Here is a 55,453-nt window from a genome sequence, read left to right as displayed (position 1 = left end):
GAAGATGGGGGCGGTGCGTCGCCTGCTGCTACCAGGAAATGGTCAATTCAACCGGGTCGCGGGAATTCATGGGTTTGCCCGCCACCACGGCCAGGCGGCTACCTGGAGCGGAATCAGACATGGTGTTCATGCGTTGCGTCTGACCGCTTCTATTGGTCGATGCGGCAGCAATGGCCTGAATATCCACGGTCGCCGGGCAACTGATGCGCAAGGTACCGGCCTGGCCGTCTGGCTGGCCGCGATGGGTGCAGCGATGATCTGCCGTGACAGCCTCACTGAAACTGCGCAACATGATGGTGACACCAAAGGAGCCGGATGTTTGCGCCTGGGCTGCACCATGAATTCCCAGCAGGGACTGCGTGGCCAGGGCGGCGACAAAAGCAAATTTGATGATCTTCATGATGCAACTCCTTAAAACTATCAGTTGTTGCAGTCATGCTATCGAATTTGATAATTTGAATCAATTGGTAAAAGTCACCTCATAACTGTTAATTAGTGACATTTCACACGAATTGAATTTTAAATTTGATTTATCAATTTAATTGATGAAATTGATGTTTTATTGGGATTTTCTTCAATATGGAAGTGCCGGCCCTAATTGGGCCGCAACAAGGCTGTGGAATGCTGCCCTTATTGGGCATAAAAACAGCAAAGCGCTCGCTGCCGGCTGGCGGCAGGAGCTTGCTGACGGGCGCGCGCCAGGGATGCGCGTTAGTAGGTGACTGTGACCGTGACCCCGGTCTGGGTGGCAGTACAGGTCGCTGTAGAGCACGTGCCCGCCTGGCCGGCTGCAATGGTGCCTGTCACCGTATAGGGCTGAGCCCGGCCATCGCCCGTTGCGCTTGCACCGCTGAGTGCCAGTGTGTAGTTGAGGCCCAGCAATGTCCCCGCTGCCGGTGATAGCGCCAGGGCATAACTGGTGCCGCGGGTGCAATCGACCGTGAAGTTCATTGTGCTGGTCTGGGGGGTGGGCGCAAAAGAGATGTAGTTCAGTGTCAGTGTGGAGGGTGCAATGGCGCCCGGGGCCGTATTGCCTGAAGCCACCTGCCCCACAAAGCATTGGGCAATGATGCTCACGGTGGGGGTGAAGGTCGTCGTGGCGACGACGGGGCCGGCAGTGGCTAGCTGAAGGGTGGTGATAAAGGTTTCGTCATAGATACCTGCCGTGTTTCCGGTTTGTCCGGCCACCACGCGGAAGTTGTAGGTCAGCGTGGTACTGGCGCTAAGCGCAGCGCCAAAATTCAACGTTCCATTCACCCGCCCGGTGCCGGTGTTGATCCAGTCGGTCGTGGTGGCATTCTTGTAGATATTGACATCGAGCCGATCGGCATTGATGGTGCCGCCGCCATGTCGGAACACCCGGCGGGTAAGACCTGTACGGCTGCCGTAATCAATGCTGACCCAGTAAGTCGTGCTGTTGGCGTCCGTCGACAGCCGGGTGCAGTTCACGGTGATGGTGCCGCTGGCATTGGCAGCGGCTGCCCCGTTGGTGTAGTTGAGGTCTACAGACGTGGCTGCGAGTGTGCAGGTAATGGCTGCTTTGGCTTGCAGCGCGCAGGTGCACAGCAGGGCTGCCAGGGCAATGCGCAATGCGTAAGAGACACTCATCGATGGACTCCGTTAGCCGCCCGGGGCTTTGCTGTGGGGGCAACTCTTGACTGCTGATGGTAACGTTTTGTAGCAGTAGTGTGCATGGTGCCGTATTGCGCCGTTTCCCGTAGGGACAGGTGCCGTAAATTCGTGACAAAAATCACGCTGACGAAAAACAAAAAGAGTGGGCGTCAGTAGGTGATGGTCAGGGTCCGCGTCTGCGTACTGGTGCACGTGCCTGTTGCGCAGGTGCCGGATTGGCCGCCCGGGATGGTGCCGTTGATCGTGAAATTCTGCGGGAAGCCGGTACCGGTCTGACCTGCGGGATTGCTCAAGGCCAGGCTGTAATTGAGGGTGAGCAGGTTTCCTGCCGTCGCGTCCAGCGCCATGGTGTAGGTTTCGCCGATGGTGCAGCGCACGGCATACGCGGTGCTGGCCGTGGCCGGGGCCAGCTGGAATGAGGTGTAGTTGAACTGGATGTTGCCCGGGGGCGTGCTGAGCAGGCAGACAGACTGGTTATTGATGCTCACGGGGAAGGTGGGAAAGACGTCCGTATTGCCCGGGCCATTGTCGTAACGAAGGCGCATGGTCACGGTGTCGGTGAATATCCTGGCACTCTTATTGAGCCCGGCTGTGATGCGGCTGTAGAAGACGTGGGTGGCGCTAGCCGTCAGGGCGCCGCCGAAGTTGATCGTTCCTGCGAAATCACTGGCATTGGTATAGCCCCATGCTCCATTGCCTGGCGCCGTCCTGAAGAGGTCGTAGGCTATCTGGTTGGCCGTGCCGGTGCCGTTTACCGCCTGGTTGGTGCTACCGGCGCCGGGGTTGAAGCCATCGTCCGCCCGCAGGGTATAGGCCGAAGTGGCCGGGTCTGCCGGGCCACGCGTGCAGTTGATCGTTACGGTCCATGCGCCATCGGTCGGGTTCGGGTCATTTTCAAAGTACACCATCTGGACGGGCGTCGCCGTGGCGTTGCAGATCAGCGCGGCCCAGGTTGGCGCCGAGCCCAGAAGGGGCAGGCAGGCCGCAGCGGCGAGGCGCCAGGGTTTGGTGTAAATCATCATCGTTTGACCCCACTGCAGCGTACCGGGCCTACCCGGGCGATATCCTCAAGGTTGCCGGGCGGCAACTCCACAGCAAATGTGCAGGCAGCCCCGTTCCATTTCAGGCGCAGGCGATTTTGCGGCTGCAGGCCGGTGACAAAAGCCTCACCGCGGCGAGCGGTAAAAAACTCTTTCTTGTCGCCGATCAGCTCAACCTCTGCACCCGAGGGCGCCGGCTCGCCATCGTCCAGCTCAATACGAATCAAGGCGCCCCTTCCTGAGCGGACGGGAAACGCGATCTTGACCGCCCCCCGAAGCGCCGGCACGGCTTCGAGTTCGATGGAGTCGAGTTCGGCGCTGATCGGCAGCTCGCTCGGGTCCAGGCGTACGCTGTTGCGCTGGAACGGCAGCAGGCGCGGCAGCAGCGCGACGCCGTCTGAATTGGTTCGGGTCAGGGTACTGCCCTGGAAGCCCACGCCCACGTTGGCATAACCTGGCACCTCGACAATGGCAAAGCTTTCCTGTACGCGGCGCGTGGCAAAGACTTGGCCTTCGGCCGCCACCATCCCCCCGATCAGGCCCAGGCGCAGGTTTTGCTGGCTCTCCCCATTGCTGACGTCAGCCGAAAACAGGCCTTTGGTGCCCTGGTAATAAGCGCCGCCTTCCGCATAGCGGCCGTCCGCGCGGGAGCCCAGCGCCGTTCGCCAGCCCCAGCCGGTTTCGGCACTCACTGCTCGGCTGGCGTTTACATATCCTTCGGTGCTTCCACTGCGGGTAGTGACACCTGCGGCGATGGTGACCCGATTTTCAAGCGGCACGATCAGGGTGGCGCCCACTGAAGTCCCCGAGCTGATGCCGCTGAGGCGGGTGGCGCTCAGGGTCAGGGCTGCGCGTTGACCGAGGCGCAGGGTGTAATTCACGCTGAGGGTGTTGAGCTTTCCGAGGTCGTAGTTGTCAAAGCCGGCATAACTCACGTTGAAGGCACCGAAGTTGTCGCTGCTGTAGCTGTAACTGGCGGTGGTTTGCAGGCGGGGCGATGGCGTATCGATACCGATTTGCCGGTAACCGCGCGATGCGCCTTCCGCGCTGAGCGACACGCCGTGCCGCAGGCCGCTGCGCTCCACCCCGACCATCCAGTTGGTGCCCTGACCCGCAGCGTCGCTGCGGCTGGCCGAAAACGCCGTCTGCCCCAGCATCTGAAAGGGCAGTTCATAGCTGGCGCCGGCGCCGGCACGCATCAGGGACTTCGACCATTCGCCGTTTGCCTCGACTGTAAGGCTCTTGCTCAGGCCCTGGCGCCATAGGCCGGAAACGAAGCGATCGCCATAGTCGGCGTTCTCGAGCCCGAGGTCGCGGCGTACGGCCCCCAGCTCAAAGCTCCAGTCGCTGAGGTTTTCTTCCAGCAGGTTGGCATTGCTGAAAAAGGATTGGGTGATGACGGTCTCCCGGCCCAGGATGTCGCGCACCACCACACGGGCTTCCCCGGCGCCGGTCAGCGCGGGAAAGTTGTCGATGCTGAAGGGGCCGGATGGGACCTTGGAGGTTTGCCGCAGTGCGTCATTGACATAGAGCTCAACGGTGCTGGGCGCCGCCGACAGGCCGGTCACGGTGGGGATAGGCTGGGTGACAAAGCCCGGCTGCAGCGAGAAGTTCTTGCTGAACTGTATGCCGCCGAAATACACCTGGCGTCCCGAAATGCCGGTGCGCGTGCTGCTGTCACCGAGCCGCAGAGAGGTGTTGCTGTCCAGGAAGTTGCGGGTGTAGGTGGTTTCCAGCCGGCGCCATGAAGCCTTGAGTGTCGGATCCTGGCTGATGAGGTTGCGGCCCACATAACTGCTGGTCAACAGCCCCATCTCGCCCGACATGCCGAATTCGGTCAGGGCGCCCAGGTCCTTCGCGTCCGTGGTGCTGCCGGCGAAGCGGTTGCGGGTGGTGATGTAGTTCAGGTCGTAATTCGCAAATGCAGCGGGGATCGACGGCGACAGCGGGGGGCGCATGGCGGATTCCTGCGTCAGGCGCACGGCGTTGAAGGCTGCCGGCGAAAACACCAGATCCACTGACTGGTCGGCGAAATTCAGCCGCGCTTCGAATCCCGGAATGGCCGAGAGAGGAAACCACTTTTGGCCCTGAAAATCAACGTCCTGCGCGCTGGGTCGATGGTTCAGCCGCCACTCTTCAAAGGCATCTTCCGGCGCATACAGGATGCCGTTGCGCTCAAGCAGGGTCCAGACGCCGCCCTTGGTGCTGTTGATGAAGACCTCCAGCGGAAGGAGCCGGTCGTTGGCAGACCGGGCCGCTGGCGGTGCATTAGAGGAGGCGGGTGTCTGGGCGTGTGCCAGCATGCCGTAACAAAGGGCTGCAATGCCAATCGCTACAGGGTGTTTTCGTAAAGTCCACCAGCGCCTCATTGAAATCGGGTGCCAAATCAAGGCAGCGTGATGCTGGTCGTCAGGCTTTGTCCGTCGTCAAAGGTCACCACCAGTTGGGCGTCCCCTTTTGTAAGAGCCTGCTCTGCCTTAAGCCCGACCGTTTTACGGGCGCCGGGCAGTATGTAGCTGCCGCCTTCAAACCTGGCCAGGGCTTGCGTGCCCCGCGTGACGGTCGCTTCCCGTATCTGCGCATAGGCCGTACCGGTATTGCTGCACTGCAGGTTGAGGGTTTTGGTATCAGCCACCTGATGGGTGCAACTGACCTGGCGTTTGGCCACAGGGGGTGTGATGAACACCGGCATGCTCAAGGCCAGCGCGATGGGAACCTGAATGCCAGTTGCGGGTACAGCTTCAGGAACTTCGCGAATGATCATGCGATAGGTCAGCTGCCGGCTTGCATCTGCGGGCTTCAGCAGGGCAAGGCGTACCACTTGCCGGGCCTTGGGTGCCAGCTTGATGATGGGAGGGGCCAGGATCAGGTCTTCGGTCAGGACGAGCTCGTCGGTGCCGTCCGGCTTCTGGGTCCAGGTGTTGATGTCAGCCTGCAGCACGACTTCGGTATCGGCTTCGTTAGACAGTGTGACGGCGATGGCGCGATCGCGTGGTGTCATGTAAAGACGCACCGGTGTCACGGAAAAAACGCCTGCCGTGGCAGCCGCCCAAGGTCCCAGCAGGCTTATCAGGAAGGCGTAGGTAACAAGCTTGCTTCGGCGCTGTAGGACGTTCATCCTCAGAAGGATACCAGCATCTCTACCGATTTAGAGAGGTTGCCGGCATGGGCAACGTGCAATGCCGTCACGGTACCGCGGTCATCCTGAAGCCGCAAACGGGCCTGTTTTTCAATCGCCGCGGCATCTGTGTCAAGCGCGTAGCGCCGGCTTTCGATCTCCCAGCCGTCATCCGACTCTTCATCGGCCGTGGCCACCTGGCGCTGGTCCTGGATCCGGCAGGTATAGCGGGCGCCCGGGTCGTTGCGGGACAACTCATTGCGGCAGTAGTCGGGCAGCAGGGAGTCCCGCGTGGGCCGGTAACCAGGCATGAAGCGGGCATCCCCAAGGTTGCGCACTTGCGAGATATTGACAAAGACGTTCGAATTGCAGGTCACCTGTACCGAGGCGCCACTGCCACCGGAGCCGGTGGCGCTGGTGCATGCGTTGCCGTTGCCGGTGGTGTTTCCGGGGACGTTCAGCGTGATCTGGACCGACAACTGCCCCGCCGCCGCCGCCGCGAAGCAGGCAGCAGCGGCCAGCATCAGGAGAACACCAAGGGCGGCCTTGCGGATCATGGTTGTCGACGTGGCGAAGAACAAGCCCGGGAGGGCGATCAGTAGGTGATCGTCAGGGTCTTGACTTTGTTGGTCGCGGCGGTATTGGTGCAAGTCGCCGTGGCGCAGGTACCGGCCTGGCCAGCGGCCATGGTGCCGTTGACCGTGAAGGCCTGGTCGGTCCCGTTGCCGGTGCCAGCTGCGGCGCTCAATGCCAGGGTATAAGCCAGGTTGACGGCATCATCGGTCACGCCGGAGTTGCTCAGTGCCAGGGTGTAAGGCAGGGAGTTGGTGCAACGAACGTTGAAACCGCCGCCGGTAGAGGTGGCGGCCGTGGTCTGGAACGAGGTGTAGTTGAACACCACATTGTTGATGACAGCGCCGGTGGCGGCGTTGGTGGAGTTGATCTCGCACTTCGAGGTCAGGTTGATTACCACGTTGAAGGTGCCGGCTGCGGTGGCAGCATAGGCGGGCAGGGTGGCGATAGCGGCAAGGCCGAGGGCGATTACTAAAATGAGCTTTTTCATGACTGTTCTCCAGTTAAAAAAACGAATAACAAACAAGGGAAATGTGAAGGTGAATGGACTGTAACCAGATATTTCTGAAATCGGTTGATTTGTATCTGTAACAGCGCACTCTAGTGGGGAATTTGTCACGCCAAACCGTTGAAATTATTGGATTTATTCATAAATAGAGCCAAAAGACTTACAAGTAACAAGCGTAAATACTGCCGTTCAAAACGGCTTTTTCTTCTCAATTCAGTGAATCAGTAACAAACTTGAAACAACCATGCCCCTAACCATGCAGAAACAAACACTGTCTTTCCAGGCCGAAGTAGCGCAACTGCTCAAGCTGGTCACGCACTCCCTGTACTCGAACCCGGACATCTTTTTGCGCGAGCTGGTTTCCAACGCATCGGACGCCTGCGACAAGCTGCGCTTCGAAGCGTTGAACGATGCATCCCTGTATGAAAGCGATCCCGAGCTCAAGGTGAAAGTGAGCTTTGACAAGGCCGCCGGGACGCTGACCATCACCGACAACGGCATCGGCCTGTCGCAGCAGGAGGCCATCGACAACCTGGGCACGATTGCCAAAAGCGGCACGCGCGACTTCATGGCCAAGCTCTCGGGCGACCAGAAGAATGACGCGCAGCTGATCGGCCAGTTCGGCGTGGGTTTTTATTCAGGCTTTATCGTCGCGGACAAGATCACGGTGGAAAGCCGCCGTGCCGGCCTTCCGGCGAACCAGGCTGTTCGCTGGAGCAGCGACGGCACCGGCGAGTTTGAAGTCAGCGAGATCGAACGCACACAACGCGGCAGCAGCATCATCCTGCACCTGAAAGAAGAGTCGCTCGACTACCTGAACGCCTGGAAGCTCAAGGGCATCATCAACAAGTACTCCGACCACATCTCGCTGCCCATCCTGATGCAGAAAGAAGCGTGGAAAGAAGGCGAAAACGACCAGCCCGGCGAGATGGTGGTCACTGGCGAATGGGAAACCGTCAACCAGGCCGCCGCCCTTTGGACACGCGCCAAGAAGGACATCACGCAAGACCAGTACGACGAGTTCTACAAGCAGATCAGTTACGACAGCGAAGCGCCGCTGGCCACCACGCACAACCGCGTGGAAGGCGCCACCGAATACACGCAGCTGCTGTTTATCCCGGCCAAGGCGCCGATGGACATGTTCAACCGCGACAAGGCCGCGGGCGTCAAGCTCTACGTCAAGCGCGTCTTCATCATGGACGACGCCCAGGCGCTGATGCCGACCTATTTGCGCTTCGTCAAGGGCGTGGTGGACTCGTCGGACCTGCCGCTCAATGTCTCCCGCGAATTGCTGCAGGAAAGCCGCGCCGTCAAGGCGATCCGCGAAGGCTGCACCAAGCGCGTGCTGTCGATGATTGAAGACCTGGCCGCCAATGACGCCGACAAGTTCAAGGCCTTTTATGGCGAGTTCGGCGCCGTGCTCAAGGAAGGCCTGGGCGAAGACTTTGCCAACCGCGAGCGCCTGGCCAAGTTGCTGCGCTTTGCCAGCTCAACAACAGACACCGTCAGCGTGGGCTTTGCCGACTACAAGGCCCGCATGAAGGAAGGCCAGGACGCGATTTACTACATCACTGCCGACACACTGGCCGCCGCAAAGAACAGCCCCCAGCTCGAAATCTTCCGCAAGAAAGGCATCGAAGTGCTGCTGATGGCCGACCGCGTGGACGAGTGGGCGCTCAATTACCTGCACGACTTCGACGGCACGCCGCTGCAGTCGGTGGCCAAGGGGGCGGTAGACCTGGGCAAGCTGCAGGACGAGGACGAGAAAAAAGCCGCCGAAGAGGCGCAGACCCAGTTCAAGCCCATCCTCGACAAGCTGAAAGAGGCGCTGAAAGACAAGGCCAAGGACGTGCGCGCCACATCGCGTCTTGTCGACTCACCCGCCTGCCTGGTGGTGCAGGACGGCGACATGTCGACCCAGCTGGCCCGCATGCTCAAGCAGGCTGGCCAGGCTGTGCCCGAGTCCAAGCCCATCCTGGAAGTCAACGCCCAGCACCCGCTGGTCAAAAAGCTCGAGGCCGGTGTGGAAGGCGCGCATTTTGACGACCTGGCCCACATCCTGTTTGACCAGGCCTTGCTGGCCGAGGGCGGCATGCCTGAAGACCCGGCGGCGTACGTGCGGCGCGTCAACGCGTTGCTGGTGTAGGCGCCGCACGCCGATTTGGTAATTTAGGGCTCAGAAAGGCGGGGAGCGGCTTTTTCTCGAGCCAATTCGGCCTCTGGCCCTTTAGGAATGTGCGCGACCAGCTATTAAATTCATAGCGCCAGCATGGCCGTGGCCGACTGTCTGGCACGGGCTAGCAGCCGCTCAGCACACCAGCGGCGGGTCCTGCATGGCCTCGGTCTGCTCTTCCAGCATGTCGACCTGGCTTTTCCAGTAGTCGCTGGAGCCGAACCACGGGAAGTTGATCGGGAAGATCGGGTCATGCCAGCGCTGCGCCAGCCAGGCGCTGTAGTGCACCAGGCGCAGCGTGCGCAGCGGCTCGATCAGCGCAAGCTCGCGCCGGTCGAACTCGCGGAACTCTTCGTAGCCGTCTACGAGCGCACCCAGTTGCCGGGTGCACTGCGCGCGGTCGCCCGACACCAGCATCCACAAATCCTGCACCGCCGGACCGGTGCGCGCATCGTCCAGGTCGACAAAATGCGGGCCGGCCAGCGGCAGGCCTTCGGGCGTCCACAAGATGTTGCCGGGGTGGCAGTCACCGTGCAGGCGCAGGTTTTTCACGTCGCTCACGCTTTCAAACACGGTTTGCGCCACCAGCATGGCTTCATCAAAGGCCTTGCGCCAGCGCGACTCCATGTCCAGCGGGATGTAGCCGTGAGAACCTTTGGCGCCATGGTCGCCGCCCGCCAGCAGGATGTCGCGCGAGGCATAACCAAAGGTCTGCAGGTTCAGGGCCGGCCGGTGTGCAAAAGGCTTGGCGCTGCCGACGGTGTGGATGCGCGCCAGGAAACGGCCTATCCATTCCAGCACTTCCAGGTTGTCCAGCTCGGGCCGCCGCCCGCCGCGGCTGGGCGACACGCTGAAGCTGAAACCCTTGAAGTGGTGCACCGTGCGGCCTTCCAGTACCAGCGCGCCCACCACCGGTATCTCGGCGGCCATCAGCTCGGCGGCAAACGCGTGCTCCTCGGCAATCTGTTCATCGGTCCAGCGGTCCGGCCGGTAAAACTTGGCTACCACGACATCGCCTGCGAGGTCGGCGTCCCCCACCGGGCTCTCCAGGTGAATCTGGTAGACCCGGTTCTCATAGCTCGAAAGTGCCATCAGGCGGCCGTCGCCCAGTAAACCGACGCTGGCCAGCGCATCGAGCACCACGTCGGGTGTCAATGTCTCGTACGCGTGCAGCGTTGCGTGCGCCTCAGCCTTGTGTTTTTCTGTCATGCCTGATTGTCGGCGCAGATGACGGTGCGCTGCCAGCAGGGGCTTGTAAACGCCTGTTTCCCCGGATGAAAAGAGCCCGTAGCCCAATAAGAATTTGCGCGAACAGCTATAAAAATCATAGCAATCGCCAGTGAGGCAGGAGGATTCAGGGCTGCAGGATATGGCCGGTGCGCGGGTCTCCCTTGCCGGCCAGCACTTCCTGGTAGGCCGCTTGCACCGCAACCTGCCCGGCGTGCCGCTGGGCGATGAGCCAGGGCGTTTTGGCGCCCGTTACCTGCTGCGTGAAATCCCGCCAGGCGTGCACCAGCTGCTTTCCAAAGCCTTCTTCACCCCAGTCGGTGATGCGCTTTTTGATCTGCGAGGGTGCAAAGAACAGCGTGGGCCTGGGGCCGGGCAAGTCTTTTGCGCTGCCTTTGGCGGCCAGGTCGTCCACGTGCGTGCCGCCTATCGAGCAGTTGTAGCGAAGCTGGCCAAAGCGCGTATGAATACGCTGGCGCAGGCCGGCGCTGCCCGCGAAGTCGACGTACACGCAAGCCGTGTCGGCGGCCATCGCATCGAGCTGGTCATAGGTCACCACGCGGCTGTAGCACCCCAGGCTTTCACAAAAAGCGACGTTGCCCGGCGACGTGAGGGCGATCACCTCAATACCCGGCCGCTTTGCCAGCTGAAAGGCTGTGCCATACGCCGTTTTGCTGGAGGCGCTGGACAGCAGCATGGCATTGGCGCCGAAGAAGTCGTTGTCCGCCAGAAAGTCGTCAATCAGGAAAGAGGTGATGAACAGCGGGCGCAGCAGCGACTGCACATCTTCGGTGGCCGCGTCGTAAAACGGGTCCGCGCTGCAGCGCATGTACTGGTTGTAGGCCACCGGCAGGGCCCGCCGGTGTGCGGCGCCGTCGAAAAAACCAGCGGGCGTCACACGCGCCGGCTGCAGCACCAGTTCGCTGGCCATGGGGTAGTAGCCGTAAAACTTCTCCCCCTCAGCCACGCCCTCGCATTGCGACTCCGCCACCTTGGCAAAACCCCAGACCGGAATGCTGCCCCAGCCGTCCTCCCCGGTCGGGAAAAACTGCCAGTAGCTCATCGCCTCGCCAAAGGCCGCGTAGGTGATGTTGTTGGACGTCAGCGCAAATGATTCGATGCGCAGCCGCACCTGGCCGGGCGTGAGCGGCAAATGCGCGTCGGTATGCCAGCGGGTTTCGGAAAGGGCGTCTTTACGGACCTGGAAGGTAGCGGTGGAGGCTGCAGAGTTCATGCACAACACCGTAAATGAAACAGCCCGCCGGTTCAACACCGGCGGGCCGCCTGCGCGACACACTCCCCCGTCCAAGCTCACTGCGTGTAGCTTGTTCCCCCCTCGAGGGGGCGGCGCCTGCGGCCCGGCGAAGCCGGTTCCGCGGCCCCTGCTGGTGAAATACCCCGCGCTGTTTATGCGCTGAACTCTTCATGCCAGCACGAGCCGCGGGACTGGCTTTGCCAGACCGCAGGCGGGCGGCCCCCTCGGGGGGCAGGGAGCTACACGCAGTGAGCGACCGTGGGGGCTCTATTACTTCAGGGTAATGGTCACATCAATGTTGCCGCGGGTCGCGTTCGAGTAAGGGCAGACCTGGTGCGCTGCATCTACCAGCGCTTGTGCTGCGGCGCGGTCCATGCCGGGCAGGGTGATGTCCAGGCGCACGGCGATGCCGTAGCCGTTCGGAATCTTGCCCAGGTCAACACTGGAGTCGATGGAAACATCCGCAGGCACGTCGATCTTCTTCATGCCACCGACAGCCTTCATCGCGCCGATGAAGCAGGCTGCGTAGCCGGCAGCAAACAGCTGCTCGGGGTTGGTGCCGGTGCCGGCGGTGCCGGGCGAGCTCAGCGTGACGTCCAGACGGCCGTCGTCGGTCTTGGACTTGCCGTCACGGCCGCCGGTGGTGTGGGCGTGGGCGGTGTAGAGAACTTTTTCGAGTGTGGTCATGGTGGCTTCCTTTGGAAAATACCCCGGATCGGGGCGGGTTAAAAATTCAGTGAAATGGTGAAAGAAATCAGGCCGTGAGGCGGTTGCGGAAAGACTGCACCTGCTGCGTCAGTGACACCAGCTCGGGAATCGAGCACTGGGTGGCGCTCAAGATGCAGCCCGGAATCTTTGCGGCCTTGGCCTTGAGCTTGCGGCCGGCTGCCGTCAGCGTGATGTGAACGCGGCGCTCGTCTTCCACCGCGCGGATGCGTGAAACCAGGCCGGCGGATTCCATGCGCTTGAGCAACGGGGTCAATGTGCCCGAGTCCAGGTACAGCCGTTCACCAAGTTCGGAAACCGTCAGGCCGTCTTGTTCCCACAGCACCAGCATCGCGAGGTATTGCGGGTAGGTGAGGCCCATCTCTTCGAGCAGGGGCTTGTACAGCTTGGTCATGGCCAAAGAGGTGGAATACAGCGCAAAACACAGCTGGTTGTCCAGCTGCAGCATGGCGTCAGTGGCATTGGCGGTATCGGTTTTGTTGGGCATGGCACGAATTATAGCGAACAATTGAATTGCGTACAAGTTAATTGTTTCCGGATGTTCTGGGCCGCTTTCCAGGGGCTTTGAAACGGCGCAACCTTTAGCCAGAGCGCGCCACTAAACTTGAGGCCATGCAAACACCCAGCACCGCGCGCGCGGCAAAGCCTTCGAAGGGCTCAGGAAAGCCCGCATCCGCAGCACAAATCATCGAAGAACTTCGCCCCGGCCAGTCGATCGAGCTGCTCAAGGAACTGCACATCCTCACGCGCGAAGGCAAGCTCAACCAGGACACGCGGCGCAAGCTCAAGCAGGTTTACCACCTGTACCAGTTCATTGAGCCCCTGCTTAATGAGGTGGCCGCAGAAAAGGCGGACTTCACCCTGGCCGACCACGGCGCCGGCAAGTCGTATCTCGGCTTCATCCTGTATGACCTGTTTTTTAATGTGGCGCACCGCGGTGAAAAAGCCGCAGGCCATGTGTACGGTATCGAAACACGCGCCGAGCTTGTCGACAAGTCACGTGTGCTGGGCCAGCGGCTGGGTTTTGCGCGCATGTCGTTCCTGAATTTATCGGTGCAGGAAGCCACCACCTCGGCTGAACTTCCGCCCACCGTGGACATCGTCACCGCGCTGCATGCCTGCGACACCGCCACCGATGACGCCATTGCGTTCGGTCTGGCAAAAAATGCCCGCCACATGGTGCTGGTGCCGTGCTGCCAGGCCGAGGTGGCTGGCGTGCTGAGGAAAAGCCGTGCCCTGTCACTGTCACGCACGCCGCTGGCCGAACTCTGGCGGCACCCGCTGCACACACGTGAATTCGGCAGCCAGATCACCAATGTGTTGCGCTGCCTGCAGCTCGAAGCCAACGGCTACCAGGTCACCGTGACCGAGCTCGTGGGCTGGGAGCATTCGATGAAGAACGAGCTCATTCTTGCCAGCCGGCCTGCGCAGCCGCAGGCCGGTAAAACCCGTGCCGCCCAAGCGCGTTTGCGCGAGGTGCTTGAAGAGCTAGGTCTGGGTGAACTGACGGCCCGCTTTGCGGTGCAGGCCGAGCCGGCCTAGAAGCCTAGGGCAGGGCCGGGGCTTCGCTGCGGCGTTCTGACGCCAGCACCCGAATGGTGGCGATCAGCTGGTGCTGTGCCTCGGTGGGCGCCATGTCGGCGCGCAGCGTCAGCCCCACCAGCTCTTCGGTGCCGGCCATGCTGACGGGCAGGCGCACCAGCGTTCCTTTGTCCAGGTCCGGCCGCACAGCCCCCAGCGGCGCAAGCCAGACCGCATCGCTTTGCAGCGCATAGCCGCGTGCGATGGACACCGACAGCGTTTCGACCAGGCGCACGGGGGGCGGCAGGCCCCGTGTGAGGAAAAATCCGTCGGCGGTATGGCGTATGGCCGTGCCTTGGGTAGGCAGGATCGTGGGGAAGGCCTGCAAGCCGGTCAGCGCATCCCCCTTGTGTTCTGCCTTGCGCCCGGCCTGCGCCAGCAGGGGGTGGCCGGGGCGCACTGCCAGTACCAGCGGGTCGGCGTACAGGTGTTCAAACGTCAGGCCCAGCATATGGGCCGGCTCGGCAAAACGTCCAATCACCAGGTCCAGTTCGCGCTGGCGCAGGCTGGTCAGCAGTTCGGGGTTGGCGCCGGTCTGGATGCGCAGGCTGGTGTGCGCGTCCGGCCCGGCCTGGGCCTCCTGCCGCTGCAGCAGCAAGGGCATCAGCCACGGCGCCACTGTCGGCAGCACACCTATGGCAATCACTGCGCTGCCCTGTCGCCGCGTCTGTGCGACGCTGGCGACCGCTTCGCGCAGCGCACTCACGCTGGCGCCGGCATGCCGCATAAAAGCCTCGCCCTCGCGTGTGGGCACGGCGCCCTTGCGCCCGCGCTCAAACAGCCGCACCGCCAGCAGGCCCTCGAGCTCTTTCAGGGTTTTGGATACGGCCGGCTGCGTGATGGCGAGCACGTCGGCCGCCTTTTGCAGGCTGCCATGCTGCGCCACCGCCAGAAAGCACTGCAGGTGCCGGTATTTGATGCGTTCATCGACCATGCAGTAATTTGACCATTTGGTTATGGATAAGTCGAGAAAATGTCAATATACATAACTGTTTAGGCCGATTAAAGTCGGCTCAGCACGAAAAACCCGAAAAGCGCCTGCTAAAAAGCGCCAACCTCTTTCGACCTCTGGAGACATCGATGAAACCCGACCTGAACAACAGCTTTCTGGCCCCGCGCGACTGGACCAGCCATTCGCCCCATATCTATCCCGGCTACAAGTCCACCTTGCTGCGCGGCCCCAAGCAGCCGTTGGTGCCCATCAAGCAGGCCCTCGCGCAGCTCAATGCGCCCGTCTATGGCGCCGCGCAATTCGGCCCGCTGGACAGCGACCTGACCAAAAACGCCGTGATGAATGGCGACCCGCTGGGTGAACGCATCATCGTCACCGGCCGTGTGCTCGACGAAGACGGCCGCCCCGTGCGCAACACGCTGGTGGAAGTCTGGCAGGCCAATGCCGCCGGCCGCTACGTGCACAAGGTCGACCAGCACGACGCGCCGCTGGACCCGAACTTCCTGGGTGCGGGCCGCTGCATGACCGACAACGAAGGCCGCTACAGCTTCAAGACCATCAAGCCCGGTGCCTACCCCTGGGGCAACCACCCCAACGCCTGGCGTCCGCAGCATATTCATTTCTCGCTGTTTGGCGACTACTTCGCCAGCCGGCTGGTCACGCAGATGTATTTCCCCGGCGACCCGCTGCTGGGCTACGACCCCATGTACATGGGCGCGCCCGAAAGCGTGCGCGAGCTGATGGTCTCGAAATTCAGTCTCGACGTCACCCAGCCCGACTACGCGCTGGGCTATGTGTTCGACATCGTGCTGCGCGGCCCCAAAGCCACGCGTTTTGAATAAGCGGCAGGAAGACAACACCATGACGACTACAAGCCAATTCAAACAAACCCCTTCGCAAACTGTCGGCCCCTTCTTTGCCTACGGCCTCACGCCCACGCAATACGGCTACGACCTCAAAAGCCTGTTCACACCCGTGCTGGCCCAGCCGAACGCCAAGGGCGAGCACATCCGTATCACCGGCCAGGTGTTTGACGGCGCCGGCAATGCCGTGATGGACGCGATGGTCGAGATCGCCCAGCCTGACGGCAACGGCCAGCCCATCACCTCGGTGGCCGACGCTGAAGCGCGTGGCTTCACTGGCTTTGGCCGCTGCGGCACCGGCACCCTGCCGCAAAGCCATTACGAATTCATCACCGTCAAGCCCGGTGCTGTGGCGGGGCAGGCACCGTTCATCAACGTCTGCGTCACCATGCGCGGCCTGCTGGTGCATACCTTCACGCGCATTTACTTTGATGATGAAGCGGAGGCGAACGGCAAAGACGCGGTGCTGGCCAGCGTGCCGGCCGAACGGCGCAGCACGCTGGTTGCCCAGCGCAGCATGACGGGCGCCGGAGCGGTCTACCGATTCGACATCCACATGCAGGACAGCGCGGCCGGCAAGGAGACGGTGTTCTTCGACCTGTGAACGTGGATTGCGGTTGCGCGGGCAGCCTTGGTTGCTATTAATTAGATAGCTGGTTGCGCCCGTCTCTATTGGTCTGTAGCCTCTTCTTATGCAAAAACGCCAGGAAGACTTCAGCCATGCCGCAATGCAGGTTGTTACGCAGGCCGGTGTACAGGCGCGGCCCGCCCGCGCTATAAAACAGGCCATCACCTTCAAGAGGCCTGCCATGACCATTCATCTGGACCACTTCATCGTATCGGCGCGAGACAAGGTGGCTTCGGCCAGGTTTCTGGCAGAGCTGCTCGGTGTGCCGTGGGCTGAAACCACGATAGGGCCCTTTTCAGCCGTCTACATCAACGACGGCCTGACGCTGGACTTCATCGACACCGACGAAGACTTTCCCGTCGAGCATTTCTGCTTTCGCGTGAGCGAGCAGGAGTTCGATGCGATCCTGGGGCGCATCCAGGCCGCCGGCATCAAATACCGCAGCTTGGTGCGCGGCCCCATGGATATGCAGGTCAGCACGTATCTTGGCGGAAAAGGCATTTACTGGAACGAGCCCGAAGGGCACCAGTGGGAAATGTTGACGGTGAGCTATGCGAGAAGATGAATCCACCCCCGTCCAGGCTCACTGCGTGTAGCCTGTTCCCCCCTCGAGGGGGCGGCGCCTGGGGCCGGCGAAGCCGAAAGATTTGCACACCCCTATCGGGCTCACTTCGTGTAGCCCTTTTCCCCTTGCAGGGGACGGTGCCTGCGGCCCGGCAAAGCCGGTTCCGCGGCGCCCACTGGCGAGATACCCCCCACTGGTTGTGCCCAAAGAACTCTTCATGCCAGCATGAGCCGCGGGACTGGCTTTGCCAGACTGCAGGCGGGCGGCCCCCTCGGGGGGCAGCGACCCACACGCAGTGGGGGAGCGTGGGGGCTCAATCCTCGCCGTAATCATGGTCCGGGTGGTTGATGGTCCCCAACTTCCAGTAGCCACGGCCCACAATGCTGCTGCGCTCCATACCCAGCTCTTCAATCAGCAACTGGCGTAGTCGGCGCATGGCGGCGGCTTCACAGGCGAGGTAGATGCGGGTGCCCGCGGCGGGCGCGCCGGCTTGCCGCAATGCCGCTTCCAGTGCCTGGCCGGCCCTGTTGTTGTCGGTGCCGCGTACGACCCATTGGGCGTCTACTTTGGCGGGGCTTTGAAGCGCGCGCTTTTCAGTCGAATCCACCACCTCGACCAACGCTTTTACCTGTGCATTCGCGGGCAAGCTGGCCAGAATGGTTTCAAACGCGGGCAGAGCACTGTCGTCCCCGATTAAAAAATGCGAGGGCGCATCCAGCGGGACTTTGTAGCCTGGCCCGGGGCCCATCAAATACAGCACCTGGCCTGGCTGCGCCTGCGCAGCCCAGGTGGAGGCAGGGCCGTCGCCGTGCAGCACAAAGTCGACATCGACTTCCAGCGCATCGGCGCGTACCGCCAGCGGTGTGTAAGTACGCATGGACTTCGGCCGTGGCCCATCGGGCAGTGGGCGCTCGGGCCCGGTCTGCCCCGGTTCGGGAAAGATCAGCTTCATGTAGCAGGCTGGGTCGTTGACCTCGAAGCCTTCAAGCTCCGCCCCCTGCAAAGTGATGCGGCGCATCAGCGGGCTCAAGGTCTGTACGCTGGTGACCTGCACGCGGCGCGGCGGACGGCGTTTGCGCGGTGCGGCCTCAGGAGTTGGCGTGGCAGCCGGCGTAGAAGATGTGGTGGACATGGTGTCTTTCAGGGCGGCGCATGGTGCGGCCCATAGGTTAAAACTCTAATTGAGAATAATTATCATCTGATTGCAATGGGCTGGTGGTTTGCAGGGGCAAGGGGCGCAACGCCGGCATGAGGGGCGATGTCCTACCCGTCAGCGCCGACCCTCTGCAGTAAAGTAAGTCCCAGCGGTGCCTGTTCTACGGCCTTCACTCTCCCGTTCTCACTCTCCCATCCTTTATCTTCAGCGCTTATGACCACTTTCGGAACCCCTCTGTCCCCCCACGCCACCAAAGTCATGCTGCTCGGCTCCGGCGAGCTGGGCAAGGAAGTGCTGATCGCCCTGCAGCGCCTGGGCGTTGAAACCATCGCCACCGACCGGTATGACAACGCACCGGGCCAGCAGGTGGCCCACCATGCGCGCACCATCACCATGAGCGACCCGGCGCAACTCAAGGCGCTGATTGAAAAAGAACAGCCCGATCTGGTGGTGCCAGAGATCGAAGCGATTGCCACACCCATGCTCGAAGAGCTTGAGGCCGCCGGTGTGGTGCGCGTGATCCCGACGGCGCGTGCCGCGCGCCTGACCATGGACCGCGAAGGCATACGCCGCCTGGCCGCCGAAACCCTGGGCCTGCCGACCAGCCCCTACAAGTTTTGTGATTCGCTGGAAGAACTGCAGGCCGCCATCGACGGCACCACGGGCTACCCCTGCGTCGTCAAGCCGGTGATGAGCTCGTCGGGCAAGGGCCAAAGCAAAATCTCCGGCCCCGAAGACGTCAAGAAAGCCTGGGACTACGCGATGGCCGGCGGCCGTGTCAGCCACGGCCGGGTGATCGTCGAAGGGTTTATTGATTTTGATTACGAGATCACGCAGCTCACCGTGCGTGCCATGGGCGCCGACGGAACCATTGAAACGCATTTCTGCGAGCCCATCGGCCACATCCAGGTCAGCGGCGACTACGTGGAAAGCTGGCAGCCGCATCCCATGCGCCCCAACGCGCTGAAAAAATGCCGCGACATCTGCAAGGCCGTGACGGACAACCTGGGGCTGGGCTTTGACGGCAAACCTTCGGGGCTGGGCCTTTTTGGGGTTGAACTGTTTGTGAAGGGCGAAGACGTCTGGTTCAGCGAAGTCAGCCCGCGCCCGCACGACACCGGCATGGTGACGATGTGCACCCAGTGGCAAAACGAATTTGAGCTGCATGCACGCGCCATCCTGGGCCTGCCCGTCAACACCGCGCTCAAGAGCCCGGGCGCGAGTGCCGTGATTTACGGCGGTGTCGATGCGAAGGGCATCGTGTTCGACGGCGTGGCCGACGCATTGCGCGTGCCCAACAGTGACATCCGGCTGTTCGGCAAACCCGAGAGTTTTGTCAAACGCCGCATGGGTGTGGCGCTGGCGTTTGATGCCGACGTGGAGGTGGCGCGCCGCAACGCCAAGCTGGCCGCGTCCCGGGTGAAACCCCGCGTACCGAAAGCTTGATGCATGTTGAAAGCAAAGGGGCGGCTGCATGAACTTCGCTGAACTCATCTCCTGGGCGGACGACTCTTCGCTGCACGTTTTGCTGGCGGCCGGCATCAGCATCGTTCTGGCGCTGGTGGTTCACACCATAGGTGCTGTTGTTGTCCTGCGGCTGACGCGTTCCATGCCCGTGATGGCCCGGGTTGCCGAACAATGCCGCTCTCCGGTGCAGGTGCTGTTGCCCCTGATTGCCCTGCAGGCCGTATGGCACGGCGCGCCGGACACCTTTCCACTGATCAACGGGGTGCGCCATGTCAATGGCCTGCTGCTGCTCGCTGCCCTGACGTGGGCGGGCATGCGAGCGGCGCGCGGGGCCGCGATGGGGGTGATCGGCCTGCACCCGGTCGATGTGGAGGACAACCTCAACGCCCGCCGCATCCATACGCAGACCCGCATGCTGGCGCGCACCGCCATGTTCATCGTGCTGCTGACGGGGCTGGCCCTGATGCTGATGACCTTTCCCGGCGCCCGCCAGTTCGGGGCCAGCTTGCTGGCTTCGGCGGGTGTGGCAGGGCTGGTGATCGGTATCGCGGCCCGGCCGGTGTTCAGCAACCTGATTGCCGGCCTGCAGCTGGCGCTGGCGCAGCCCATACGTCTTGACGACGTGCTGATTGTGCAGGGCGAATGGGGTCGGGTGGAGGAGATCACGGGCACCTATGTGGTGCTGAAAATCTGGGACGAGCGGCGCTTGATTGTTCCGTTGCAGTGGTTCATTGAAAACCCTTTCCAGAACTGGACGCGCACCGGCGCCCAGATCATCGGCACCGTATTTCTCTGGGTTGATTACCGCATGCCCCTGGCCCCGCTGCGCGACGCGGCGCGGCGCGCCTGCGAAGAGGCGCCCGAGTGGGACAAGCGGCTGTGCCTGCTGCAGGTGGTGGAATCAGGCGAGCGCAGCATGCAGCTGCGGGTGCTGGTGACGTCTGCCAACTCCAGCCTGAACTGGGACTTGCGCTGCAAGGTGCGCGAGGCGCTGGTGGACTTCATGCAGCGCGAATACCCGCAGCATTTGCCGCTGGTGCGCACGCAGTCAGCCGAGCCGCGGCAGCCGGCGGAGTTGCCGGCTGCCGGCCCTCCTGCCGATCAGGCCGGCGAGCTCAGGCGGCCTTGAGCCGGGTGGGCTGCTGGCCCTTGCCCACGCAGCGCATGAAAGCATGGCTGTCAATCAGCGGAAAGCTTTTGGCGTCCGGCAACTGGTAATGCCACCATTCGTTGGGGTGGTGCACAAAGCCTGCTTCCAGCATGACCGTGAGCAGCCGCATGCGGTTGACCTGGACGGCCACAGGGTGTGCCGTGTGAAAGTGATGGGACCCACGCGTCATGGTGTCGACCGGTGTGCCCATGTCCAGCTCCTGCCCGTCGGGCGCCAGTAGCGTGACATCAAGCGCTACGCCCCGCGTGTGGTTGGAGCCCTTGGCCGGATCCGCGATGTAGGCGGGGTTGGGTGCCACGGCCCAAAGTGCCTCCTGCGCTTCCTGCGGCCTGAAGGCATCGAAAATCTTGAGCTGAAAGCCCATGTCTTTTGCGGCCGTGATGGCTTTGCGCAGGCCGGCGTCTGCCTGCGGATGCAGGAAACACAGCGGGCTGTCGTAAATCACCTGACCGGTAAAGTTGTTGGTGCCTGCGTAGATCAGGTCGATCACCACACCATGGCTGGCTTCTGTGACGGGGACAAGCGGTGAAAGATTTTCCATGGGCAGGTGGTGTTTATGAAAAATAAGGCTGCAAGCCAATAAGGTCGAGCGCAAGCAGCTACCAAAAGTATAGCAACAGGCGGATCTACTGGAACGCGACTTCCGAAAAGCTGCGCAGCTTGCGGCTGTGCAGCTGGGTGATGCCTTCGGCGCGCAGCAGCTCGATGGCGCGTATGCCGATGCGCAGGTGCTGGTCGACGCGCTCGCGGTAGAAGTGGTTGGCCATGCCGGGCAACTTGATCTCGCCGTGCAGCGGCTTGTCGCTCACGCACAGCAGCGTTCCATAAGGGACCCGGAAGCGAAAGCCGTTGGCGGCAATCGTTGCGCTTTCCATGTCCAGCGCCACGGCGCGGCTCTGGCTGAAGCGGCGCTGCGGCTGGTTGCCGGGCAGCAGTTCCCAGTTGCGGTTGTCGGTGGAGGCCACGGTGCCGGTGCGCATGATGCGCTTGAGGTCGGGGCCCACGGCATGGGTGACGTCGGCCACGGCTTTTTCCAGCGCGACCTGGATTTCGGCCAGCGCCGGGATTGGCACCCACAGCGGCAGTTCTTCGTCCAGCACATGGTCTTCGCGCACATAGCCGTGGGCCAGCACGTAGTCGCCCAGCTGCTGGCTGTTGCGCAGGCCGGCGCAGTGGCCCAGCATGATCCAGGCGTGCGGGCGCAGCACGGCGATGTGGTCGGTGATGTTCTTGGCGTTCGCCGGGCCCACGCCGATGTTGACCATGGTGATGCCGGTGCGGTCGGCGCGCAGCAGGTGGTAGCCCGGCATTTGCGGCAGGCGGGGCGGCTGCACGCCAAGCTCGTCGCCGGCCTCGGCGGGCAGGCCGGTGCGGCGGGTCACCACGTTGCCGGGCTCGATGAAGGCGGTGTACTCGCTGTCCGGGTCGGCCATGGCTTCATGGCCCAGGCGCACGAACTCGTCGATGTAGAACTGGTAGTTGGTGAACAGCACGAAGTTCTGGAACCAGTGCGGCGAGGTGCCGGTGTAGTGGCGCAGGCGCTGCAGCGAATAGTCGACGCGCGCTGCGGTGAACAGCGACAGCGGCTGCGGCTCGCCGGGCAGGGGTTCGTAGGTGCCGTTGGCGATGCCGTCGTCCATGGCGGCCAGGTCGGGCAGGTCGAACACGTCGCGCATCAGCATGCGGCGGGCTGCATCCATATTGCCTTCAATATGGTCGTTTTCCGCAAACGAGAAATGGATGGGGATCGGCTGCGTGCTGGTGCCTATTTCCAGCTCCACATCGTGGTTCTGCATCAGCAGGCGGAACTGTTCGAGGTAATAGTTGCCGTAGAGGTCGGGCCGGCTCAGTGTGGTTTCAAAGCGGCCGGGACCGGCCACAAAACCAAAGCTCAGCTGCGAGATGTCGGGCGTCTCCAGGATGGCGCGTGCCACCGTGTCGGTATGGATGCGCACGAAAGGGTAGCAGGCGCGCACATGGCCGGGCAGGGTCTCGCCGGCCACGTAGCGCTGCATCGCGTCGCGCAGATGGGCAATCTGCTGGTCATAAATGGCGCGAACCTGCGCCAGTGCGGCGGCCGGGTCGCTGTAGCGGGTCGGGGCGATGAAAGGCGGCAGATAGGGCATGAAAAAAGCCTTGTTTTTATGGTGAAGGTACAGCAGGTGGTTTTCGGCAAAGCGTAGCACCGCAGGGCATGCACATCATTGTGCGGCAAGTGCCGCGGCACACCCTAGAATGCCCTGATGAAACACCACAACCTTTCGGGGCACCTGCGCACGCTGGCGGCAGTCTTGCTCGGTACCCTGTGCCTGCAGGTGACCCAGGCGCAGGCCCCGGCACCGGGCCGTGCCCCGCAGGCGCCTGCTGCCGCCGCACCGGCCCAGATCTCGCGCGACGCCCAGCGCGCCTATGAAACCACGCGCGACAAACTGGTGCAGATCCGCACCCTGCTGCGTAACTCCAACACCCAGGCCAGTGTGGGCTCGGGTTTTTTTGTCTCGGCCAACGGGCTCATCATCACCAACTTCCATGTGGCCAGCCAGCTGGCGCTGGAGCCCGAGCGCTACCGCGGCGTCTACGTGCCGGTGGACGGCAAGGAGGCCGAGGTTGAATTGCTCGCCTTTGATGTGCGCAACGACCTGGCGCTGCTGCGCGTGAAGACGCCGGCAACAGGAATGCCGCAGCTGGCTTTTCGCGGGGCGGACAGGCCCCTGGCGCGCGGCGAACGCATTTATTCACTGGGCAATCCGCTGGACATCGGGTTTGCCGTCACCGAGGGTACCTACAACGGCCTCGTGCAGCGCAGCTTTTACCCGCGCATCTTTTTCGGCGGGGCGCTCAACCCCGGCATGAGCGGCGGCCCCGCGCTGGACGATGCCGGCCAGGTGGTCGGTATCAACGTATCCAAGCGGCTGGACGGCGACCTGCTGAGTTTTCTGATCCCCGCTGAATTCGCCCAGGCATTGTTGGCAAAGGCCGCTTCGGCCAAGCCGATTACCAAACCGGCACATGCCGAAGTGGCGCGCCAGCTGGGCGAGCACCAGGCACTGCTGACGCAAAAGTTCACCGCGGTGCCGCTCACGGCGCAAAAACATGGCGGCTACAGCGTGCCCGTGCCCGAAGATTCCCTGGCTCGTTGCTGGGGCCGCGGACGCGAGCCCGACTTCAAGGCCTTTGACCTGGAGCGTACCGATTGCCAGATTGACAGCCACGTGTTTGCGGGCGATTTCAACACCGGCTACATCCGCCTGCGCTATGAAGCCTACAACGCGCCCAAGCTGGGCCCCTTGCGTTTCGCCGTCATGTACTCCCAAAGCTTCGGCAATGAGTACTTCTCTACCCGGGGTTCACGCAAGGCCACGGCGGCCGAGTGCTCCGAGCGCTTCGTCGAAACCGGCGGCATGCCCATGCGCGCCGTGGTGTGCATGAGCGCTTACCGCAAGCTGCCGGGCCTCTACGATGTGTCGGTGCTGACCATGTCCGTCAACCAGTCCACCAGTGGTGTGCAGGGGCGCATGGATGCGCAGGGCGTAAGTTTTGACAACGGCCTCAAGCTGGTGGCGCATTACCTGGGCGGTTTTAAATGGGAGGCCGCACCATGAGCGCCGGCAATCTCGCCCTGCTGCAGGCTACCGACCGCAACGGCGCACTGGTGAGCCGTCTTGATGTGCGGCACTGGCCCGTTACTGTGGGCCGCGCACTCACCGCCGACCTGGTATTGGATGACGGCCATGTGGCCGCTGAACACCTGCGCATAGACCGCACGCCGGAAGGCGAAGTGATGGTGCAGGTGCTGGACACGGTCAATGGTGTCGCGCTGAACCGGACGCTGCATGGCCAGGGCACGCAGTTCAGCTGGCCTGCCGGCGAGGCCCTGACCCTGGGCCGGCTGAAGCTGGGGCTGCGCCTGGCGGAGGCGCCGGTGGCCGCTGAAGAGCGGCTGCCGCACTTTCCGTGGCGTACGACCGGCTGGACCCTGCTGGCATTGGCCGCCATGCTGGCCCTGGTGGTGGGGCAGTCGTGGCTGACCCTGACCGAGCCATCCCAGCTGGCGCGGCAATTGCCCGGCCTGATGGCGATGGTGGCCATGGCGATCACCGTGTGGGCCGGCCTGTGGGCCCTGGCCACCAAGCTTTTTACCGGCCACCTGCAGTTCTGGCGCCATGTCCGCATTGCCTGCACCAGTTCCGTCGCGATACAGCTGGTTGCCACGCTGGCCGGCCTGCTGGCTTTCATGTTCTCGCTCGAAAGCCTTGCGCGCTTTGAAACGCCGCTGCTGCTGTTGGGTGCGGCCGCGGCCATCTATGTGCACCTGTCGGTCATCGTGCCGCAGCGCCGCCGCGGACTCGCGGGCCTGGTGGCCGGCGTGGCCGTGTTGGGCATTGTGGCCATGCTGGGCACCAACTGGCTGCAGAACAAGCGCCTGTCCAACAAGCTCTACATGTCCACCCTCTACCCGCCGTCCCTGCGCATGGCGCCGGCGGTACCCCTGGCGCAGTTTCTCGGGGAAGCCGGCACCATCCGCCAGCGCCTTGACGAACGCCTGAAAGACCGCGAGCCGGATTCAGACACGCCCGAAGACCCGGACGCGGATTGATATTTCCTGAAATCAGTCCTTGACCGGTTCGCGCATTGTCACGAATTCCTCGGCGACGGTCGGGTGGATGCCGATGGTGCTGTCAAATATTGCCTTGGTCGCACCGGCCTTCATGGCCACGGCAAAACCCTGCACGATTTCGCCGGCGTCCGGCCCCACCATGTGCAGGCCGACCACGCGGTCGGTGGCGTCTTCGACCAGCAGCTTCATGAGCGTGCGTTCGGTGCTGCCGCTCAGCGTGTGCTTGAGGGCCTTGAAGTCGGCGCGGAACACTGTGACTTTGCCGAACTTCGCGCGCGCATCGGCCTCTGAATAGCCGACCGTGCCGATGTTGGGATGGGTGAAGACGGCGGTCGGCACAAATTCATAACTCATGCTGCGCGGTTTCTTGCCGGCGGCGGGGCCGAAGAGCTGGTCCACCACCACCATGGCTTCGCCCAGCGCTACCGGTGTCAGCTGCATGCGCGCCGTCACGTCGCCCAGCGCATAGATGGACGGCACCGAGGTCTGGTAGTGCGCATTGACCTGGATCGCACCTGCAGCGTTGACGGCCACACCGGCGGCTTCAAGTCCGATGCCGTTCGCATTGGGAACCCGGCCCGTGGCGTAGAGCACGGTGTCCACTTCCAGCCCACTGCCATCCTTGAGCGTCACCTGCAGGCCCGTGGCGGTTTTGGCGATGGCCGCGATCTCTGCGCCCAGTTGCAGGGTGATGCCGGTCTTGCTCATCTCGGCGGCAATGAAGCGCCGCACGTCATCGTCAAAACCGGTCAGCAGCATGTCGCGGCGATGGACCTGGGTGACCTGTGAGCCCAGTCCGTTGAAGATCGAGGCAAATTCGCAGGCGATGTAGCCGCCGCCCACCACCAGCAGGCGTTTGGGAAACGGGTTGAGGTCAAACATGTGGTCCGAGGTCACCACATGTTCGCGTCCTGGCACGGCAGGCACTGTGGCGGTACCGCCCGTGGAGATCAGGATGTTTTTGGCCGTGAACTTTTTGTCGTCGACCTCGACGGTGTGCCCGTCAAGCAGCCGTGCCCAGCCGGTGATGATCTGCACGCCAGCGCCTTCAAGCAGCTGCACATAAATGCCGTTGAGCCGCGAAATCTCGCGGGCACGGTTGGCCTTGAGCGTGTCCCAGTCAAACACCGGCGCCTCGCCGACCCAGCCGAAGCCGCGCGACTCTTCAAAGCTGTCGCCGTAGTGGGCCGCATAGCTGTAAAGCTTTTTGGGAATGCAGCCCACATTCACGCAGGTGCCGCCCATCGCGGCGAATTCCGCCAGTCCCACACGGGCGCCGCGTTGGGCCGACATGCGCGCGGCACGCACCCCGCCGCTGCCGCCGCCGATCACAAAAAGGTCAAAATCAAAAGTCTGCATTCGCTGTCCTTGTTCTGGTGTCTGCTGACGTTGTTTTTTCGGGTGCCTGGATGCCGGCCCTCAAGACTGGAATTCCCGGAGCTCTTTTTTCATCCACTCAATGAACACCCGCGTGCGCATGGGCAGTAGCCGGGCGTGCGGGTAAACAATGTTGATGGGCCGGGGCGGCGGCTCGAAACCCTCCAGCACGGTGCGCAATTCTTTGGTCTTTAAAAACGGCGCCACCTGGTAAGACAAAAAAGAACCGAATCCTGCACCCGCCGCGCAGGCCGCCACGGCCGGTGCGATCTGGTTGAACTCCAGATTACCACTGACGGCAAGCCGAAGCGGTCGGCCCTGGTCTATGAACGGGCCCCATGTGAGGGAATGGTCCGTCAGTCGCACGCAGTTGGCCTTGAGCAGGTCCTTGGGGTGTTTTGGTACGCCGTGGCGGCGAACCCAGGCCGGGCTGGCCACCACCAGACGGCGGATGGTGCCCACCTTCTGCGCCACCAGGCTGGAGTCTTCAGGCTCGCCGATGCGAATGCCGACGTCGATGCCTTCTTCCAGCAGATTCACCACGCGGTCCAGCAGCACCATGGAGCAGCGCATCTTCTCGTGCTGCTGAACAAAGCGCGTGACGGCTGGCGCCACATGCATCTGGCCGAACAGCATGGGCGCGGTAATCGTCAGGTGGCCCGCGGGTTCGGCCGCCTCGGCGCTCAGCGCCGCCTCGGCATCGGCCAGCGCGGCCAGCAGCTGGCGGCAGCTTTCGAGGTGCCGCCGGCCTTCCTCGGTCAGCGAGATGCGGCGCGTTGTGCGGTTGAAGAGGCGCACGCCCAGCTGCGCCTCAAAGCCGGCCAGCGTGCGCACCATGGCCGGCAGCGACGACTCCATGACCTGGGCTGCGGCCGTAAGGCTGCCTTGTTCGGCAATGTGAATAAAGGCCTGCATGGCCCGGAGTTTGTCCATGGCGACATGCTACGCCTGTTGCGGGGATTCATCCACTAAGTGGATTAGTTAAATGTCTTGAGAGTCATTTATTAAAAATAACGGATCAAACAGAATCCACTCCCGAGAGCAAGATTTTTCAACCCGCCGAAAGCCCCGCCATGAGCACACCCGCCGCCAAAGCCCAGCCTGCACAACCCATACGCCTGTACCGCGTCGCCATCTCCGGCCATTCGCACCGGGTGGAACTGTTTCTCTCGATGCTGGGCCTGCCCTTCGAGCGCATCGAGATCGACCTGGCCACCAAAGGGCACAAGACGCCGGCCTTCCTGGCCATGAATGCCTTCGGCCAGGTGCCGGTGATCCAGGACGGTGAAGTCACGCTGGCCGATTCCAACGCCATCCTGGTCTACCTCAACGCACGCTACGCGCCGGATGCCGAGCAATGGCTGCCACGCGACCCGTTGGCTGCTGCGGCGGTGCAGCGCTGGTTGTCGGTCGCTGCGGGGCAGCTCGCCTCCGGCCCGGCTGCCGCGCGCGTCATCCAGCTGTTCAAGCGGCCGGAAAACCCGGAAGCCATTGAGCGCGCACATGCCCTGTTCACGGTGATGGAGCAGCAACTGGGCCAGTCGGCTTTTCTCGCGGGCAGCACCCCCACACTGGCCGACATCGCCAACTACAGTTATTCGGCCCATGCGCCCGAGGGCAAGGTCTCGCTGGAAGCCTACCCGCGCATACGCGCCTGGCTGGCCCGCATCGAGGCCTTGCCGCGCTTTGTGCCCATGGTCAGGACGCCGATAGGGCTGGCCGCATGAGCACCGCCACTTTCCACGAAGGCGAGCGCGCCGCGCAAGCGCGCGTGGGCGCAGCCGTGCGTGCGCGCATGGCGGAAATCGGCCCGCGCGTGATCCGCGACTTCATGCCCGATCAGCACCGCGAGTTTTTTGAGCAACTGCCTTTTGTGGTCGCCGGCACGGTGGACGCTGCCGGCCAGCCCTGGGCCTCGGTGCTGGCCCAGCCGCCGGGTTTTATCCACTCGCCCGATGCGCATCATCTGGTGCTTCGCGCCCGGCCGCTGGCAGGTGATCCCCTGCAAGAAACGCTGGCAGATGGCGCCGCGATAGGCCTGCTGGGCATAGAGCCGCACACGCGCAGGCGCAACCGCATGAACGGCATCGTTCGCGGCGTGAGTGTCTCGGGCTTCGCGGTGGAGCTGAGCCAGAGTTTCGGCAACTGCCCCAAATACATCCAGGCGCGCGAGCCGTTGTATGTGGCGCGCCCCGCATCTTCAGCCGGGCCGGTGGTGCACGCGTCGGTGCAGCTCAATGACGCGGCGCGCCGCATGATCGAGCAGGCCGACACCCTGTTCATCGCTACCGCCTATGCGGGCAACGGTGACGCAGCCGGCCGCGCCGGCGGTGTGGATGTGTCGCATCGCGGTGGCAAGCCCGGCTTTGTGCGCGTGCAGGCCGACGGCACCCTGACCGTGCCGGACTTCGTCGGCAACTACTTCTTCAACACCCTGGGCAATCTTGTGGTGAACCCGCGTGCCGGCCTGCTGTTCGTTGATTTCGACAACGGCGACCTGCTGTACCTGGCCGTCACGGCCGACATCGTCTGGGACGGGCCCGAGGTGCAGTCCTTCGCCGGTGCGCAGCGCCTGATGCGGTTCAAGGTGCAGTCCATGCGGCTGGTGGAGTCTTCCTTGCCGCTGCGCTGGGGCGAGGCGGAACTCTCCCCGGTGCTGGAAGCTACCGGCGCCTGGGCTTAGCCTATGGCTTCGAGCGCGAGTTCGCGCTCCAGCCAGGCGCGAAACTTCTGCACGGCGGGCTGCTCTGCACTGTGGGCTGAGATCACGATGCGGTAGCCCAAACCCGCCACCGTCTCGCCGGGCAAGACGACCGTAAGCTGGCCGCTGCGCAGCAGCGGCAGCACCAGTGGCGTGCGCCCTATCGCGACGCCGGCGCCTTGCACGGCCGCGGTCAACACATGCTCGTACTGCGAAAAATAGGGGCACGGCTGCCGCATCTTCCAGGCTTTTCACCTGCTTGCTCACGCCAGGGCGCTCGTTCAACCCTGCGCCAGCAACTCGATGAGTCGCTGCGCTGCGGCTGACAGGTAGCCCTTCTCACGGTAGGTCACCACAAACCGTCGCAGCATGGTCGTTTCCTTCAAAGGAACTTCCTTGAGACCTGAGCCCGAGCCTTTTGCACCGAGATGGCGACGGGAGAAGAAGCTCAGGAGACCGGTTTCTGCGATGAGGGTCGGAAGCATCAGGAGCGTCGTGCTTTCGACCTGCACATCAGGTCGCGGCAACCGGCGCCTGTCGAATGTGTGGTCGAGCCAATCTCGCAAAGGTGCGCCGGGAGGCTGCAGCGCCCACCGATACTTCGTCAGTTCTCTTAGAGTCGGTTTGCCTCGAAAGATCTCGTGCTTCGCGCTCGCGGCGACGACGATGGCATCCTCCGCCAGGAGCCTGGAGACCATTCCCGGTGCAGTGGGAGTCTCAGTAGCTACGACGATGTCCAGCTCTCCCTGTTCCAGCAACGGATTCAACTTGTCGACGAGCCCCACGACCGTCCGTAGCGTGATGTCAGGCCTCTCCTGCATTAGTTTCCGTGCTGCAGCAGGCAGAAGAAACTGGGCCGCTGTCGGTGCAATGCCAACACGGACATGCCCGGCAAGGCCGGTTTCGATGGCGGCAATCTCGAGCTTTGCATCCTCCATGTCAAACCGGATGCGTTGAGCCCATTTCAGAAGTATTTTTCCGGCTGCGGTCAGTCGAATTCCGCGTCCGGCGCGCTCAAACACCGGAAAACCGCAGTCCTCCTCCAGCCGACGGATGCTGCTGGTCAATGCTGGCTGTGTGCGATGCAACTTCTCCGCTGCACGTCCGACATGCTGCAGCTCGGCAATTGTTTCAAAGTAGCGCAAGTCACGGTAATCCATTGCAAAAGTCTTATTTATGAAAATGAAGAAATTATCAATTGGACTGAAGATTAACGCCTGTTGATACTGACGATACAAAAAAACTTAGGAGACAAACTCGATGAACGCTCGTCGCTTCTTGCTGGCGTTAATCGCCTGCGCTGCCTGCTCCGCCTCATTCGGCCAGGCATGGCCGTCCAAGCCCATTCGGCTCGTCGTTCCCTTTCCCCCAGGCGGGGGCACCGACATCATTGCGCGCGAGGTGACCCAGAAGATCACAGAGGCCACCAAATGGTCTTTCATCGTCGACAACAAGCCAGGCTCCGGCGGCAGCATCGGCCTCGACAACGTGGCCAAGTCACCAGCCGACGGGCACAACCTCGTTCTGGGGCAAACCAGCAACCTGGCCATCAACCCGGGTTTTTACAAAAAACTGCCCTACGACCCAATCAAGGACCTGACACCCATCTCAATGGTTGCGAGCGCCCCTATGACTCTGGTCGTGTCAGCCAATTCACCGTATAAGTCCCTCGCCGACCTGGTGTCTGCCGCCAAGGCACACCCCGGCACCATCAATTTTGCGACATCCGGAAATGGGACGGTCGGTCACCTGACGACGGAGCTGTTTCAGAAAGAAGCCGGAATCAAGCTGATGCACATCCCTTACAAGGGCGCTGCCATAGCCATCACGGACGTCATCGGCGGCCAGGTGCAAATCTACGTGGCGTCCATCCCCACCGTGATTGGGCACATCAAGAATGGAAAGATGCGGGCGCTGGCCGTGACTTCCCTCAAGCGCGTCAACGACCTGCCGCAAACGCCCACGATCGCGGAGTCGGGCTACAAAAACTTTGAAGCGGCGACGTGGTTCGGCATTCTCGGTCCCGCCAAACTCCCAAAGGACATCGTCGTCAAGTTGAATGCCGAGATCAACAAGGCGCTCCAAAACCCCGAACTACAGAGAAAGCTGAGCGAGCAAGGCGCCGACGTCGCCGGCAGCACGCCTGATCATTTCGGAAAATTGATCAGTGGCGAAATGTCCAGGTGGGGCAAGGTCGTCAAGGAATCGGGTGCCACGATCGACTAAGCCGCGAAGCAAACATCCAGGTCAACTGATCTCCGCATGTCACAACTCGCCTCTTCCGGTGCTGCACCTATGGTGACGCGCCTGTCGCCGGGAGCACGTCCCGCCGCGCCGCCGGGCTTGCGGAAATTCCTGTCGTTGCAGGATTTCGAGACAGGCGCCCGGCGCCACCTGCCGCGCCCGCTCTTTGAATACATCGCCGGCGGAGCGGAAGACTCGGCCGCGCTGCACGATAACCGCGCAGCGTTCTCGGAGTTCGGTTTCGTCACGCGAGTACTGCGCAACGTGTCCGGCCGCAGCCAGGCGGTCGACCTTCTGGGGAGGCGCTACGCATCACCGTTCGGCATCGCGCCTATGGGCATCAGTGCGCTGAGCGCGTATCGCGGTGACCTCGTGCAGGCTCGCGCAGCGGCGGCCGAGGGCGTGCCGATGATCATGAGCGGCTCCTCACTCATCCCGCTGGAAGAGGTGATGGCCGCGGCCCCGGAGACGTGGTTCCAGGCTTACCTGCCGGGCGAGACCGCCAAGATCGAGGCGTTGATCGACCGCGTCGACCGTGCGGGCGTCGAGACGCTCGTGCTGACGGTCGACACCGCCGTGCTCGCCAATCGCGAGAACAACATCCGCGCAGGTTTTTCCACGCCCCTGCGACCGGGCTTCCACCTGGCGTGGGAGGGGCTCACTCACCCGCGCTGGACGATCGGCACCTTCCTGCGGACGCTCGTTACCCACGGGATGCCGCACTTCGAGAACTCGTACGCGACCCGTGGTGCTCCGATCCTCTCGTCGCGGGTGGCACGTGACTTCGGCGCCAAGGACCACCTGGACTGGGAGCACCTGACCCTCATCCGCCGCAAGTGGAAACGCACCCTGGTGGTCAAGGGCATCATGAACCACGAGGACGCACGCAAGGTGCGGGACATGGGCGCCGACGGCCTGATCGTGTCGAACCACGGCGGCCGCCAGCTTGATGGCACGGTCTCGCCACTGCGCGTGCTGCCGGAGGTCGTCCAGGCGGTTGGTGCCGACTTCCCTGTCATGATGGACAGCGGCATACGGCGCGGGACGGACGTCCTGAAGGCGCTCGCACTGGGCGCCAGGTTCGTGTTCGTGGGCCGCCCGTTCAACTATGCGGCCGCCGTCGCCGGCGAAGAGGGTGTGCACCATGCAATCCGCATCCTGGCCGACGAAGTCCAGCGTGATCTGGGCCTGCTCGGGCTGACCTCCATTTCTGAAGTGCACGGCGTACAGTTGCGCGACCTGGCATTCGCGAGGGGGGGTGACCATGGGCTGCAAATGCAGTCTGGTTCAGGCCGCTGAAGGCCCGGCACCGATAATGGGGGATGAGCTCCTCTCCTTCCCCTTCTTTCTCTTCTTCCGCCGGCAACACCGACTTCGCCAGCCTGCCGCTAAACGCGGCCGTTTTGGCCAACCTGCAGCAGCTCGGCTACCTCAGCATGACGCCCATCCAGGCCGCCAGCCTGCCGGTGGCGCTGCTGGGCAAAGACCTGATCGCCCAGGCCAAAACCGGCAGCGGCAAGACCGCCGCCTTTGCAATACCTTTGCTGGCCAATCTCAATGCACGGCGCTTTGCCATACAGGCCATGGTGCTGTGCCCCACGCGAGAGCTGGCCGACCAGGTCGCCACGGAAATCCGCCGCCTGGCGCGGGCCGAGGAAAACACCAAGGTGGTGGTGCTGTGTGGCGGTGTGCCGCTGCGCAACCAGACCGCCAGTTTGGAAAACGGCGCACACATTGTGGTGGGCACGCCCGGCCGCATCATGGACCATCTGGCGCGCGGCAATTTGACCCTGGAAGCGCTGAACACACTCGTGCTCGATGAAGCCGACCGCATGCTGGACATGGGGTTCTTCGAAGACATCGTCACCGTCGCCAAACAATGCCCCAAAGAGCGGCAGACGCTGCTGTTCTCGGCGACCTATCCTGAAGGCATTGCCAAGCTGAGCCAGCAGTTCATGAAGACGCCGCAAACCATCACGGTGCAGGCGCAGCATGAGAAGACCAAGATCCAGCAGCGCTGGTACCAGGTGCCGGACAGCGACCATGACGAAGCCCGCCTGGGCGCTGTCGCGCAGGTGTTGCGGCACTTCCGCCCGGCCAGCACGCTGGCGTTCTGCAACACCAAGTCGCAGTGCCGCGCACTGGTGGCCTATTTGAAAGAGCAGGGTTTTAGCGCGCTGGCGCTGTTCGGCGAGCTGGAGCAGCGCGAGCGCGACCAGGTGCTGGTGCAGTTTGCCAACCGCAGTTGCTCGGTGCTGGTGGCCACCGATGTGGCCGCCCGCGGCCTGGACATCGCGCAGCTTGCGATGGTCATTAACGTCGACGTGACGCCGGATGCCGAGGTGCACATCCACCGCATCGGCCGCACCGGTCGCGCTGATGAAGAGGGCTGGGCCATCAGCCTGGCCAGCATGGACGAGATGGGCTACGTCGGGAAAATCGAGGTGCTGCAAAAGGCTGAATCCGAATGGCACAAACTGACCGAGCTGACACCCGCCAGCAATGAACCGCTACTGCCGCCCATGGTGACGCTGCAGATTGTGGGAGGCCGCAAGGAAAAAATCCGCGCCGGCGACGTGCTGGGTGCGCTGACCGGCGAGGCCGGCTTCACGCGCGAGCAGGTCGGCAAGATCAACGTGAATGAGTTCTCCACCTATGTGGCTGTAGACCGCTCGATTGCCGCCGAAGCCCTGCACAAGCTGTCCACCGGGCGGGTCAAGGGCAAAAGCGTGAAAGTGCGGCTGCTGGATGACGAGTCTGAGGGCCGCTGACCTGGATTTTTAAGCCAAATCGGCCCTCGGCCCATACCTGACTTGCGCAGGCAGCTATTAAATTTATAGCGAGGAGGGCGCTGATTCGTGCTGGCAGCCCTGACGTGTAGGCGCCCATGCCACCCGCAAGCCGGACGCCGCGTGTTCATGGCGGACGCCAAAGCCGCAAACCGCCGCAAATCGCCGGTATCCGCCTCGAGGAGGTCCACAATGACTGGTACGCCAGATCAGCGCGCTTTTGCGCAGGTGCCCGCCTATGGCGAGCGCCACGCTGAGAGGCTCCCTTCATTGATTGACGATTGCGCGGCGGCGGGCTTGCTCCAGGCCTGACCCTTGCGCAACGGCAAGGAAAGAATCCATGGTCAAGCTCCAGTTTTCCGTCGAACTCAACTACGACGTCGCGCCTCCGGGCGGCGACTTCATCTTCAACGTCCACGCGGCGCACACGCAGCAGCAGATCGTGCAGGCCGAAAACCTGCAGGTCAGCCAGCCGGTACCCTTCACCATCGACACCGACCCGGCGAGCCGCAACCGGTACCTGCGCCTGCAGGCCCAGCCCGGCCCATTGAGCGTGCGCTATGAAGCCACCGTAGATATTTACCACTACACAGCGGCTCCCGGCGAGCTGGGCGAAGTGCCGGTCTGCCAGCTTCCCGGTGCCGTGCTGCCCTACATCTACCCGAGCCGATACTGCCAGTCAGACCGGCTGCAGAAGCTGGCCTCCAACGAGTTTGGCCATTTGCAGCAAGGCTACAGCCGGGCAGAAGCCATCTGCCAGTGGGTGCAGCAGCGCGTGAGTTTCGAGTCCAACAGCTCGCATGGCAGCACTTCGGCGATCGACACGGTGGTGGAGCGCGTCGGGGTTTGCCGCGACTTCGCGCATTTGATGATCGCGCTGTGCCGCGCCCTCAACCTGCCGGCGCGCTTTGCCACCGGAATTGACTACGGCGCCGACCCCGCGCTCGGCCCCACCGACTTCCATGCCTATGTCGAGGTCTACCTGGGCCACCGCTGGTACCTGTTCGATCCGTCAGGCACCGCCATTCCCATGGGCTTTGTGCGGTTTGCCACCGGCCGTGATGCGGCCGATGCGGCTTTTGCCATGCTGTTCGGCAGCGTCACGTCCAGCGCGCCCATCATCCACATCCAGGCGGTGCCCGATGGCTATGGGCAGCTGGTCGTGCCGCAGCGCGTGAACCACGCGCTCTCGACCGACGGCCTTTGAGGGCCGACACAAAGTGGCCTGTTACCGGCCGGCAATGGCCGCGCGGTTCGACGCGAGGACGTTGTTCTTTTCCAGCCGACCGCCAGCCTGGACCGCGGCGATCCAGGCGTCGGTGGAGCCTGTGGCGGCAAAGCGCGAGTGAAACACCACGCTGAACACGCGGTGTATTTCTTCGGCGCTGGCCCGGCCGGCCTCGTTGGCATACGGCAGTGCGCCGCTGGCGTCTTGCAAAAACTCCGCATGCAGGCCGCGGTGTGTGGCCTCAAAAATCGTGGAAGCGTCGCAGTTGTGCGTCATGTAGCCGATCACCGTCAGGGTGTCGATGCGGTTTTTTTCCAGCCATGCAGCGAAGTCGGTGCCGGTGTAGACGCTGGGCCAGGATTTTTCAACGTAGTGGTCGCGCGGGCGGCTGGCCACGGTCTCATGCAGTTCCCACAGGGGTGAGCCCTTGGCGAACAGCGGCGACGCGGCCGATTCGCTGTGTTGCACCACCACCACCGGAATGCCCGCAGCGCGCGCCGCGTCCATGGCGCGGCCGATATTGGGCAGTGTTTTTTCCACCGGCGGGTATTCGATGAGCAGGCCGCCGCCGCTGAAATATTCCTTTTGCACATCGATGACGACGAGGGCGCGGCGTGGTGCTGCGGGCTTTGAGTCCTGGCTGGCCATGTGTGTACTCCTGTGGGTTGTGGCTGAATCAAGTGATCAACGAATGCTGATGGTGTGATTGTTGGGTGCGGCACGTTTTTCGGAAAGTGGCCCAATTGACAATATTCGATAGAATCGGGTCATGTCGAAATCATCCCTTTCACAGGCACCGGCCCGCGGCAAGTCGCGCACCACAAGTCAGCCCAGCACGGTCGCCGTGGTGGCGTTTGACGGCATCAGCCCGTTTCACCTCTCCGTGCCGTGCATGGTATTCGGCAATGATTTTTCAGGGCCCGACCTGCCGCGCTTCAGGCTGCTGGTGTGCGCCGAAACGCCGGGCAGCCTGCGCACGACTGCCGGTTTCACCATTGCGGTGGAGCACAGCTTGAGCGTGCTGGCCAAGGCGCAAACCGTGGTGGTGCCGTCGTGGCGGGATCCGATGGAGCGGCCGCCCGAAGCGCTGCTCAAGGCTTTGCGTGCGGCGCACAAGCGCGGCGCGCGCATCGTCGGGCTGTGCCTGGGGGCTTTTGTGCTGGCCGAGGCCGGCTTGCTGGATGGCCGGCCCGCCGCCACGCACTGGGCGCTGGCGCCGGCTTTTGCCGAGTGCTATCCCCAGGTCAGGCTGCAGCCCGACGTGCTGTATGTGGATGATGGTGACGTGCTGACCTCAGCGGGCACGGCTGCCGGCATTGACTGCTGCCTGCATCTGCTGCGCCGGGACTTCGGCGCCGAAGCTGCCAACCGGGTAGCGCGCCGCATGGTGGTGGCGCCGCAGCGGCAGGGCGGGCAAGCGCAGTATGTGGAGCAACCTTTGCCCGCCACAGGCTCCGACCACCGGCTGTCGGCCATCCTGGCGTGGGTGCAGGAAAACCTGCGCCAGCCCCACAGCCTCGACACGCTGGCGGCTCGTGCCCTGATGAGCCGGCGCACCTTCACCCGGCATTTCCGGCAGATCACCGGCACCACCGTGGGCCAGTGGCTGACCAGCCAGCGCCTGGCACTGGCGCAGCGGCAACTCGAATCAACCGCCCGTTCGATGGAGCAGATTGCCCTGGATGCAGGCTTCGGCTCGGCGGTATCCCTGCGGCAGCACTTTGCGGCGACGCTTGGAACTTCACCGTCGATGTACCGGCGCGAGTTCCGGGCCAACTGATTTTGAAGAAATGAGGCTGTTAGCCAATGGTGACGAGCGCAAGTAGCTATTAAAACAATAGCAACTGAAGGGCTTTAAACGCAGCCGGACGGGACGGCCGCCCGGCCCTGCCGGTCAGGGTTTTGCCGAGGCAGCCTTGGCCGCGGCGCGGCGGCGTTCGAGGAAGGCCTGCAACTCACCGATCACGCCCTTGCGGAAGGCGAGCACGCACAGCACAAAGATCGCGCCGATGATGACGGTGACCCAGGAGCCGACCTTGTCGGCCAGCAGGTTCTGCAGCGCGATCACGATGCCTGAACCCATGACCGGGCCGAAGAAAGTGCCGACGCCGCCCAGCAGGGTCATCAGGATGACTTCGCCCGACATGGACCAGTGCACGTCCGACAGCGTGGCAAAACCCATGACCAGGGTCTTCATCGAACCGGCCAGGCCGGCCAGCGCGGCCGATAGCACAAAGGCCAGCAGCTTGTAGCGCTCGACGTTGTAGCCCAGCGAGATGGCGCGGGGCTCGTTCTCGCGGATCATCTTGAGCACCTGGCCGAAGGGCGAGTGCACGATGCGCGAGATGAACAGGAAGCAGGCCACAAAAATCGCCACCACCACGTAATACAGCGTGACGTCGGACTCAAGCGGCAGCAGGCCGAACAGCTTGCCGCGCGGCACGCCTTGCAGGCCGTCTTCGCCGCCGGTAAAGCTCGCCTGCAGGCAGACGAAGTAGACCATCTGCGCAATCGCCAGCGTGATCATGGCGAAATAAATGCCCTGGCGGCGGATGGCCACCAGGCCGACCAGCAGGCCGATCAGCCCGGCCGCCACCGCGCCGGCCAGCAGAGCCAGTTCGGGTGTCCAGTTCTGCGACTTGATGAACCAGCCGGTGACATAAGCGGCAGAGCCGAAGAATGCGGCATGGCCGAACGAGAGCAGACCGGTAAAACCCAGCAACAGGTTGAAGGCGCAGGCGAAGAGCGCAAAGCACAGCAGCTTCATCACAAACACCGGGTAGAGCCCCAGAAAGGGTGCAGCCAATGCGAATGCCAGCAGGACGAGGTAGGTGATGCGCAGCATGTTGGCGGCTTTGGTGGAGAGGGCGCTCATGGTCAAACCTCTTTTCCGAAGAGGCCGGCAGGCCGGAACATGAGAACAATCACCATGATGACGAACACCACGATGTTGGAGGCTTCGGGGTAAAACACACGGGTCAGGCCTTCGACAATGCCCAGGCCCAGGCCGGTGATGACCGAGCCGAGGATGGAGCCCATGCCGCCGATCACGACGACGGCAAAGACCACGATGATCAGGTTGGAGCCCATCAGCGGGTTGACCTGGATGATGGGCGCGGCCAGCACGCCGGCCAGGGCTGCCAGGGCGGCGCCCGCTCCGTAGGTCAGCATCACCATCATGGGCACATTGATGCCAAAGGCCTGCACCAGCGGCGCGTTTTCGGTGCCGGCGCGCAGGTAGGCGCCCAGCCGGGTGCGTTCGATCAGGAACCAGGTGCCCAGGCAGACCACCAGCGACACCACGACTACCCAGGCGCGGTAGATGGGCAGGCGCATGAAGCCAAGGTCCATGGAGCCGGCCAGCAGGTCGGGCACGTTGTAGTTCTGGCCCGAGACACCGTAAATTTCACGGAAGACGCCTTCGAGAACCAGCGCCAGGCCGAAGGTCAGCAGCAGGCCGTAGAGCGGGTCCAGCTTGTACAGGTGTTTAAGGAAGAGCCGTTCAATGATGACGCCGAGAATGCCGACCGTGAGCGGCGCCAGCACCAGCGCGAACCAGTAGTTCATGCCGAACAGGTCCAGCATGATCCAGGCGGCAAAAGCGCCCAGCATGTAGAGCGCGCCGTGCGCAAAGTTGACGATGCCCAGCAGGCCGAAAATCACCGCGAGCCCCAGGCTCAGCATGGCGTAGAAGGCGCCATTGACCAGGCCCAGCATCAGCTGGCCCATAAACGCTTGCAGGGGAATACCGAAAATTTCCATGGGAACCTGTCAGGACACCGATACCGTTACTTGTGGCGGGAGCGCAAGGGTTTTTCAAAGAAGCAGCCGGTCATTCTGCATTTCTGCGAAATGACCGGCTGGATCGAACCCTCGTTCTACCCCGCTTTTTGTTTTTTCGTCAGTTCAACGTTTGCGCAGTTGCAGTGATGCTTTACTTCTTGAGCGCCGAGCACTTGGATTCGGCCACCGTGGTGAAAGCCTGCTCGCCCGGCACCTTGGCGATGGTCTTGTAGTAGTCCCATGGCGTGCCCGAATCCTTGGAGCTCTTGACTTCGTACAGGTACATGTCGTGGATCATGCGGCCGTCGGCGCGGATCTGGCCCTTGTTGTAGAAGTCGTCGATCTTCATGCCCTTGAGCGTGCTCATGACCTTGTCGGTGTCGGTGGTGCCGGCGGTTTGCACGGCCTTCAGGTAGCTCAGGGTGGCGGAGTAGTCGGCCGCCTGCAGGCTGGAGGGCATGCGCTTGTATTTGTCGAAGAAGCGCTTGGCGAACTTGCGCGAGGCGTCGTCCTGGTTCCAATACCAGCTGTCTGCCAGTTGCAGGCCTTCTGTGTTGGCCAGGCCCAGGGAGTGCACGTCGTTGATGAACACGAGCAGGCCGGCAACCTTCATGGTCTTGCCGATGCCGAATTCCTTGGCGGCCTTCATGGCGTTGGTGAAGTCGCCGCCGGCATTGGCCAGTGCCAGGATTTGCGCCTTGGAAGACTGCGCCTGCAGCAGGAAGGACGAGAAGTCCGAGGCGTTCAGCGGATGGCGGACGGTGCCGGCGACGGTGCCGCCGTTGGCCTTGACCACGGTGGAGGCATCCCCTTCGAGCGAGTAGCCGAAGGCGTAGTCGGCGGTCAGGAAGTACCAGCTCTTGTTGCCGGCCTTGACCAGCGCGGAACCGGCGACCTTGGCCAGCGAGACCGTGTCGTAGGCGTAGTGGACGGTGTAGGGCGAGCAGTCTTCATTGGTCAGGCGGGCCGAACCGGCGCCGATGACGAGGAAGGGTTTTTTCTTTTCGGTGGTGACCTTGGACATGGCCAATGCCGTGCCGGAGTTGGTACCGCCAATCAGCATCTGCAGGCCGTCCTTGTCGATCCACTCACGCGCCTTGGATGATGCAACGTCGGCCTTGTTCTGGTGGTCGGCGCTCAGCACTTCGATGGGGCGGTTCAGGACCTTGCCGCCGAAATCCTGCACGGCCCACCTCAGCATTTCAGCGCCGGCGGGGCCGTCGATGTCGGCGTAAAGGCTGGACATGTCGGTGATGATGCCGATCTTGATCGGGCCGGTGTTCTGCGCGAAGGCTGCGCCTGTGAGGCCAAGGGCGAGTGCGGCAACAAGTGCTTTGAGTTTCATGATGTCTCCTGTTATGGAAGGGGGGAACTTGGGGGGAATCGAGGGGACTAAAAAAGGGTTCGGCATGCCCGGCGTCAGACGCCCAGGTATTCCTGCAGCATGCCCATGTTGCCGGCCAGCTCGTTTTGCGCAAACTGCTTGACGATGCGGCCGTGTTCCATGACGTAAAAGCGATCAGCCAGCGGCGCGGCGAAGCGGAAGTTCTGTTCTACCAGCACGATGGTGTAACCCTTGGCCTTGAGCGTGAGGATCATCTCGGCGAGCTTCTGCACGATGACCGGCGCCAGGCCTTCGGAAATTTCATCGAGCAGCAAGAGGCGCGCGCCGGTACGCAAAATGCGCGCCACGGCCAGCATCTGCTGCTCGCCGCCGGACAGCCGGGTGCCGGGGCTGCCGGCGCGTTCCTTGAGGTTGGGAAACATTGCGTAGATCTCGTCCAGGCTCATGCCGCCGGGCGCTATGGTGGGCGGCAGCATCAGGTTTTCTTCGGCTGTCAGGCTGGCGAAAATGCCGCGCTCTTCAGGGCAGTAGCCCACACCCAGCCGGGCCACCTTGTGCGGCGCCAGCTTGATGGCTTCTTCGCCGTTGATGCGGATGGAGCCTTTGCGTGCACCCGTCATGCCGACGATGGCGCGCATGGTGGTGGTGCGCCCCGCGCCGTTGCGGCCCAGCAGTGTTACCACTTCGCCTTCGTTGACGGTGAGGTTCACGCCATGCAGGATGTGCGACTCGCCGTACCAGGCGTGCAGGTCTTCTATCTTGAGGAGCTCTTTGGTCATCTAGTGCGCCCCTTGAAGCTCGGTGTTCGCTGTGCCCATATAAGCTTCGATCACCAACGGATTCGCTGACACTTCGGCATACGGTCCATCGGCAATGATGGCGCCGCGCTGGAGCACCGTGATGCGGTCGGCGATCGACGACACCACATTCATGTTGTGCTCGACCATCAGGATGGTGCGGCCGGCCGAGACTTTCTTGATCAGCTGCGTCACGCGGTCCACGTCTTCGTGGCCCATGCCCTGCGTGGGCTCGTCGAGCAGCATCAGTTCGGGTTCCAGCGCCAGCGTGGTGGCGAGTTCGAGCGCGCGCTTGCGGCCATAAGGCAGGTTCACGGTGAGTTCGTCGGCGAAGTCGCTGAGGTCGACTTCGGCCAGCAGTTCGCGGGCGCGGTCGTGGAGATGAAACAGCGTGTCTTCGGCCTTCCAGAAGTGAAACGAGGTGCCGAGGTTGCGCTGCAAGGCGGCGCGCACGTTCTCCAGGACGGTCATGTGCGGGAAGACCGCCGAGATCTGGAATGACCGCACGATGCCGCGCCGCGCGGTCTGCGCGGGCTGCTCAAACGTGATGTCGTTGCCGTTGTAGACAATGCTTCCGCGCGTGGGGATGAGGAATTTCGTCAGCAGGTTGAAGAAAGTCGTCTTGCCGGCGCCGTTGGGCCCGATCAGCGCGTGGATATGCCCGCGCTGGACTTTCAGGTCCACGTTGTTGACCGCCACGAATCCCTTGAATTCCTTGGTCAGTCCTCGTGTTTCGAGAATGAACTCCACTGACAAATTGGTTCTCCGGAAGATGGGTTGGATATCACGGGCGCAAGGTGCCGCGGTGGCTGATGCGGCAGCAGGCGCGAGCCCGTGAAACACAGGTGGTCATACTAGCCACCCACCCTCCGAGGCGGTACCGGGTCAGACCCTTAGGTAGTTTTGCGTGATCTAACGTCCCCACGCTCCCCACTTCGAGCCTACGGCGCGCTGCCCCTTTCCCTATGTATGGGGGCGCTGCGCCTGCGGCCCGGCAAAGCCGGTTCCGCAGCCCCTGCTGGATGAAGAGCGCCACATTCCCGTAAAAACCGGTACCCGTTATCGACTTTTATTGTTCGCGGTTGCTGTGGGGGCCGCCCTCGCCGCGTGGACCGCGCGGATTGGCGGCATTGGCCTGGCGGTTGGACTGCCGTTCCTGTGTGGCCTCCCTATTTTGGGCGGCTTCGCGCTGGGCCTGTTGTTGAGCCTGCTGTTGCCGCCGCTGTTGTTGCTCCTGGGCCTGGGCCTGGGCTTGGGCTTGGGCTTGGGCTTGGGCTTGGGCTTGGGCTTGGGCTTGGGCTTGGGCTTGGGCTTGGGCTTGGGCCCGGTGCTGTCGTTCTTGTTGTGCGCGTTGCTGCTGCTGTTGCTGCTGTTGCTGTTGTCTTTGCGTGGCCTGCTGCTGGCGCGCGTTTTCCTGATCGCGTTGCGCCTGCTCGCGCAGGGCTCGCTGGCCAACCGGTTCTTCGCCCAGGCGGCGTTGTTGTTCCAGTTGCGGGGCCTGCAGTTGTTCCTGCCGGGCCCGCTGCTGGCGTTGTTCCTCGCGTTGCGCCTGCTGCTGGATGCGCTGGGCCTGTTCCGCCGCATGGCGGTCGGTGGCGGCCTGTGCGCGCGCCGCGGCACGGGCCTGTTCGTCGCGCTGGGCCTGTTCGCGCAGGGCGCGCTGGCCAACCGGTTCTTCGCCCAGGCGGCGTTGTTGTTCCAGTTGCGGGGCCTGCAGTTGTTCCTGCCGGGCCCGCTGCTGGCGCTGTTCCTCGCGTTGCGCCTGCTGCTGGACGCGCTGGGCTTGTTCTGTAGCATGGCGGTCGGTGGCGGCCGGGGCGCGCGCTGCGGCCCGGGCCTGCTCGTCCCGCTGGGCCTGCTCGCGCAGGGCGCGCTGGCCGATGGACTCATCGGCTTGCGGCCCTGGCTGTTGCCGTCGCCGTGCATCGCGGTTGTCATCGCGCCTGCTGACCACAGGGCGAGCCACCACCGCCGGCGGCGGCAGCGCGGCCGCAGCAACAGGCCGTTGCCGTTCACGCAACTCTGTTGGGGTGGGGCGCTGCGGCAGCGCGCTGCGGTCCGCCACGAGTTGTGCGCGGCCCAGGTCGGCATTGCTGAGCCGCAGTTGCTGGCCATGCACCGGCCGGCCACGCATGAAGTCGTCACGGCTGACGGCCGTCACCGCTGCAGGCTGGCGCTGGTAGCGGTAAATATTGGTCACGTTGACGGTGTTGTTGACCACGATGTTGTGGTTCACCTGCGTGACATAGCGCGGGCTCACGCGGTAGGCCGGGCGAAAGGCTTCGCCGGGCGCCAGCGGGAACCAGCCCACGCCAGGCCGCGGTGCGCCGCCGACGGAAATGTTCCAGTTCACACCGCCGCTGCTGCCGCCCACAAAAGCGACGAGGGCGGGCGCATAGACAGGGCGCGGTGCCAGCCGGCCCGGCACCCAGGCCCAGCGCGGGCCGATCTGTGCCCAGCGGCCATAGTGAAACGGTGCAAACCCCCAGGGCGCGTCATCGACCCAGGTCCAGCCCCAGGGTGAAACCCAGGCCCAGTGGCCGACGCGGTAAGGTGCCCAGTTGACGGGAACGGCGCGCGGTATCCAGACGGCGCCGTAACCCGGGTCCTGGCTCCAGGTGCCGTAGTTATCGAGTTGCTGGTAGCCCACGGTTTCGCGCGGTATGTAACGCGCCGAAACCGACTGGTCTTCACGCCGGTCGCGGTTAGCGGCCCACAGGTCAAAACTGTCCTGCTGTGCGGCGCCCGGTGCGGCCGGGGTGAGCTGCGTGCCGCTGAAATTGGCCTGCTGACGGCTTTGCAGCGTGACAGGGGCCACGCCGTCGCCATAAATCACGCCGCTGCCCGATTGGGCCACCACGCGTGTCGTGTTGCCGGCGGGGTCGACGTCCAGCCGGTAGTCACCGGGCTGCGACACCACAAACGCGAGGTTGGGCGTATCCACTTCCAGGCGCTGGCCTTCATAAAGCGTTCGTATGCGCAGCTTGAGCGTGCCCTGGGCCAGGCGCAACTGGGTGGTGTTGTCGTCAAGCGCCTGGAAATCCAGGCTGGTCTGGCTGTTCATGCGCAACGCGGTAGAGCCCACGTACAGCTCCGAGCGGGCTCCGGGGCCTGTCCATAGCCTGTCGCCGGCTGTCAGCGGCCGGTTCAGCGTGGCGGGTGTCCAGGCCGGAGCCTCCGCCGCGTTGTTGCCGTCGCCCGGTGCGAAGCTCACGGCGCCTTCGGCCAGGTTAAGCCGTGCGACCCGGCCGGGCGGGTCCAGCTGAGCGCCTTGAGGCACGGACTCCTGTGCCCAGGCCACGGGCTGCAGCAGTGCCAGCAGGACCGCCAAGGCCAGCAGCATGAGGTACCCGTAAAGGTGCGAAGGCCGGAAGGCCGTGTGATCGGTATAGGACGAACTTGTGTCGCCGGTGTCGATAGCTGTCATGTTGAACACTCTCTTCCTGTCTTGCGGGACATGGATGGACTGGAAGGCGGGCTGACACTCAACCGTCGTGATCGCATCGTGATCGCCAGCCTGATGAGGAGACCTTACCCAGTACAACGTGCGTGACGATGGATGGAGTGCTAACAGGCGGTAAAGATTGCGAAACAGAAGGCAGGAATGAAACGGGATGTAATGCCCGCAGCGGCCGGTCTTTCTGTTGATGACACTTTTATTGGAGAAAAACGCCTGCAGGCCAATGAAAATATGCGCGAGCAGCTATCAAAAAAGGAGCGACCTGGTTGCCGCGAAAAAGTGGCGTGTGCAATATGAGACGATTGCGCCATGCAAGATTTCTGGCCTTCCAGCGGCTTTTCCCGGCTCCAGCGCAACGCGCGCGGCTGGCTCGCACCCTCTGACGACTATCTGCGGCTCTTCCTCGCGCGGCCCGAACTCGCGCCGGTGGAGGAGTCATGCGATGCCGAACGTGCCTTGCACGCCGCGCTGGTGGCCGCGCCGTCCCGGCCGGTTTCGCCTGCCGAATTGACGGCCCTGGACGATGCGGATGCGCGTGACAACTACAACCTGTTTTTGCGCTTTCGCGATGGCTTGCTCGCCGCCGGCACGCTGGAGGCGTATTACCTGGGGCTGTTCCCTCGGGACGGAACGGGCCGCATCGACATACCGCCGTTGTTCATCGACCTGGTTGCCCAGGCCGTTGTCCACAATGTGCTGCAGGGTTCCACCGATGCGTATGAAGTGCGCGCCGCTGAAATGCTGTTTCGCCCGCAGCGCATCAGCACACAGGACGGCCAGGTTCTCAGCGGCGACCAGGAAGTGATCGACATGTTCAATGAGACCGGCGGTGTGGGCGACTTCGGCCGCTTCCTGGCGGAGGCCAAGGCGCCGGTGCCTGTTGTGGAGCTGCAGGTTCTCAATGACGACAACGCTTTCACGTATTGGCAGCAGCCGGGCCGCCACCGTTTTTTGCTGGACCTGACGCACGAGGTCAGCAACGACCTGAGCCATGGCCTGGTTTTCACCATGGTGCGCGCCCGCTCGGGCCTCAAGGCGCTGGCCGGCGTGTTGCAGAAGTGGGTGAAGCATTTTCTCGGCGTTGAAGTCACCATCCGGCCGGTGCAGAAAGTGGACGATCAAGCCTGGCGCTGGCATGTGGGGCTGGACGTGGAGTCCACAGCCTTGCTCAATGACCTGTATGAGGGAAGGGAAGTTGCACCCGATCGCCTGCAGCGCCTGGTCAGCCTGTTCCGGCTGGAGTTTGTGGACACGCGGGAAATGCGCAGTGACGTGGCTGGCAAGCCGGTGTACCTGGGGCTGATGATGAACGCCGACGGGGTGGTGAGGCTCAAGCCGCAAAACCTGCTGGTGAACCTGCCGCTGCTGCCTGCAGCTTCCTAGGGGCGTGGGCGGATCAAGCCGGATCGTTTCAGTCGCTGCCCTCCACTTCCACCACCAGCACGCGGGCCTCGCCCACCGGCGAGGCCACATGCTCGGTGCCCACGCTCGCGAAAAAGATGTCACCGGTTTCCAGCATCACGGAGCATTGCCCGCAGTTGTCGCGGTAGCGCATTTCCACACGGCCATCGAGCACCGCAAACACTTCTTCGCCCTCGTTGATATGCCACTTGTAGGGCTTGTCGGTCCAGTGCAGCCGGGTGGTGATGCCCTGCATATTGGCTACCGTCAACGCGCCCCAGGCGCGTTCTGCGGTGAAATCCTTGCTTCGGATGATCTTCATGTCGGTCTCCATCAGGTCCAGTGAAAGCTTCGCCATGCTACGTCGCGGGGCCGGCGGAACCATGAATTGTTCGGCGCCCATTGATTCCGTATCCGCATCACTGAAATGCGCCGCTCAGAACTCCGCAGCGCTAAGATGGTTTGTATGAAAAGCGTATTGCTGCCCTGCGGCGAAGCCGTTCCCGCCCTGGGCATGGGCACCTGGAATATGGGCGATGCGCCGGCGCGGCGCGCCGACGAACTCGCGACCCTGCAGCTCGGCCTGGACCTGGGCTGTACGCTGGTTGATACCGCGGAAATGTACGGTGAGGGGCTGGCCGAAGAGCTTGTTGGCGAGGCGCTGCAGGGAAGGCGTGATGAGGCCTTTATCGTCACCAAGGTGTATCCGCACAATGCCTCGAAGGCGGGCACGGTGGCCGCCTGCGAGCGCAGCCTGCGCCGTTTGCGCACTGACCGCATCGATCTTTATCTGTTGCACTGGCGGGGTTCGGTTCCGCTGGCCGAAACCATGCAGGCTTTGATGGCGCTGCAAAAGGCCGGCAAGATCCGTCACTACGGCGTGAGCAACCTCGACCTCTCCGACATGCAGGAGCTGTGGCGAGTGCCCGGCGGTCAGGGCGTGCAAACCAACCAGTTGCTGTACAACCTCACGCGCCGCGGCATTGAGTGGGATCTGCTGCCCTGGCTACGCGAACGCAAGGTGCCTGTGATGGCCTATTCTCCGATTGAGCAGGCGCGCCTTCTGCGCCATGCAGGCCTGACCGGCTTCGCCGTGCGCCACGGCATGCAACCCGCTCAGGCGGCGCTGGCCTGGGTGCTGGCGCAGGACGGCGTCATCGCGATTCCCAAAACGGGCCATCCGGAACGGCTGCGCGAGAACGCCGCGGCGGCGCAGATCCGGCTCAGCGATGAACAACTGGCTGAACTGGATGTGTTGTTCAAGCCGCCTTCCCGCGCCACCTCGCTGGAGATGATCTAGACCTTTCCAGGGGTCAACGCGTGTCAACGCGTCAGCCACATCCCTGCTGCCAGCAAGGCCGCCTGGACGGCCATGGCGATGTAGAGCGGCTTGCGGGAAGGCGTGGCAGCATCCTGAAGCGTCTGGCCAATACGCTGCGCGAGCAGAGTACGCAACACGGAATCAGGCGCACCCGGTGCCGGTGCAGGTGCGGCCTCGGCGGCGCGGGCCTGCTGCCATTGCGTCAGTACGTCAGCCAGTGGCAGGCGGTTCACCACGAAAGTGATCATGCCGCGCACGGCGCGTCCCTGGCCCAACACCGGCGCGACCTGTTGAGCGATGGCATCGGCAGACAGCATCTCTGACACCCGTTCGAGTGCACCCTTGGTTCGCGGCATGGCCTCGATGCGTGCGGCAATCGCGTCCGTCAGGCGCTGCGACATGGCTTCTCCATGACCCGTCACGACTTGTTGTATGGCCCGGCTGCGGCCACGCGCCACGCCCAGCATCAGGTAAATCGGGACAAAGGCCAGCAGCAGCATGCTGACCAGCAAGGGCGGTGAAAACAGCAAGGCGAGGATGGCGCCAGCGCCGCCTGCGTGCGCCGCGGCAGGCATGCCAGGGCCGGACAGCCGGCTCAGGTAGAAGAAAAACACGCCACCACCCAGCAGGAAAGCCAGCAAACCACCCATGGCGACGGAACTGGCAAACGCCACACCGGCTTTGGCGCCGGTTCGCACCATGGATGGCGCGGTGGAAGAGTTTGATGACATGCAAGGCCTCCCTTATTTTTTAAAGGGCTGATCATAAGCGGCGCTTGCGGGGGCACTGGTGGTGGTGCATGGCAGACGCTGCAGCCTGTCCACGCCATCGCCGATCGAGACGCCGGACCCCGCGGATCACGGCCGGGCCGCGCGGCACCGCCATGTTGTATAGACAGGCCGCCGAATAAAATCTGAGGTCAAACCGGCTGCAAGCGGGTGCGTCCTTTCCATTCACCTTATGCTTGCCAAGCCCCATAAGGAGACCTTCCCCATGCTTCGCAAGTTTTTGTCGTTCATCGCTCTCGCGCTCGTACTCTCTGCCGCGCAGGCCCAAACCTACCCGGCCAAGCCGATACGCCTGATCGTTCCGTTCCCACCCGGCGGCGGCACCGACATCCTGTCGCGCCTGGTGGCCACCAAATTGACGGAGGCCAGCAAGTGGACCGTGGTGCCCGATAACCGCGGCGGCGCCGGCGGCACCATCGGCATTGCAGAGGCCGTACGCGCAGCGCCCACGGGCTATGACATGGTCATGGGCCAGAAGGACAACCTTGTCGTTGCACCCTGGCTGTACAAAAACCTGAGCTACGACCCGACCAAGGATTTGGTAGCCGTGGCCCACGTGGCCTATACGCCGGTGGTCATCGTCACGGGCGTGCAGTCGCGCTTCAAGACCCTGGCCGATGTGGTGGCCGCTGCCAAGGCAGTACCCGACAGTGTCACCTACGGCTCGCCCGGCAACGGCACCACCATTCACCTGGCGGGCGAGATTTTTAACGGTGCTGCCAACATCAAGCTGCGCCATGTGCCCTACAAGGGCTCCAACCCGGCCATGATGGATGTGCTGGCCGGCAACGTGGACCTGATGGTGTCTTCGCTGCCATCGGCCATCGCCCAGATCAAGTCGGGCAAGCTGCGCCCGCTGGCCGTCACCTCGGCGCGCCGCAGCACCTCGCTGCCCGAGGTGCCCACCGTGGCCGAACTGGGCTACAAGGACTTTGACGTCAGCACCTGGTACGGCCTCTTCATGCCGGCCGGCACGCCCAAAGAGATCGTGGCTACCGTCAATGCCGAGGTCAACAAGCTGCTGGCCACCGCCGACATGAAGGCCGCCATCCACGCCCAGGGCGCCGAAGTGCAGAACATGACGCCCGAGCAGTTCTCCAGCCTGCTCAAGACCGACTACGTGAAATGGAAGAGCATCGTGCAGGCTTCCGGCGCGACCATCGAATAAGCGGCTCTGCGCTCTCCCCGCATAAAGGCGGCGCCCCGACGGGCGCCGCCTTTTTTCTGGTCGGACACCGTTTTTGCGCCTTGCCGGTCGTCCTGTACGGGGCCGGAACCCCTGGGCACGGCCGCCAGGCCCGGAGTGGCTTAAAATCACAGGCTACGCCATTTTTAACCCGGAGTTTCCATGCCCAAGAAAATCAGAGTCGAAGCCGACATCTGCGCCCCCAAGCCAGTCCCTCCCAAGGGCTACACGATCACGACCGGCCGCGGCCAGAAGATCAGCCTGGAGCGCGGTTCGCACACCCGCAGCAAAAAGAACCCAGGCAAGCGCCCGCATCAGGGTTGAGCCGGTTGCTGATGCGGCCCCCTGAGGCTGCATCATTAAAAAAAGCGCCCTGGGGGCGCTTTTTTATTGCCGTTTTGGGATCACGCGCCTGTATGAATAGGGTGGACACGGCGGCTCAGGCCCGCCGGGATACGGCATTTTTCCCACGGTTTTGCCGCTTTTTGTTGCTATTAATTCGGTAGCAAGTTATGCATATATTCATTGGGCCACAGGCATTTTTGAGCACAAATTTTGACCGTTTTGGCGCCTCGCCGGTCGGTTTGAATGGGATACATAAATAAAGCAAGCTTTCCTGAAGGCGCGCAGGCCTGGCTGGTTTCAGGTATCGAGTGCAGCCGCCATGCGGTGCGGCATGAGGCGTTCGCGTGGCGCTTCGCCGCCCCACAGGCTCAGCATCAGGTCCACGATGACTGGTCCGAAGTCCTGATGCGGAATTTCGACCGAGGTGAGCCACGGGGCGAGCCAGGCATTGATCGGGTTGCCGTCGATGCCGACCAGCTCGCAGTCGAGGGGCACCCGGATCCCGCTCTCGCGGGCCACGCGGTGCAGCCCATAGGCGACCTGGTCGCTGATGCACATCGCGCCACGCGGCCAGGCACCGGGCGCCGCGAACTGGGCCCCGGCGGCGTAGCCGATTTCCAGGTGCGAGATGCCAGGGGCCTCCACCTGACGGATCCGGTCGGCTGACAAGCCTCTGGCGCCGGCCCGCTCGCAGAAGCCCTGCACGCGTTCCCTGGTCGTGGACGATCCGCGCGACGGAAATACCACGGCCGGCGCGTCGATGCCGCGGTCGAGCAGGTAGTCTGCGGCGGCGGCGCCGGCCGCCAGGTTGTCCGGCCCCACGAAGGCGCAGGTGCCGAACGGGCTGCGCCGGCTCACGAAGACCATCGGCGCACCGCGCTCCACGAAGTCGCGCAGGCCGGCACTTGGCTGAGCCGCGACCATCACGTAGCCCTGCACGACCTGCGAACGCATGGCGTTGAGATAGTCGTCCTGCAGCTCCGGCCGGTCGTGCGTGTCGCACAGGATCATCGTGTAGCCGGCCTCGCGCAGCGCGGCCTCGGTGGAGGCGGCCAGCGTGGCCATCACGGGGTTGTCGAGGTTGGCGGCCAGCATCGCGACCAGGCGGCTTTCGCGGCTGCGTAGCGCGCGCCCCAACTGGTTCGGGTGGTAGCCCACGGTCTTGATCGCCTCGCGCACGCGCGCCAGCGTTTCCGGTGAAGCCCGCCGGGTCTCGCCGTTCACGATGCGCGAGACGGTGGAGATTGAGACGCCGGCCTGCACGGCGACTTCGCTCAGCGAAACCGGGCCGACGCCCTTGCGTCTGCGCGGGGTGTCGTCGGTCATCGGTGCGGGCGGCAGGCCTGCCGGGTCTGGACGCCGCAGCGAATGTTGGGATGGCGCGAAGGCCGGTCATGCGGATGGCGAGGCGGGAGTCCGGCGAGTGGAAAGCGAAGCATCAATGGGGCGTATTTTGGGGAAACAAGGGGCGACGGCGGGTGGCCGACCGGCGGCGCGACCGGTGCGTGCCAAGACAACATATAACCGAGAAAACCACGACTGACAAGTATGGCAAACGATTGCCAAGCATTGGCAAACGTTTGCCATAATAGCCAAAACCGCCAATGATCGCAACACAACGGCACAGGACGACATGGTATTTACCTCCAGCAGCACGCACAGCGACGGCCCCTGCCGATGTCGCTCGCTCGAGTTGATCGCGGCGATCTACAGCGCCGCCGATCACCCATCCCGGCCATACGGGCTGGGCGTCCCTTGCGCCACCGCCGACGCGCATTCCTGAAGCCGACGACCGATCGGCCCCACCTCCCTTTTTTCCAGAAAGAGACAACCATGAACTTCCAGCTTCGTTCCCTCGCCAGGCACGCCACGCGCGCCGGCCTCCTGGGCGCCGCCGCCGCCACGCTGGCCACCAGCGCCTTCGCCGACATCCGCGTCATGTGCTACCAGGACGGCAATGAATGCGATGTCACGGCCGACCTCATCAAGCGTTATGAAGCCCAGAACGCCGGCGCCAAGGTGATCCTTGACGTGGTGCCCTACAAGACGGTGGTCGAGCAGCTGCCTGTACAGCTCGCGGCTGGCCAGGGGCCCGACATCGCGCGTGTCGCCGAAATCGGCGGGCTGTCGAAGAACTACATCGACATCAGCGCCTATGTGAAAGACCGCAAGTACTGGGAAGACAACTTCGGCAGCACCTTGCCCTGGATGCGCAACAAGGCGGGCGACAGGGGCATCTACGGTTTCCTGTCGCAAATGACCATGACCGGCCCCTTCGTCAACAAGACCTTGTTCGAGCAGGCCAAGGTGCCCATGCCCGGCCCCAAGGCCACCTGGGAAGAGTGGGCCGACGCTGCGCGCAAGGTGGCCAAGGCCACGCAGACCCCGGCCGCCATGGCCTGGGACCGGTCGGGTCACCGTTTCGCCGGCCCCGCCGTCAGCTATGGCGCGAAGATCTTCGACGCCAAGGGAAATCTCACGGTGGATGCGGGCTACAAGACCGCCGTGGGCAAGTTCGTCGCATGGCACAAGGACGGCACCATGCTCAAAGACGTCTGGGGCGGCTCGGGCGGCTCCAGCTATGCCGACGCGGTGGGCGAGTTCAAGAACGGCCGCGTGGTGATGATCCTGTCGGGCTCCTGGCAGATCAACCGCATGCAAAAGGAAATCGGCAACGCCTTCGACTGGGTCGCCGTGCCCAACCCCTGCGGTCCCGCCGCCTGCTCGGGCATGCCCGGCGGCGCGGCCTGGGTGGCGCTGAAAACCACCAAGTCCCCGAAGGAAGTGGGCCGCTTCCTGGACTTCATGGCGCAGGAGGCCAATGTCGCCGAATTCGCCTCACGCACCAACAACATCCCGGCCCATGCCGGCGTGGCCAAAAAAGGCGTGAGCTATCCGACTGCCGGCCCTGCGGCACAGGCCGCGCTGGGTGTGTTCAGCAGCGGCACCGCCACGATCGCGCCTCCGGCCTACGCGCTGCAAGGCTACAAGTACAACCGCGCCCTGATGCTGCCGACCGTGACCCGGGTCACCCAGGCCATCGTGGGAGAAATCAGCGTGGACGAGGCCGTGACCAAGATCGGCACCGACATGGCCGAGGCGGTAAAACAAGCCGAGAAGTAGGCACACCCCCGTGGCGCGCACTGCTTGCGCGCCTCCCCCCTTGCAGGGGGCGACACCTGCGGCCTGGCGGAGCCAGTTCCGCGTTGTCACTGGCATAAGGCAATGCGTTAGCGGCGTCATGGGTACAGATCGGAGTCGGTATGTCAGTTTTCTCGGCCTTGTTGGGCTTCTTCTTTAATCTGTTCGAGCCGGTTTTCAGGCTCGGCCAAAAATGGCTGGGCGCTTCGCGGATAAGCTGGCTGTTCGTCGGGCCCAACCTGGTGGTGATCAGCCTCTTCACCTTTTTGCCGATCGTGGTGAACCTGGTGTATGCGGTGACTGGCGGGGTGAACCTGCTGCCCACGCAACGGCCTTTCACGGGACTGGAGAATTTCGCCATCCTGCTTGAATGCCGCGACTACACCGATCTCCAGACCTGCCGCACCGACATCTTCTGGCGCTCCATTGCCAACACGGTGAAGTTCAGCCTGATCCAGGTGGCCTTGATGGTTTTCTTCTCGCTGGTGACGGCCCTGGTGCTGAACCGCAACATCATCGGCCGCGGCTTCTGGCGCGGTGTGTTCTTCTACCCGGTGCTGCTGTCGCCGGTGGTGGTGGCGCTGATCTGGAAGTGGCTGCTGCAAAGCCAGGGCGTGTTCAATGCCGGCCTGGCGGCCATGGGCGCTTCGCCGATGGACTGGTTGCTGGACCGGCACTGGGCTTTTTTCTGGGTGGTGGTGGTGTCGATCTGGGCCCATATGGGCTTTTACACACTCATCCTGCTGGCGGGCCTGCAAGCCATTCCGAAAGACGTCTACGAAGCCGCCGAGATGGACGCCGCGCCGCCGTGGCGCGTGCTCAGGCGTATCACGCTGCCGCTGCTCATGCCCAACCTGATTGTGGTGCTGGTGCTGGTGATGATCCGCGCGGTGCAGAGCTTTGACGAGGTGTTTGTGCTCACCGGCGGCGGCCCGGGCTCGGCCACTACCTTCATCGTGCAGTACATCTACCAGACCGGTTTTGCTGAACAGATCCACCTGTATGGCCTGGCTGCCGCGGCTTCGCTGATCCTGGCTGTCGGCCTGATGGCCCTGACGCTCGCGCAGCTGCGGCTGTCCAAAGCCGGCGAGGCCGGAAAAATCGAGAAGTAAGGAAAAAGCGATGGCCAATTTCCTCACCCGCACGTACGCTGACAAACAGGGCCACAAACACGGTGGCACCAGCCTGCACTGGACCGACTGGGTCTCCTACGCCTATCTGCTGGCCGGCCTCATCGTAATGTTCGGCCCGGTGCTGTGGCTCGTGATGTCGTCCTTCAAGACCGAAAGCGCGCTGAGCCAGTTTCCGCCGACCTTTCTGCCCTACAGCCAGAAGGAAGCGGTGGTGGCCGGTTACGACAAGCCCCTGCCGCTGTTCCGTGCCAAGGATGAGCAGGGCAACATTCGCGAACTGGCCCAGGTGCGCCGCATCGGCCTGATCGCCACCATGGTCGACCCCGCCGCGCCGCAGACCGAGCTGCGCGTCAACATCAACGACCGCAAACCGGTGAATGAACTCAAATTCGCCGGCGGCAACTACACCGAGCTGTTCGGCAAGTTCGCTTTCGGTACTTACCTCTGGAATAGCGTGTTCATCACCGTGGTGGCCACCATCCTCACGTTGTTGTTCAATTCGATGGCGGCCTTCGCACTGTCCAAGTACCAGTTCACCGGGCAGAAGACGGTGTTTGTATTGATCATCGCCACGCTGATGATTCCGCCCACCATCATCCTGGTGCCGGCCTTCCTGGTGATCTCGGAATTGAACCTCTTGAACAACCTCTGGGGCGTGATCCTGCCCGCGGTGGCCACACCCACCGGCGTGTTCCTGCTGCGCCAGTACATGCTGACCATTCCCGACGAACTGCTCGAGGCCGCGCGCATGGACAACGCCAGTGAATGGCGCATCTACTGGAAGATCATCCTGCCTCTTGCCGCGCCGGCCATGGCGGTGCTGGCCATCTTCTCGTTCATGTGGCGCTGGAACGACTTTCTCTGGCCGTTGATCGTGCTGTCCAAGTCGGAGCACTTCACGCTGCAACTCGCGCTGAATGCCTTCCAGGGCGAACTCAACACGCAGTGGCATTACCTGCTGGCGATGACCGTGATCACCCTGATCCCGATCACCCTGGTCTTCGCCTTCCTGCAGAAATACATCGCCACCGGCATCGCCAGCGCCGGCGTCAAATAAACCGAGGACTTTCCTGTGGCCACTCTTGAACTCGCCAGCGTCGTCAAAACCTTCGACAAAGCCACCATCATCCATGGCGTGGACCTGACCGTTTCCGACGGTGA

The 55,453-nt window shown here is 63.1% G+C and carries 54 protein-coding genes (1 of these 54 only partly in view); 25 read left to right on the top strand and 29 right to left on the bottom strand.

Translation table 11 applies throughout. The annotated features are described in order from the left end of the window. Positions 1-28: 28 nt before the first annotated feature. The 7 genes from AC1DYR_RS13805 to AC1DYR_RS13775 form a co-directional block, all read right to left on the bottom strand. The gene (locus AC1DYR_RS13805; protein WP_477705594.1) at positions 29-400 is read right to left on the bottom strand and encodes a hypothetical protein; all 372 of its coding nucleotides are present in this window, start codon (positions 398-400) and stop codon (positions 29-31) included. Between the two features lie 311 nt (positions 401-711). Next, the gene (locus tag AC1DYR_RS13800) at positions 712-1,608 is read right to left on the bottom strand and encodes a hypothetical protein (protein WP_477705593.1); all 897 of its coding nucleotides are present in this window, start codon (positions 1,606-1,608) and stop codon (positions 712-714) included. Positions 1,609-1,781: 173 nt separating this feature from the next. Then, positions 1,782-2,654, bottom strand: a complete 873-nt coding sequence (locus tag AC1DYR_RS13795) for a spore coat protein U domain-containing protein (protein WP_477705592.1) — start codon at positions 2,652-2,654, stop codon at positions 1,782-1,784. Then, complete coding sequence (locus AC1DYR_RS13790; RefSeq protein WP_477705591.1) at positions 2,651-4,975, bottom strand: fimbria/pilus outer membrane usher protein; 2,325 nt, start codon at positions 4,973-4,975, stop codon at positions 2,651-2,653. The genes AC1DYR_RS13795 and AC1DYR_RS13790 overlap by 4 nt, the downstream gene beginning before the upstream one ends. An 83-nt stretch (positions 4,976-5,058) precedes the next feature. Next, entirely contained in the window at positions 5,059-5,790 is a 732-nt protein-coding gene (locus tag AC1DYR_RS13785; protein WP_477705590.1) for a fimbrial biogenesis chaperone, read from the bottom strand. Between the two features lie 2 nt (positions 5,791-5,792). Further along, entirely contained in the window at positions 5,793-6,347 is a 555-nt protein-coding gene (locus AC1DYR_RS13780; protein WP_477705589.1) for a hypothetical protein, read from the bottom strand. 38 nt (positions 6,348-6,385) lie between these two features. Then, positions 6,386-6,853 carry a Csu type fimbrial protein gene (locus tag AC1DYR_RS13775; RefSeq protein WP_477668625.1) on the bottom strand — a complete coding sequence of 156 codons (468 nt, stop codon included), beginning with the start codon at positions 6,851-6,853 and terminating at the stop codon, positions 6,386-6,388. Positions 6,854-7,127: 274 nt separating this feature from the next. Here AC1DYR_RS13775 and htpG point away from each other — a divergent pair, with 274 nt between their 5' ends. Further along, the gene (gene htpG, locus AC1DYR_RS13770) at positions 7,128-9,017 is read left to right on the top strand and encodes a molecular chaperone HtpG (protein ID WP_477705588.1); all 1,890 of its coding nucleotides are present in this window, start codon (positions 7,128-7,130) and stop codon (positions 9,015-9,017) included. A 162-nt stretch (positions 9,018-9,179) separates the two neighbouring features. Here htpG and AC1DYR_RS13765 read toward each other — a convergent pair whose 3' ends face one another. From AC1DYR_RS13765 to AC1DYR_RS13750, 4 genes are all read right to left on the bottom strand, one after another. After that, positions 9,180-10,253 carry a serine/threonine protein kinase gene (locus tag AC1DYR_RS13765; RefSeq protein WP_477705587.1) on the bottom strand — a complete coding sequence of 358 codons (1,074 nt, stop codon included), beginning with the start codon at positions 10,251-10,253 and terminating at the stop codon, positions 9,180-9,182. 145 nt (positions 10,254-10,398) lie between these two features. Then, a complete protein-coding gene (locus tag AC1DYR_RS13760) occupies positions 10,399-11,505 on the bottom strand; it encodes a DUF2855 family protein (RefSeq protein WP_477705586.1) in 1,107 nt (368 codons plus the stop codon). Positions 11,506-11,796: 291 nt separating this feature from the next. Beyond that, on the bottom strand, positions 11,797-12,213 hold the full coding sequence (locus tag AC1DYR_RS13755; RefSeq protein ID WP_477647553.1) for an organic hydroperoxide resistance protein: 417 nt from the start codon (positions 12,211-12,213) through the stop codon (positions 11,797-11,799). 67 nt (positions 12,214-12,280) lie between these two features. After that, entirely contained in the window at positions 12,281-12,739 is a 459-nt protein-coding gene (locus AC1DYR_RS13750; protein WP_477705585.1) for a MarR family winged helix-turn-helix transcriptional regulator, read from the bottom strand. A gap of 125 nt (positions 12,740-12,864) precedes the next feature. Here AC1DYR_RS13750 and AC1DYR_RS13745 point away from each other — a divergent pair, with 125 nt between their 5' ends. Further along, positions 12,865-13,794 carry a class I SAM-dependent methyltransferase gene (locus AC1DYR_RS13745; protein WP_477705584.1) on the top strand — a complete coding sequence of 310 codons (930 nt, stop codon included), beginning with the start codon at positions 12,865-12,867 and terminating at the stop codon, positions 13,792-13,794. A gap of 4 nt (positions 13,795-13,798) precedes the next feature. On the opposite strand, the gene pcaQ is transcribed toward AC1DYR_RS13745, so the two are convergent. After that, positions 13,799-14,767, bottom strand: a complete 969-nt coding sequence (pcaQ, locus tag AC1DYR_RS13740; RefSeq protein ID WP_477705583.1) for a pca operon transcription factor PcaQ — start codon at positions 14,765-14,767, stop codon at positions 13,799-13,801. 146 nt (positions 14,768-14,913) lie between these two features. Between pcaQ and pcaH the strand changes: the two genes are divergently transcribed. From pcaH to AC1DYR_RS13725, 3 genes are all read left to right on the top strand, one after another. After that, on the top strand, positions 14,914-15,627 hold the full coding sequence (gene pcaH / locus AC1DYR_RS13735) for a protocatechuate 3,4-dioxygenase subunit beta (protein WP_477705582.1): 714 nt from the start codon (positions 14,914-14,916) through the stop codon (positions 15,625-15,627). 19 nt (positions 15,628-15,646) lie between these two features. Then, the gene (gene pcaG, locus AC1DYR_RS13730) at positions 15,647-16,252 is read left to right on the top strand and encodes a protocatechuate 3,4-dioxygenase subunit alpha (RefSeq protein ID WP_477705581.1); all 606 of its coding nucleotides are present in this window, start codon (positions 15,647-15,649) and stop codon (positions 16,250-16,252) included. Between the two features lie 205 nt (positions 16,253-16,457). Continuing rightward, the gene (locus AC1DYR_RS13725) at positions 16,458-16,841 is read left to right on the top strand and encodes a VOC family protein (RefSeq protein ID WP_477705580.1); all 384 of its coding nucleotides are present in this window, start codon (positions 16,458-16,460) and stop codon (positions 16,839-16,841) included. Between the two features lie 313 nt (positions 16,842-17,154). Here AC1DYR_RS13725 and AC1DYR_RS13720 read toward each other — a convergent pair whose 3' ends face one another. Then, the gene (locus tag AC1DYR_RS13720; protein WP_477705579.1) at positions 17,155-17,973 is read right to left on the bottom strand and encodes a siderophore-interacting protein; all 819 of its coding nucleotides are present in this window, start codon (positions 17,971-17,973) and stop codon (positions 17,155-17,157) included. A 237-nt stretch (positions 17,974-18,210) separates the two neighbouring features. On the opposite strand from AC1DYR_RS13720, the gene purT reads away from it, so the two are divergent. Next, on the top strand, positions 18,211-19,443 hold the full coding sequence (gene purT / locus AC1DYR_RS13715) for a formate-dependent phosphoribosylglycinamide formyltransferase (protein WP_477705578.1): 1,233 nt from the start codon (positions 18,211-18,213) through the stop codon (positions 19,441-19,443). A 28-nt stretch (positions 19,444-19,471) separates the two neighbouring features. Continuing rightward, positions 19,472-20,593, top strand: coding sequence for a mechanosensitive ion channel family protein (locus AC1DYR_RS13710; RefSeq protein ID WP_477705577.1), 1,122 nt, complete (start codon positions 19,472-19,474; stop codon positions 20,591-20,593). Here AC1DYR_RS13710 and ddpX read toward each other — a convergent pair. Both ddpX and AC1DYR_RS13700 read right to left on the bottom strand, forming a co-directional pair. After that, on the bottom strand, positions 20,580-21,176 hold the full coding sequence (gene ddpX / locus AC1DYR_RS13705; RefSeq protein WP_477705576.1) for a D-alanyl-D-alanine dipeptidase: 597 nt from the start codon (positions 21,174-21,176) through the stop codon (positions 20,580-20,582). The genes AC1DYR_RS13710 and ddpX overlap by 14 nt on opposite strands. A gap of 85 nt (positions 21,177-21,261) precedes the next feature. Further along, positions 21,262-22,761, bottom strand: coding sequence for an AMP nucleosidase (locus tag AC1DYR_RS13700; RefSeq protein WP_477705575.1), 1,500 nt, complete (start codon positions 22,759-22,761; stop codon positions 21,262-21,264). Between the two features lie 117 nt (positions 22,762-22,878). Here AC1DYR_RS13700 and AC1DYR_RS13695 point away from each other — a divergent pair, with 117 nt between their 5' ends. Next, the gene (locus tag AC1DYR_RS13695) at positions 22,879-24,237 is read left to right on the top strand and encodes a S1 family peptidase (protein WP_477705574.1); all 1,359 of its coding nucleotides are present in this window, start codon (positions 22,879-22,881) and stop codon (positions 24,235-24,237) included. Beyond that, complete coding sequence (locus tag AC1DYR_RS13690; RefSeq protein WP_477705573.1) at positions 24,234-25,232, top strand: FHA domain-containing protein; 999 nt, start codon at positions 24,234-24,236, stop codon at positions 25,230-25,232. The genes AC1DYR_RS13695 and AC1DYR_RS13690 overlap by 4 nt, the downstream gene beginning before the upstream one ends. A 12-nt stretch (positions 25,233-25,244) precedes the next feature. On the opposite strand, the gene gorA is transcribed toward AC1DYR_RS13690, so the two are convergent. Both gorA and AC1DYR_RS13680 read right to left on the bottom strand, forming a co-directional pair. Next, positions 25,245-26,612 (bottom strand): glutathione-disulfide reductase, encoded by a 1,368-nt coding sequence (gene gorA, locus AC1DYR_RS13685; protein WP_477705572.1) that lies wholly within the window; start codon positions 26,610-26,612, stop codon positions 25,245-25,247. A 60-nt stretch (positions 26,613-26,672) separates the two neighbouring features. Next, positions 26,673-27,563, bottom strand: a complete 891-nt coding sequence (locus tag AC1DYR_RS13680; RefSeq protein ID WP_477705571.1) for a LysR family transcriptional regulator — start codon at positions 27,561-27,563, stop codon at positions 26,673-26,675. A 140-nt stretch (positions 27,564-27,703) separates the two neighbouring features. On the opposite strand from AC1DYR_RS13680, the gene AC1DYR_RS13675 reads away from it, so the two are divergent. Beyond that, a complete protein-coding gene (locus AC1DYR_RS13675) occupies positions 27,704-28,357 on the top strand; it encodes a glutathione S-transferase family protein (RefSeq protein WP_477705570.1) in 654 nt (217 codons plus the stop codon). After that, the gene (locus tag AC1DYR_RS13670; protein WP_477705569.1) at positions 28,354-29,313 is read left to right on the top strand and encodes a pyridoxamine 5'-phosphate oxidase family protein; all 960 of its coding nucleotides are present in this window, start codon (positions 28,354-28,356) and stop codon (positions 29,311-29,313) included. The genes AC1DYR_RS13675 and AC1DYR_RS13670 overlap by 4 nt, the downstream gene beginning before the upstream one ends. On the opposite strand, the gene AC1DYR_RS13665 is transcribed toward AC1DYR_RS13670, so the two are convergent. Then, positions 29,310-29,570 carry a LysR substrate-binding domain-containing protein gene (locus AC1DYR_RS13665; RefSeq protein WP_477705568.1) on the bottom strand — a complete coding sequence of 87 codons (261 nt, stop codon included), beginning with the start codon at positions 29,568-29,570 and terminating at the stop codon, positions 29,310-29,312. The two genes, AC1DYR_RS13670 and AC1DYR_RS13665, sit on opposite strands and share 4 nt — an antisense overlap. 42 nt (positions 29,571-29,612) lie before the next feature. After that, the gene (locus AC1DYR_RS13660; RefSeq protein ID WP_477705567.1) at positions 29,613-30,569 is read right to left on the bottom strand and encodes a LysR substrate-binding domain-containing protein; all 957 of its coding nucleotides are present in this window, start codon (positions 30,567-30,569) and stop codon (positions 29,613-29,615) included. Between the two features lie 22 nt (positions 30,570-30,591). On the opposite strand from AC1DYR_RS13660, the gene AC1DYR_RS13655 reads away from it, so the two are divergent. From AC1DYR_RS13655 to AC1DYR_RS13640, 4 genes are all read left to right on the top strand, one after another. Continuing rightward, a complete protein-coding gene (locus AC1DYR_RS13655) occupies positions 30,592-31,557 on the top strand; it encodes a Bug family tripartite tricarboxylate transporter substrate binding protein (protein WP_477705566.1) in 966 nt (321 codons plus the stop codon). Positions 31,558-31,626: 69 nt separating this feature from the next. Then, on the top strand, positions 31,627-32,874 hold the full coding sequence (locus tag AC1DYR_RS13650; RefSeq protein WP_477705920.1) for an alpha-hydroxy acid oxidase: 1,248 nt from the start codon (positions 31,627-31,629) through the stop codon (positions 32,872-32,874). A gap of 23 nt (positions 32,875-32,897) precedes the next feature. Continuing rightward, a complete protein-coding gene (gene dbpA / locus AC1DYR_RS13645) occupies positions 32,898-34,346 on the top strand; it encodes an ATP-dependent RNA helicase DbpA (RefSeq protein WP_477705565.1) in 1,449 nt (482 codons plus the stop codon). 358 nt (positions 34,347-34,704) lie between these two features. Continuing rightward, a complete protein-coding gene (locus AC1DYR_RS13640; RefSeq protein ID WP_477705564.1) occupies positions 34,705-35,571 on the top strand; it encodes a transglutaminase-like domain-containing protein in 867 nt (288 codons plus the stop codon). 21 nt (positions 35,572-35,592) lie between these two features. Here AC1DYR_RS13640 and AC1DYR_RS13635 read toward each other — a convergent pair whose 3' ends face one another. Next, positions 35,593-36,240, bottom strand: a complete 648-nt coding sequence (locus AC1DYR_RS13635) for a cysteine hydrolase family protein (RefSeq protein ID WP_477705563.1) — start codon at positions 36,238-36,240, stop codon at positions 35,593-35,595. 121 nt (positions 36,241-36,361) lie between these two features. Between AC1DYR_RS13635 and AC1DYR_RS13630 the strand changes: the two genes are divergently transcribed. Continuing rightward, a complete protein-coding gene (locus AC1DYR_RS13630; RefSeq protein WP_477705562.1) occupies positions 36,362-37,372 on the top strand; it encodes a helix-turn-helix domain-containing protein in 1,011 nt (336 codons plus the stop codon). 114 nt (positions 37,373-37,486) lie between these two features. On the opposite strand, the gene AC1DYR_RS13625 is transcribed toward AC1DYR_RS13630, so the two are convergent. The 6 genes from AC1DYR_RS13625 to AC1DYR_RS13600 all read right to left on the bottom strand — a co-directional run bounded on the left by AC1DYR_RS13625 (position 37,487) and on the right by AC1DYR_RS13600 (position 44,944). Then, positions 37,487-38,467 carry a branched-chain amino acid ABC transporter permease gene (locus tag AC1DYR_RS13625; RefSeq protein ID WP_477705561.1) on the bottom strand — a complete coding sequence of 327 codons (981 nt, stop codon included), beginning with the start codon at positions 38,465-38,467 and terminating at the stop codon, positions 37,487-37,489. A gap of 2 nt (positions 38,468-38,469) precedes the next feature. Continuing rightward, a complete protein-coding gene (locus AC1DYR_RS13620; RefSeq protein ID WP_477705560.1) occupies positions 38,470-39,354 on the bottom strand; it encodes a branched-chain amino acid ABC transporter permease in 885 nt (294 codons plus the stop codon). Positions 39,355-39,526: 172 nt separating this feature from the next. Beyond that, a complete protein-coding gene (locus AC1DYR_RS13615) occupies positions 39,527-40,720 on the bottom strand; it encodes an ABC transporter substrate-binding protein (RefSeq protein ID WP_477705559.1) in 1,194 nt (397 codons plus the stop codon). 74 nt (positions 40,721-40,794) lie between these two features. Continuing rightward, a complete protein-coding gene (locus AC1DYR_RS13610) occupies positions 40,795-41,499 on the bottom strand; it encodes an ABC transporter ATP-binding protein (protein ID WP_477705558.1) in 705 nt (234 codons plus the stop codon). After that, positions 41,500-42,273, bottom strand: coding sequence for an ABC transporter ATP-binding protein (locus tag AC1DYR_RS13605; protein WP_477705557.1), 774 nt, complete (start codon positions 42,271-42,273; stop codon positions 41,500-41,502). 313 nt (positions 42,274-42,586) lie between these two features. Then, on the bottom strand, positions 42,587-44,944 hold the full coding sequence (locus AC1DYR_RS13600) for a DUF6600 domain-containing protein (RefSeq protein WP_477705556.1): 2,358 nt from the start codon (positions 44,942-44,944) through the stop codon (positions 42,587-42,589). A 177-nt stretch (positions 44,945-45,121) separates the two neighbouring features. Between AC1DYR_RS13600 and AC1DYR_RS13595 the strand changes: the two genes are divergently transcribed. Together AC1DYR_RS13595 and AC1DYR_RS13590 are read left to right on the top strand one after the other, a co-directional pair. Further along, the gene (locus tag AC1DYR_RS13595; RefSeq protein ID WP_477705555.1) at positions 45,122-45,274 is read left to right on the top strand and encodes a hypothetical protein; all 153 of its coding nucleotides are present in this window, start codon (positions 45,122-45,124) and stop codon (positions 45,272-45,274) included. Positions 45,275-45,286: 12 nt separating this feature from the next. After that, on the top strand, positions 45,287-46,360 hold the full coding sequence (locus AC1DYR_RS13590; protein WP_477705554.1) for a DUF6352 family protein: 1,074 nt from the start codon (positions 45,287-45,289) through the stop codon (positions 46,358-46,360). Positions 46,361-46,388: 28 nt separating this feature from the next. On the opposite strand, the gene AC1DYR_RS13585 is transcribed toward AC1DYR_RS13590, so the two are convergent. Further along, entirely contained in the window at positions 46,389-46,700 is a 312-nt protein-coding gene (locus AC1DYR_RS13585) for a cupin domain-containing protein (RefSeq protein ID WP_477647520.1), read from the bottom strand. Between the two features lie 144 nt (positions 46,701-46,844). Between AC1DYR_RS13585 and AC1DYR_RS13580 the strand changes: the two genes are divergently transcribed. Further along, positions 46,845-47,678: an aldo/keto reductase gene (locus AC1DYR_RS13580; protein ID WP_477705553.1), complete on the top strand. Its 834-nt coding sequence runs from the start codon at positions 46,845-46,847 to the stop codon at positions 47,676-47,678. A gap of 23 nt (positions 47,679-47,701) precedes the next feature. On the opposite strand, the gene AC1DYR_RS13575 is transcribed toward AC1DYR_RS13580, so the two are convergent. Continuing rightward, positions 47,702-48,430: a hypothetical protein gene (locus tag AC1DYR_RS13575; RefSeq protein ID WP_477705552.1), complete on the bottom strand. Its 729-nt coding sequence runs from the start codon at positions 48,428-48,430 to the stop codon at positions 47,702-47,704. A gap of 262 nt (positions 48,431-48,692) precedes the next feature. On the opposite strand from AC1DYR_RS13575, the gene AC1DYR_RS13570 reads away from it, so the two are divergent. Both AC1DYR_RS13570 and AC1DYR_RS13565 read left to right on the top strand, forming a co-directional pair. Then, positions 48,693-49,655, top strand: coding sequence for a Bug family tripartite tricarboxylate transporter substrate binding protein (locus AC1DYR_RS13570; RefSeq protein WP_477705551.1), 963 nt, complete (start codon positions 48,693-48,695; stop codon positions 49,653-49,655). A 180-nt stretch (positions 49,656-49,835) separates the two neighbouring features. Beyond that, entirely contained in the window at positions 49,836-49,997 is a 162-nt protein-coding gene (locus AC1DYR_RS13565) for a hypothetical protein (protein WP_007863796.1), read from the top strand. Between the two features lie 318 nt (positions 49,998-50,315). Here AC1DYR_RS13565 and AC1DYR_RS13560 read toward each other — a convergent pair whose 3' ends face one another. Further along, the gene (locus AC1DYR_RS13560; protein ID WP_477705550.1) at positions 50,316-51,344 is read right to left on the bottom strand and encodes a LacI family DNA-binding transcriptional regulator; all 1,029 of its coding nucleotides are present in this window, start codon (positions 51,342-51,344) and stop codon (positions 50,316-50,318) included. A 507-nt stretch (positions 51,345-51,851) separates the two neighbouring features. On the opposite strand from AC1DYR_RS13560, the gene AC1DYR_RS13555 reads away from it, so the two are divergent. From AC1DYR_RS13555 to AC1DYR_RS13540, 4 genes are all read left to right on the top strand, one after another. Further along, positions 51,852-53,141 carry an ABC transporter substrate-binding protein gene (locus AC1DYR_RS13555; RefSeq protein WP_477705549.1) on the top strand — a complete coding sequence of 430 codons (1,290 nt, stop codon included), beginning with the start codon at positions 51,852-51,854 and terminating at the stop codon, positions 53,139-53,141. A gap of 140 nt (positions 53,142-53,281) precedes the next feature. Continuing rightward, entirely contained in the window at positions 53,282-54,271 is a 990-nt protein-coding gene (locus tag AC1DYR_RS13550) for a carbohydrate ABC transporter permease (protein WP_477705548.1), read from the top strand. 10 nt (positions 54,272-54,281) lie between these two features. Further along, positions 54,282-55,349, top strand: coding sequence for a carbohydrate ABC transporter permease (locus tag AC1DYR_RS13545; RefSeq protein WP_477705547.1), 1,068 nt, complete (start codon positions 54,282-54,284; stop codon positions 55,347-55,349). A gap of 15 nt (positions 55,350-55,364) precedes the next feature. Next, positions 55,365-55,453, top strand: the 5' end (the start) of a protein-coding gene (locus AC1DYR_RS13540; protein ID WP_477705546.1) for an ABC transporter ATP-binding protein. Its footprint extends 913 nt past the window's final position; only the first 89 of its 1,002 coding nucleotides appear in the window; it begins with the start codon at positions 55,365-55,367; its stop codon lies beyond the right edge, outside the window.

Source organism: Polaromonas sp. P1_F9 (assembly GCF_056405615.1).
The sequence above is the reverse complement of the archived record's forward strand: the minus strand, read 5'-3'. Positions and strand labels throughout refer to the sequence as shown.

Coding starts and splice junctions, on each gene's coding strand:
- htpG (WP_477705588.1), top strand. CDS start 7,128: ATGCAGAAACAAACACTGTCTTTCCAGGCCGAAGTAGCGCAACTGCTC.
- AC1DYR_RS13690 (WP_477705573.1), top strand. CDS start 24,234: ATGAGCGCCGGCAATCTCGCCCTGCTGCAGGCTACCGACCGCAACGGC.
- AC1DYR_RS13750 (WP_477705585.1), bottom strand. CDS start 12,739: ATGCCCAACAAAACCGATACCGCCAATGCCACTGACGCCATGCTGCAG.
- AC1DYR_RS13670 (WP_477705569.1), top strand. CDS start 28,354: ATGAGCACCGCCACTTTCCACGAAGGCGAGCGCGCCGCGCAAGCGCGC.
- AC1DYR_RS13575 (WP_477705552.1), bottom strand. CDS start 48,430: ATGTCATCAAACTCTTCCACCGCGCCATCCATGGTGCGAACCGGCGCC.
- AC1DYR_RS13555 (WP_477705549.1), top strand. CDS start 51,852: ATGAACTTCCAGCTTCGTTCCCTCGCCAGGCACGCCACGCGCGCCGGC.
- ddpX (WP_477705576.1), bottom strand. CDS start 21,176: ATGGAAAATCTTTCACCGCTTGTCCCCGTCACAGAAGCCAGCCATGGT.
- AC1DYR_RS13620 (WP_477705560.1), bottom strand. CDS start 39,354: ATGGAAATTTTCGGTATTCCCCTGCAAGCGTTTATGGGCCAGCTGATG.
- pcaH (WP_477705582.1), top strand. CDS start 14,914: ATGAAACCCGACCTGAACAACAGCTTTCTGGCCCCGCGCGACTGGACC.
- purT (WP_477705578.1), top strand. CDS start 18,211: ATGACCACTTTCGGAACCCCTCTGTCCCCCCACGCCACCAAAGTCATG.
- pcaG (WP_477705581.1), top strand. CDS start 15,647: ATGACGACTACAAGCCAATTCAAACAAACCCCTTCGCAAACTGTCGGC.
- AC1DYR_RS13805 (WP_477705594.1), bottom strand. CDS start 400: ATGAAGATCATCAAATTTGCTTTTGTCGCCGCCCTGGCCACGCAGTCC.
- AC1DYR_RS13585 (WP_477647520.1), bottom strand. CDS start 46,700: ATGAAGATCATCCGAAGCAAGGATTTCACCGCAGAACGCGCCTGGGGC.
- AC1DYR_RS13745 (WP_477705584.1), top strand. CDS start 12,865: ATGCAAACACCCAGCACCGCGCGCGCGGCAAAGCCTTCGAAGGGCTCA.
- dbpA (WP_477705565.1), top strand. CDS start 32,898: ATGAGCTCCTCTCCTTCCCCTTCTTTCTCTTCTTCCGCCGGCAACACC.
- AC1DYR_RS13725 (WP_477705580.1), top strand. CDS start 16,458: ATGACCATTCATCTGGACCACTTCATCGTATCGGCGCGAGACAAGGTG.
- AC1DYR_RS13695 (WP_477705574.1), top strand. CDS start 22,879: ATGAAACACCACAACCTTTCGGGGCACCTGCGCACGCTGGCGGCAGTC.
- AC1DYR_RS13655 (WP_477705566.1), top strand. CDS start 30,592: ATGAACGCTCGTCGCTTCTTGCTGGCGTTAATCGCCTGCGCTGCCTGC.
- AC1DYR_RS13795 (WP_477705592.1), bottom strand. CDS start 2,654: ATGATGATTTACACCAAACCCTGGCGCCTCGCCGCTGCGGCCTGCCTG.
- AC1DYR_RS13545 (WP_477705547.1), top strand. CDS start 54,282: ATGGCCAATTTCCTCACCCGCACGTACGCTGACAAACAGGGCCACAAA.
- AC1DYR_RS13790 (WP_477705591.1), bottom strand. CDS start 4,975: ATGCTGGCACACGCCCAGACACCCGCCTCCTCTAATGCACCGCCAGCG.
- AC1DYR_RS13610 (WP_477705558.1), bottom strand. CDS start 41,499: ATGACCAAAGAGCTCCTCAAGATAGAAGACCTGCACGCCTGGTACGGC.
- AC1DYR_RS13630 (WP_477705562.1), top strand. CDS start 36,362: ATGTCGAAATCATCCCTTTCACAGGCACCGGCCCGCGGCAAGTCGCGC.
- AC1DYR_RS13775 (WP_477668625.1), bottom strand. CDS start 6,853: ATGAAAAAGCTCATTTTAGTAATCGCCCTCGGCCTTGCCGCTATCGCC.
- AC1DYR_RS13615 (WP_477705559.1), bottom strand. CDS start 40,720: ATGAAACTCAAAGCACTTGTTGCCGCACTCGCCCTTGGCCTCACAGGC.
- AC1DYR_RS13650 (WP_477705920.1), top strand. CDS start 31,627: ATGGTGACGCGCCTGTCGCCGGGAGCACGTCCCGCCGCGCCGCCGGGC.
- AC1DYR_RS13580 (WP_477705553.1), top strand. CDS start 46,845: ATGAAAAGCGTATTGCTGCCCTGCGGCGAAGCCGTTCCCGCCCTGGGC.
- AC1DYR_RS13700 (WP_477705575.1), bottom strand. CDS start 22,761: ATGCCCTATCTGCCGCCTTTCATCGCCCCGACCCGCTACAGCGACCCG.
- AC1DYR_RS13785 (WP_477705590.1), bottom strand. CDS start 5,790: ATGAACGTCCTACAGCGCCGAAGCAAGCTTGTTACCTACGCCTTCCTG.
- AC1DYR_RS13550 (WP_477705548.1), top strand. CDS start 53,282: ATGTCAGTTTTCTCGGCCTTGTTGGGCTTCTTCTTTAATCTGTTCGAG.
- AC1DYR_RS13590 (WP_477705554.1), top strand. CDS start 45,287: ATGCAAGATTTCTGGCCTTCCAGCGGCTTTTCCCGGCTCCAGCGCAAC.
- AC1DYR_RS13710 (WP_477705577.1), top strand. CDS start 19,472: ATGAACTTCGCTGAACTCATCTCCTGGGCGGACGACTCTTCGCTGCAC.
- AC1DYR_RS13675 (WP_477705570.1), top strand. CDS start 27,704: ATGAGCACACCCGCCGCCAAAGCCCAGCCTGCACAACCCATACGCCTG.
- pcaQ (WP_477705583.1), bottom strand. CDS start 14,767: ATGGTCGATGAACGCATCAAATACCGGCACCTGCAGTGCTTTCTGGCG.
- AC1DYR_RS13565 (WP_007863796.1), top strand. CDS start 49,836: ATGCCCAAGAAAATCAGAGTCGAAGCCGACATCTGCGCCCCCAAGCCA.
- AC1DYR_RS13720 (WP_477705579.1), bottom strand. CDS start 17,973: ATGTCCACCACATCTTCTACGCCGGCTGCCACGCCAACTCCTGAGGCC.
- AC1DYR_RS13600 (WP_477705556.1), bottom strand. CDS start 44,944: ATGACAGCTATCGACACCGGCGACACAAGTTCGTCCTATACCGATCAC.
- AC1DYR_RS13755 (WP_477647553.1), bottom strand. CDS start 12,213: ATGACCACACTCGAAAAAGTTCTCTACACCGCCCACGCCCACACCACC.
- AC1DYR_RS13665 (WP_477705568.1), bottom strand. CDS start 29,570: ATGCGGCAGCCGTGCCCCTATTTTTCGCAGTACGAGCATGTGTTGACC.
- AC1DYR_RS13765 (WP_477705587.1), bottom strand. CDS start 10,253: ATGACAGAAAAACACAAGGCTGAGGCGCACGCAACGCTGCACGCGTAC.
- gorA (WP_477705572.1), bottom strand. CDS start 26,612: ATGCAGACTTTTGATTTTGACCTTTTTGTGATCGGCGGCGGCAGCGGC.
- AC1DYR_RS13560 (WP_477705550.1), bottom strand. CDS start 51,344: ATGACCGACGACACCCCGCGCAGACGCAAGGGCGTCGGCCCGGTTTCG.
- AC1DYR_RS13640 (WP_477705564.1), top strand. CDS start 34,705: ATGGTCAAGCTCCAGTTTTCCGTCGAACTCAACTACGACGTCGCGCCT.
- AC1DYR_RS13625 (WP_477705561.1), bottom strand. CDS start 38,467: ATGAGCGCCCTCTCCACCAAAGCCGCCAACATGCTGCGCATCACCTAC.
- AC1DYR_RS13595 (WP_477705555.1), top strand. CDS start 45,122: ATGAAACGGGATGTAATGCCCGCAGCGGCCGGTCTTTCTGTTGATGAC.
- AC1DYR_RS13635 (WP_477705563.1), bottom strand. CDS start 36,240: ATGGCCAGCCAGGACTCAAAGCCCGCAGCACCACGCCGCGCCCTCGTC.
- AC1DYR_RS13760 (WP_477705586.1), bottom strand. CDS start 11,505: ATGAACTCTGCAGCCTCCACCGCTACCTTCCAGGTCCGTAAAGACGCC.
- AC1DYR_RS13800 (WP_477705593.1), bottom strand. CDS start 1,608: ATGAGTGTCTCTTACGCATTGCGCATTGCCCTGGCAGCCCTGCTGTGC.
- AC1DYR_RS13780 (WP_477705589.1), bottom strand. CDS start 6,347: ATGATCCGCAAGGCCGCCCTTGGTGTTCTCCTGATGCTGGCCGCTGCT.
- AC1DYR_RS13680 (WP_477705571.1), bottom strand. CDS start 27,563: ATGGACAAACTCCGGGCCATGCAGGCCTTTATTCACATTGCCGAACAA.
- AC1DYR_RS13570 (WP_477705551.1), top strand. CDS start 48,693: ATGCTTCGCAAGTTTTTGTCGTTCATCGCTCTCGCGCTCGTACTCTCT.